Source organism: Aquincola sp. J276 (genome assembly GCF_024700035.1).
Taxonomy (GTDB): Bacteria; Pseudomonadota; Gammaproteobacteria; order Burkholderiales; family Burkholderiaceae_C; genus Aquincola; species Aquincola tertiaricarbonis.
The window spans coordinates 1,568,530-1,623,419 of the sequence record NZ_JAJONC010000002.1 but is presented as its reverse complement, the minus strand read 5'-3'; the positions used below and the strand labels follow the sequence as shown (position 1 = coordinate 1,623,419).

Here is a 54,890-nt window from a genome sequence, read left to right as displayed (position 1 = left end):
GCATCAACGCGATGATCCTCAGCCTGCTGTACAAGGCCGAGGCGCGGGACGTGCGGCTGATCCTGATCGACCCGAAGATGCTCGAGATGAGCGTGTACGAGGGCATTCCGCACCTGCTGTGCCCGGTGGTGACGGACATGAAGCAGGCCAGCAATGCGCTGAACTGGTGCGTGGCCGAGATGGAGCGCCGCTACAAGCTGATGAGCAAGCTGGGCGTGCGCAACCTGGCCGGCTACAACAAGAAGATCGACGAGGCCACCGCCGCCGGCGAAAAGATCGGCAACCCCTTCAGCCTGACACCGGAAGAGCCCGAGCCGCTGGAACGCCTGCCGTTCATCGTGGTGGTGATCGACGAGCTGGCCGACCTGATGATGGTGGTGGGCAAGAAGATCGAGGAGCTGATCGCCCGCCTGGCGCAGAAGGCGCGTGCCGCGGGCGTGCACCTGATCCTGGCCACGCAGCGGCCTTCGGTGGACGTGATCACCGGCCTGATCAAGGCCAACATCCCGACGCGGCTTTCCTTCCAGGTGAGCAGCAAGATCGACAGCCGCACCATCCTCGACCAGATGGGCGCCGAAGCGCTGCTGGGCATGGGCGACATGCTCTACATGCCCAGCGGCACCGGCCTGCCGATCCGCGTGCACGGCGCCTTCGTCAGCGACGACGAGGTGCACCGCGTGGTGGAGTACCTCAAGAGCCAGGGCGAGCCCAACTACATCGAGGGCCTGCTGGAGGGCGGCACGCTGGAAGGTGGCGAGGACGGCGAGCCGCCGGCCCCCGGCGAGGCCAACGGCGAGGCCGATCCGATGTACGACCAGGCCGTGGCCATCGTGCTGCAGCACAAGCGTGCTTCCATCTCGCTGGTGCAGCGGCACCTGCGCATCGGTTACAACCGCGCGGCCCGGCTGCTGGAACAAATGGAGAAGTCGGGCCTCGTATCCAGCATGGCCACCAATGGCAACCGGGACCTGCTGGTTCCGCGCCGCGACGAATGATGCCGATGCACCTGTCTAGACAACTCCTGGCGCCCGTCGCCGCCCTGGTGCTGGCGCTGGCCGCCAGCGCGGCGCGGGCCGATGCGGTGGACACGCTGCGCGAGTTCGTGCGCGACGTGAAGAGCGGCCGCGCCGCCTTCACCCAGACGGTGACCTCGCCCGATGGCGCGAAGAAGAAGACCTCCAGCGGCCGCTTCGAGTTCTCGCGGCCCGACCGCTTCCGCTTCGCCTATGCCAAGCCGTTCGAGCAGCTGATCGTGGGCGACGGCAAGCAGGTGTGGCTGCACGACGTGGACCTGAACCAGGTCAGCGTGCGGCCGATGAGCGCCGCGCTGGGCGCCACGCCAGCCGCGCTGCTGGCCGGCAAGTCGCTGGACACGGACTTCGAGCTGAGCAACCAGCCGAGTGCCAACGGCCTGGATTGGGCGCTGGCCCAGCCCAAGCAGAAGGACGGCGCCTTCCAGTCGCTGCGCGTGGGCTTCCGCGGCAAGACGCTGGCGGCGGTGGAGATCGTCGACGGCTTCGGCCAGCGCTCGGTGCTGCAGTTCGACGGCTTCGAGACCAATGCCGCACTGCCGGAAGACACCTTCCGCTTCGTGGCGCCCAAGGGCGCCGAGGTGCTGCGCCAGCCCTGAAGCGAGCTAGTCGAACAGGCCCATGTCGGGGCTGCTCATCAGCCGCTCGATGTCCATCACGATCAGCATGCGGTCGGTGTCGCCCATGGTGACGCTGCCCAGGCCGTGGATATAGCTGGCGTCGATCATCGAGTTGAAGTCGGGTGCGGGCTGGATGCGCTCGGGCGGCATCTCCAGCACGTCGCTCACCGCGTCCACCACGATGCCGACGGTGCGGCCGGCGATGTTGAGGATGATGACGACGGTGAACTCGTTGATCTCGACGTTGTCCAGGCCGAAGCGTGCGCGCAGGTCGATGATGGGCACGATCACCCCGCGCAGGTTCACCACGCCCTTGAAGAACTGCGGCGCATGCGCAATGCGGGTCGGCGGCTCGTAGCCGCGGATCTCCTGCACCTTCAGGATATCGATGCCATATTCCTCGGCACCCAGCTTGAACGAGAGCACCTCGCGCGGCGCGCCTGCGGTGCTGTCGATGGCGCTCACGGCAATGGCTTCTTCGGCGGTGGTAACGCTCATCTCGAACCTCGTTTCAGGGTGACGCGGCCCAGTGTCGCCCCGCGCGCCCCCGCGCCAACCCACGAATAACGCGGGGAAAGGCCGCCACAATCCGACGCATGACCGAGTCGCTGTTCGACGATCTGCCCCCCGCGCCGCAGCCTGCGGCCGGCGGCGGCAAGCCGCGCAAGGCGGCCGATGCCACCACAGCCGGGCCGGTGCCCCTGGCCGAACGCCTGCGCCCGCGTACGCTGGACGAGGTGATCGGCCAGCGCCACCTGCTGGGCCCGGGCAAGCCGCTGCGCACCGCCTTCGAGACTGGCCGCCTGCATTCGATGATCCTGTGGGGCCCGCCCGGCGTGGGCAAGACCACGCTGGCGCGGCTGATGGCCGGCGCGTTCGATGCGCAGTTCATCGTGCTGTCGGCCGTGCTGGGCGGCGTGAAGGACATCCGTGAGGCGGTGGAGCGCGCCCAGGTGGCGCGTGGGCAGGGCCGCGCCAGCGTGGTCTTCGTCGACGAGGTGCACCGCTTCAACAAGGGCCAGCAGGATGCCTTCCTGCCGCATGTGGAGGCGGGCCTGTTCACCTTCATCGGCGCCACGACCGAGAACCCCAGCTTCGAGGTGAACTCGGCGCTGCTGTCGCGGGCCACGGTGCATGTGCTCAAGGCACTGGACGAAGAGGACATGGCCGCGCTGATCGAACGCGCCCGGGCCGAGCTGCAGGCCCCGCCGCTGAGCGAGGCCGCACGCGACCGCCTGATCGGCTATGCCGACGGCGACGCCCGCCGCCTGCTCAATGCCTACGACAACCTGGTGAGCCTGGCCGGCCCGCTGGCCGAACTGGACGAGGCGGCGCTGGAAAAGTCGCTCGGCGAGCAGCTGCGGCGCTACGACAAGGGCGGCGAACAGTTCTACGACACCATCTCCGCCCTGCACAAGTCGGTGCGCGGCTCCGACCCCGATGCCGCGCTGTACTGGCTGGCCCGCATGCTCGACGGCGGGGTGGACCCGCGCTACGTCATCCGCCGCGTGGTGCGCATGGCCAGCGAGGACATCGGCCTGGCCGACCCGCGCGCGCTGCGCCTGGCGCTGGACGCCGCCGAGACCTACGAGCGGCTGGGGTCGCCGGAAGGGGAGCTGACCATCGCGCAGTGCATCGTCTACCTGGCGATGGCGCCCAAGTCCAATGCCGTCTACGGCGCGTGGAACGCGGCGCGCGCCTTCGTCAAGCGCGACGGCACGCGGCCGGTGCCGCTGCACCTGCGCAATGCGCCCACGCAGCTAATGAAGGAGCTGGACTACGGCCGCGACTACCGCTATGCGCACGACGAGGCCGGCGGCTTCGCGGCCGGCGAAAGCTACCTGCCCGAGGGCATGGCCCCGCCCGGCTTCTACCAGCCGGTGCCGCGCGGGCTGGAGCTGCGCATCGGCGAGCGGCTGGCCGAGCTGCGGCGGCTGAACCTGGAAGCCAGCCGCACGGGTTGACGCGCGGCGCAAGCCCTGTTGCCGCCTCGGCATGGACCCATGCCGTGCACTGCGGGCCCTGACGGGTTAGTACTCGCGGAACTGCGCAAAACCCGCCCCTACAATCCGCGCCGCCAGCGTGACAGACGATTGGTGCAAGGGGTAGTACGGCACACACGGCCGGTTTCTTGCTACCACCTGGACAAGAGCAATGCCTTCCCATGAGGAGGCATGGCGCGGGACCTACCGGAGGCTACTTTCCCAATGGATATCTTCTTTCAACAGATCATCAACGGTCTGGTGCTCGGCAGCATGTATGCGCTGGTGGCACTGGGCTACACGATGGTCTACGGCATCATCAACCTGATCAATTTCGCGCACGGGGAAGTGCTGATGGTGGGTGCGCTCACCAGCTGGACGGTGGTCACCTTCCTCGCCGACAGCGGCCTGCCGGGTTGGGCGCTGCTGCTGATCGCGCTGCCTTGCGCCATCTTCGTGTGCTCGGCACTCAACTTCACCATCGAGAAGCTGGCCTACCGCCCGCTGCGCAATGCGCCGCGCCTGGCTCCGCTGATCACCGCCATGGGCATGAGCCTGCTGCTGCAGACGCTGGCCATGATCCTGTGGAAGCCCAATCCCAAGCCCTTCCCGCTGCTGCTGCCCACCGATCCGATCGACCTCGGCGGCGCGGTCATCAGCGTCACGCAGCTGCTGATCCTGGTCACCACCGGCGTCATCCTGGCCGCGCTGCTGTGGCTGGTGAACAAGACCAAGCTCGGCCGCGCGATGCGCGCCACCGCCGAGAACCCGCGCGTGGCCTCGCTGATGGGAGTGCGGCCCGACATGGTCATCTCGGCCACCTTCATCATCGGCGCGGCGCTGGCCGCCATCGCCGGCATGATGTGGGCGCTCAACTACGGCACGGTGCAGCACTCCATGGGCTTCCTGCCCGGGCTGAAGGCCTTCACCGCCGCGGTGATGGGCGGCATCGGCAACCTCACCGGCGCCATGGTGGGTGGCATCCTGCTGGGCCTGATCGAGGCCATCGGCGCGGGCTACCTCGGCGAGCTGACCGGCGGCGTGCTGGGCAGCCACTACGCGGACATCTTCGCGTTCATCGCACTGATCCTCGTGCTGACCCTGCGCCCCTCGGGCCTGCTGGGCGAGCGCGTGGCCGACCGTGCCTGACGCGGGGGCAGCAACATGAAGAACAAGTTCGTCCTCTTTCTCATCGCGGCCGCGTTCCTGATCGCGCTGCCCATCTTCGCCGGCCAGTTCGGCGCGGGCTGGGTGCGCATCATGTCGTCGGCGCTGCTGTACGTGCTGCTGGCGCTGGGCCTGAACATCGTGGTCGGCTACGCCGGCCTGCTGGACCTGGGCTTCGTCGCGTTCTACGCGGTGGGCGCCTACATGTTCGCGCTGCTGGCCTCGCCGCACCTGTCGGAGACCTTCGAGGGCTTCAAGGCGATGTTCCCGAACGGCCTGCACACGCCCATCTGGCTGGTGGTGCCGCTTGCGGCGTTGCTCGCGGCGATGGCGGGCGTGCTGCTGGGCACGCCGGTGCTCAAGCTGCGCGGCGACTACCTGGCCATCGTCACGCTGGGCTTCGGCGAGATCATCCGCGTGTTCATGAACAACATGGAGCACCCGGTCAACATCACCAACGGCCCGCGGGGCCTCGATCGCATCGACTCGATGCGCATCTTCGGACTGGACTTCGGCAAGTCGCTGCAGATCGGCGACTTCACCATCCCGTCGGTGACGATGTACTACTACCTGTTCCTGCTGCTGGTGGTGGTCAGCGTGGTGATCTGCCACCGGCTCGAGACCTCGCGCATCGGCCGCGCCTGGATGGCCATCCGCGAGGATGAGATCGCCGCCAAGGCCATGGGCATCAACACCCGCAACATGAAGCTGCTGGCCTTCGGCATGGGCGCCAGTTTCGGCGGCGTGTCGGGCTCGATGTTCGCGGCGTTCCAGGGCTTCGTCTCGCCCGAATCGTTCAGCCTGATGGAAAGCGTGATGATCGTGGCCATGATCGTGCTGGGTGGCCTGGGCCACCTGCCGGGCGTGATCCTGGGCGCGGTGATGCTGGCCGCGCTGCCCGAGGTGCTGCGCTACGTGGCCGGCCCGCTGCAGCAGATGACCGGCGGCCGGCTGGACGCCGCCATCCTGCGCCAGCTGCTGATCGCCTCCGCAATGATCATCATCATGCTGGTCCGTCCCCGCGGCCTGTGGCCCTCGCCCGAACACGGCAAGGCAGCCCCGACCCCCGTCAAGGCTTGAGGACCAGGACGACACCAACATGAGCAATCCCGTACTCGAAGTCAGCGGTGTGTCCAAGCGGTTCGGCGGCCTGCAGGCCCTGTCGGACGTGGGCATCACCATCCAGCCCGGCCAGGTCTATGGCCTGATCGGCCCCAACGGCGCCGGCAAGACCACCTTCTTCAACGTGCTCACCGGGCTGTACACGCCCGACTCCGGCACCTTCAAGCTCGGCGGCGCGACCTACCAGCCCACCGCGGTGCATGAGGTGGCCAAGGCCGGCATCGCCCGCACCTTCCAGAACATCCGCCTGTTCGCCGAGATGACGGCGCTGGAGAACGTGATGGTGGGCCGCCATGTGCGCACCAAGTCCGGCCTGGGCGGCGCGGTGTTCCGCACCGGCCGCTTCAAGCAGGAGGAGCGCGAGATCACCGAGCGTGCCCGTGAGCTGCTGGACTATGTCGGCGTGGGCCGCTACGCCGACTACAAGGCGCGCACGCTGAGCTACGGCGACCAGCGCCGGCTGGAGATCGCCCGCGCGCTGGCCACCGACCCCAAGCTCATCGCGCTGGACGAGCCCGCGGCCGGCATGAACGCCACCGAGAAGGTGACGCTGCGCGAGCTGATCAACCGCATCCGCGAGGACGGCCGCACCATCCTGCTGATCGAGCACGACGTGAAGCTGGTGATGGGCCTGTGCGACCGGCTGACCGTGCTGGACTACGGCAAGCAGATCGCCGAAGGCACGCCGGCCGAGGTGCAGAAGAACGAGAAGGTGATCGAGGCCTACCTCGGCGCCGGACACGCCACCCACTGACCGCCGGAGCACACGATGACGAAGAACACGCTGCTCCAGATCACGGGGCTCAAGGTGGCCTATGGCGGCATCCAGGCCGTCAAGGGCATCAATTTCGAGGTGCGCGAAGGCGAACTGGTGAGCCTGATCGGCGCCAACGGCGCCGGCAAGACCACCACGCTGAAGGCCGTCACCGGGATCCAGCCGGTGGGCGCGGGCGACATCCTCTACCTGGGCAAGTCCATCAAGGGCCAGGGCCCTTGGGACCTGGTCAAGCAGGGGCTGGTGATGGTGCCGGAAGGCCGCGGCACCTTCACCCGCATGACCATCACCGAGAACCTGCAGATGGGCGCCTTCATCCGCAACGACCGCGAGATCGAGGCCGACATCGACAAGGTGTTCGGCATCTTTCCGCGGCTGAAGGAGCGCCGCAACCAGCTGGCGGGCACCATGTCCGGCGGCGAGCAGCAGATGCTGGCCATGGGCCGCGCGCTGATGGCCAAGCCCAAGGTGCTGCTGCTGGACGAGCCTTCGATGGGCCTGTCGCCCATCATGGTCGACAAGATCTTCGAGGTGGTGGACACCATCCACAAGCAGGGCGTCACCATCCTGCTGGTGGAGCAGAACGCCAGCCGCGCGCTGTCGCTGGCCAATCGCGGCTACGTGATGGACAGCGGCGAGATCACGATGACCGGCGAGGCGAAGATGCTGCTCAACGATCCGAAGGTGCGGGCGGCCTACCTGGGCGAGTGAACTGGAGCCCCGTAGGCCCGCTGGGCTTGCCGCCGCGGTCAGTCCACCGTGGCGCCTGAAGCCTTCACCACCTTCTCGTACTTGGCCAGCTCGGCCTTCACGAAGGCCGCGAACTGCGGCGGCGTGGTGGGCGAGGCTTCGGCCATCAGCGAGGCGAGCCGGGCCTTGACGTCGGTCTGGCCCATCGCGTCGATGAAGGCGCGGTTCATGCGTTGCACCGTCTCGGCCGGCAGGCCGGCGGGGCCGAACAGGCCGAACCAGGTGTTGATGTCGAAGCTGGCCAGCCCCAGCGCGCGGCCTTCCTCGGCCACCGTGGGCACTTCCGGCATGGCGCTGGCCCGCCTGGCGGTGGTCACTGCCAGGGCCTTGAGCTTGCCGGCCTTGATGTTGGTGGAGGCGGTGGCCAGGTTGTCGAAGTTGAGGTCCACCTCGCCCGACAGCAGCGCCAGCTGCGCTGGGTTGCCGCCCGCGTACGGGATGTGCACCATGAACACGCCAGCCTGCGACTTGAACATCTCGCCGGCCAGGTGCCCCGCGCTGCCGTTGCCGCCCGAGCCGTAGTTGAGCTTGCCCGGGTTGCGCTTGGCATAGCCGATCAGGTCGCGCAGGTTCTCGATCTTCAGCCGCGCGGCCGTCTCGGCATTCATCACCAGCACGTTGGGCACCTGGGCCACCAGTGTGATGGGCGAGAAGTCGCGGATCGGGTCGTAGGGAATGCGGCGGAACAGCCACGGGTTGATGGCATGCGTGGCCACCGCGCCGATGCCGATGGTGCGGCCATCGGGCGCGGCCTTGGCCACCAGGTCGGCGCCGAGGTTGCCGCCGGCGCCGGCGCGGTTCTCGACGATCACCGTGCCCAGCGTGCCCTGCACGGCCTGCGCCAGCGCGCGGGCGATGACGTCCAGCGGACCGCCCGGCGGATAGGGCACCACCAGCCGGATCACGTTGGAGGAGGCGGGCTGTGCGAACACGGCCGCGGGGCCGGCCAGGCCGGCGGTGCCCGTGAGGGCGCTGAGGAGCTTGAGTGAGGTGCGGCGTTTCATGTCGGCCGCGAGCCTAACGCACTCGGCGGCTTGTCAACCCCCTCCTATTCGTGAAAGGCGGCGCGACTTAGTACCGCAATACTCGGGATTGGATTGGTCGGCTGTTACAACGACAATGCCTTTTGAGAGCAGGAGAAACTTGATGAACACATCCATGCAGAAGCGTCCGACCCTGAACCCCTTGCTGCGTACGCTGCTGCTGGCCGGCGGCACCGTGGCCTTGTTGGCGGGTTGCGTGTCCACCCAACCCGAAGTGGGCGGCGGCTCCAAGTCGGCCGTGACCGGCGCCGCGGGCGGCGCCACCACCGAGAACGCCAACAGTGCACTGGAGAAGTGCGACCAGTCGCTGGGCACCCTGGCGGTGGTGGAAGACCAGAACGCCACCTGGTACCAGTACCTGCGCAACTACAAGCTGGGCTCCACCGTGCCGGTGATCCGCATGATGATCCAGCAGAGCAACTGCTTCGTCATCGTGGAACGCGGCGCCGCGATGAACAACATGAACACCGAGCGCGCGCTGCGCGACACCGGCGAGATGCGCGGCAACAGCAACTTCGGCAAGGGCCAGATGGTGGCGGCCGACTACACGATGAGCCCCAGCATCCAGTTCAGCCAGAACACCGGCGGCATGGGTGGTGCGCTGGGCGGCTTCAGTGGTGGCCTGGGCCTGCTGGGCGCGGTGGCCGGCGGCCTGAAGACCAACGAGGCGGCCACCACGCTGATCATGATCGACAACCGCTCCGGCGTGCAGCTGGCGGCGGCCGAAGGCACGGCCAAGAACACCGACTTCAACCTGATGGGCGGCCTGTTCGGTGGCGCATTGGGCGGCGGTGCGGGTGGCTACTCGAACTCGCCCGAGGGCAAGATCATCATCGCGGCCTTCGCCGACTCGTACAACCAGCTGGTCAAGGCGGTGCGCAACTACAAGGCGCAGACCGTCAAGGGCGGCCTGGGCACCGGTGGTGCGCTGGGCGTGCAGGGCGGCAGCACCGCCGCTGCGCAGGAGATGGAACAGCAGCCCGCGAAGCCGGCGCCGGCCAGCACCCGCAAGCCTGCACCGGCGAAGAAGCCGGCCACCGCCACCACGGCGCCGAAGTGATCGGCGCGCAGCGCGGCGGCTTCAGCCGCCGTGCTTGTCGGCCTCGCTGGTGAAGGCGTCGGCGTAGAACTCCTCTTCCGGCAGGCCGCAGCGCGACACCAGGTCGCGCTGCGCCGACTCCACCATCACCGGCGCGCCGCAGGCATACACCTGCCAGCCCGAGAGGTCGGGCAGGTCGGCCATCACCGCGTGATGCACGAAGCCGGTGCGGCCGGACCAGCCGTCCTCGGGCTTGGCGTCGCTCAGCACCGGGATGTATTCCAGCCGGGGCAGCGTCGCGGCGGCCTCCAGCGCCCAGTCATGCAGGTACAGGTCGGCCTTGCTGCGGCAACCCCAGTACAGCTTGACGGTCCGCTCGATGCCCTTGGCGCGCATCAGTTCGATGATGGCCTTGATGGGTGCGAAGCCGGTGCCCGAGGCCAGCAGCACCATCGGCTTGTCGCTGTCCTCGCGCAGGAAGAAGCTGCCGAACGGGCCCTCCACGCGCAGGATCTCGCGTTCCTTCATCGCACCGAACACATGGTCGGTGAACTTGCCGCCGGGCAGGTGACGCAGGTGCAGCTCGATGCTGCCGGCCGGCGGCGGTGCATCGCCGGTGGTGGGTGGCGGCGTCAGCGGCGCATTGGCCATGCTGTAGCTGCGGCGCGAGCCGTCGCGCAGGATGAACTCGACGAACTGGCCCGCGTGGTACTGGAAGGCCACGTTGGCCGGCAGCTGCAGGCGCATCAGCATCACGTCCGGCGCCACCTTCTGCAGGCTGCTGACGCGGGCCGGCATCTTCAGCACCGGGTATTCGCCGGCGCCAGGCACGGTGCGGGCCTCGATCACGCAATCGGTCTGCGGCGTGGCACAGCAGGTGAGGATGAGGCCTTCCTCCTCCTCCGCCGCCGACAAGGCCTTGCTCTGGTGCGCCCCGTGGATCACGCGGCCCTCCACCAGCCGGCTCTTGCAGGAGCCGCAGGCGCCGTCCTTGCAGCCGTAGGGCAGGCCGATGCCGGCGCCGATGGCGGCGGCCAGGATGGTGTCGTCACGCGGCACGTCGAAGGACACGCCGGCCGGCTGCACGGTGATGGAAAAAGTCATGATGGAATGAAGAAGCGGATAAGGCGCTACCCGGGCAGGTGCGCCTCCCGATTGTGCCCCTGCCGTTTTGGGGCGCAGCGCCGCCGCCCTTCTCCGTGCCGCCCTGCCTCCCCGTTGCCGCCATGCCCCGCCACGCCATGCCCTGTGCCCGCCCGGAACTCCTGATCGTCGGTTGCGGCGATGTGGGCCTGCGGGTGCTGCGGCTGCTGGCCGGGCGCTGGGGCGTGGTGGCGCTTACCTCCAGTCCCGAACGGTGCGATGCGTTGAGGGCGGCGGGCGCCGTGCCGGTGGTCGGCAACCTGGACGATGCGGGCAGCCTGCAGCGCATCGCCAGCCTGGCGCCCCGGGTGCTGCACCTGGCGCCGCCGGCCGCGCAGGGCGAGCATGACCTGCGCACTGCCCACCTGCTGCAGGCGCTGGCGCGCGGCGGCGGCACGCGGCGACTGGTCTACATGAGCACCAGCGGCGTGTATGGCGATGCCGGCGGCGCCCGCTTCGACGAGACCCGCGCGCCGCGGCCCGCCACCGCCCGCGGCCGACGGCGGGTGGACGCGGAGCGGCGCGTGCGGGCGTTCGGGCTGATGACCGGCGCGGCGGTCAGCGTGCTGCGGGTGCCGGGCATCTATGCGCTGGACCGCGAGGGCGGCGATCCGCGCGAGCGGGTGCGGCGCGGCACGCCGGTGCTGGCCGAGGCCGACGACGTGTACACCAACCACATCCATGCCGACGACCTGGCCCGGGCCTGCGTGGCCGCGCTGCTGCGCGGCGCGCCGCAGCGCATCTACCACGCCAGCGACGACACCGAGCTGAAGATGGGCGACTACTTCGATGCCGTGGCCGACCTGCATGGCCTGCCGCGGCCGCCGCGCCGCTCACGGGCCGAGGCGATGGCCGAGCTGTCGCCGATGCAGATGAGCTTCCTGTCCGAGTCGCGCCGGCTGGACAACCGGCGCCTCAAGCAGGAGCTGCGCTTGCGACTCCACCATCCGACGGTGCTGGACGGCCTGCGATGAGCCGGCGGGTCAATGCGCGCCCGCCTGCTGGCGCAGGCGCATGACGGCCAGCTGCAGCGTGCGCGCATCGTTGCTGGCGCGGTGCCGCGTGACATGCAGCTCCTCGCTCACCACGCGCAGGGCTTCGTCGAAGGAGGAGGTCTGCTCCTCGTCCAGCAGCATGCGCACATGCTCCAGCTTGAAGGCCGGGCGCAGGCCGGCGGCCTCGAACAGCGTGGCCAGCCAGGCGTAGTCGTGCGCCCAGGCATCGGTGTAGACGGTGCGGCCGGCCAGCTCGCGGTTGAGCAGCTCGGCCACCGCGCGGGCGCTGCGGCCGTGCAGCAGCGCCGTCTCGCGCGAGATGCCGTGCAGGTCCTGGGCACTGTCGTCCCAGTGCGTCCATTCGGGCTGAGGACGGATCAGCGTGCACAGCGCGCGGCCGTCGGGCAGGGCCACGCCCACTTCCACCGGGTAGCTGTTGCGGCCGAAGCCGGAGGCTTCCATGTCCAGCACGCAAGGGGCTTCGGCGGGGGCTTCGGTGGCGCTCATGCCCGAGCATAGGGCGGTGTAACCAGCGCGACAAGGCATCCAGGGAAAGAGCCGATGCCCCGCCCGCGGCACTGCGGTACACCCGTGGGCCCGCCCATCCAAGGAGCCTGCCCGATGACCCAGACCGCCGCCGTCCGACCGCACCACGCCATCTGGCCGCGCCGCCTGCCGCGTGAACTGGCCGTGCCGCGCACGTCGCTGTGGTTCAACGTGGAGGTGGCCGCGCGCCGCTTTCCCGACAAGCCGGCGTACCTGTTCCTTGGCCAGCCGATGAGCTTCGCGCAGCTGCAGCAGCGCGCCGAAGCCCTGGCCGGCTGGCTGCAGAGCCGCGGCGTGGGCAAGGGCGACCGGGTGCTGCTGTACATGCAGAACTGCCCGCAGTTCGTCGTGGCCTTCTATGCCATCGTGCGGGCCAACGCGGTGGTAGTGCCGGTCAACCCGATGAACCGCGCCGACGAGTTCGGCCACTACATCACCGATCCGGATGCGCGCGTGGTGATCACCACCGCCGACCTGGCCGGCATCGTGGCCCAGGCCAACGAGGCCCTGCCGGAGGCGCAGCGCCTGCGCCATGTGCTGGTCACGCGCTTTGCCGAAGCCATGCCGGAAGCCGGCATCCCCGCCGAGGAAGCGCCTTCACCGGCGCTGCAGCAGTGGCTGATGGCCGAGCATGCGCCGCTGCCGGGGCATGAGCGCTGGCCGGATGCGCTGGCCGAAGGCCATGTGCCGGGCCCGCACACCGCCGAGCCCGACGACCTGGTGCTGCTGCCCTACACCTCGGGCACCACCGGCCTGCCCAAGGGCTGCCTGCATACCCACATGACATTGATGCCCAACATCGTGGGCGGCTCGGTGTGGGGCTATGCCAGCCCCGAGACGGTGAGCCTGGGCGTGGTGCCCTTCTTCCACATCACCGGCATGCTGTACGGCGTGCTGAGCCCCATCTACACCGCCAGCACCGTGGTGATCATGCCGCGCTGGGACCGCGAGCTGGCCGGCCGACTCATCTCGCGCCATCGGGTGACGCACTGGACCTGCATCCCCACGATGATCATCGACCTGTTCGGCAGCCCCAACTACCGCAGCTTCGACCTCACCAGCCTGTTCTACCTGTCGGGTGGCGGTGCGGCGATGCCGGCAGCGGTGGCCGAGCGGCTGAAGACCGAGTTCGGCCTCACGTTCGCCGAAGGCTACGGGCTGACGGAGACGGCCGCGCCCACGCATGCCAATCCGCCCGAGCGGGCCAAGCTGCAATGCCTGGGCATCCCGCTGTTCGGCACCGACAGCCGCGTGATCGACCCCGACACGCTGGCCGAAGTGCCGGTGGGCGAAGTGGGCGAGATCGTGACCCACGGCCCGATGGTGTTCAAGGGCTACTGGAAGCATCCCGACGCCACCGCACGCGCCTTCATCGAGATCGACGGCAAGCCCTTCTTCCGCACCGGCGACCTGGGCCGCATGGACGAGGAAGGCTACTTCTTCATCACCGACCGCCTGAAGAGGATGATCAACGCCAGCGGCTTCAAGGTGTGGCCCAGCGAGGTGGAGCTGCTGCTGTTCAAGTGCCCGGCGGTGCAGGAGGCCTGCGTCATCAGCACCAAGGACGCCTACCGCGGCGAAAGCGTCAAGGCCGTGGTGGTGCTCAAGGCCGAGGCCCGCGGCCACACGTCGGAGCAGGACATCATCGACTGGGCCCGTGAGCACATGGCGGCCTACAAGGTGCCGCGCGTGGTGGAGTTCGTCGAGGCGCTGCCCAAGAGCGGCTCGGGCAAGGTGATGTGGCGGCTGCTGCAGGACCAGGAGCCGGCCAAGGCACCGTCGCCCTAGGCCAGCAGGTCCTGGGTCTCCGGGTGGCGGCGCATGTAGGCCGCCATGAAGCTGCAGCTGGGCTGCACCCGCCAGCCGGCCTCGCGTGCATGCTGCAGCGCCACCCGGGCCATGCGGCTGGCGATGCCGCGGCCTTCCAGGGCGCGCGGCACCACGGTGTGGTGCATCACCGCCACGTCGCCCTGCAGCACATAGTCCAGCTCGCAGCGCTGGCCGTCCACCACCGCCTGGAAGCGGCCTGCGGCCGCGTCATGGGTCACCTTCACGTCGTCGTCGCTGCTCATGGTTGCACCTTGGGTAGGGCGGCCTGTGCATCGCCCAGGCGCTGCCAGAGGAACACATAACCCAGGGCCATCATGTCGGCACGCTGGGCGTTGTCGGCGGCGCCGCCGTGGCCGCCTTCGATGTTTTCGTAGTACAGCGGGGAGTAGCCCTGCGCTTCCATCTGCGCCGCCATCTTGCGGGCATGGCCGGGATGCACCCGGTCGTCGCGGGTGGAGGTGGTGAACAGCACCGGCGGCAGGGCGGTGCCCTTGGGCAGGCGCTGCAGCACCTGGTAGGGGCTGTAGCGCGAGATCACGGCCCAGTCGGCCGGGTCGTCGGGGTTGCCGTATTCGCCCATCCAGCTGGCACCGGCCAGCAGCAGGTGGAAGCGCTGCATGTCCAGCAGCGGCACCTGGCAGAGCACCGCATTGAACAGGTCGGGCCGCTGCAGCATCACCGCGCCCACCAGCAGGCCGCCGTTGCTGCCACCCTGGATGCCCAGGCGCCGTGGCCGCGTCACCTTGCGGGCCACCAGGTCCTCGGCCACGGCGATGAAGTCGTCGTAGCTCTTCTGCTTGTCCGCCTTGATGGCGGCCTGGTGCCAGGCCGGCCCAAACTCGCCGCCGCCGCGGATGTTGGCCACCACGAACACGCCGCCATGCGCGCCCCACACATTGCCGCTGGCCGCGGCATACCAGGGCTGCAGCGGCACCTCGAAGCCGCCGTAGCCGTACAGCAGCGTGGGGTTGTCGCCGTCCTCCTTGGCGCCGGGTGGCCACACGATGAAGTAGGGCACGCGCGCGCCGTCCTTCGACGTGGCGAAGCGCTGCTCCACCCGCATGCCGGCGGCGTCGAAGAAGCGCGGCGAGGCCTTGAGCACCTCGCGCTCGTCGGTGCCGGTGCGGCCCAGCGACAAGGTCTCGGGCGAGAGGAAGTCCACCGCCGTCAGCAGGTAGTGCTCGGCCAGCGGGTCGTCCTTGAGCAGCGGGTCGTGCAGCGTGCTCACGCCCAGGGTGCCTGGGAAGGGCGCGTCGATCGGCCGCCGCTGCCAGCTGCCGTCGGCCCCGGGGGTCAGCTCCTCCAGCCGGCTGGCCACGTTGTCGCTGAGGGTCAGCAGCAGGCGCTGCGCGCTCACGGTGTAGCCGGCCAGCGAGCGCGTGGGCGTGGGCAGGAACAGCGGCACGTAGCGGCGTTCGGCCGGTGGGCGCCGCAGCATGTCGTCGGCGGAGGTGGCCAGCAGCGCACCGCGTGGCCAGGTGGTGTCGCCCACCTTCAGGTCGGTGCGCAGCTCCAGCACGGCACGCTCCCGCCAGAAGCCCAGGCTGGCGTCGGTGGGCTTGTCGATGGGCAGCAGCCTGTCGGCGCCGGCTTCACGCACCAGCAGGAATTCCAGCGCGTTGTAGAAGTCGGTGGCGCGGCTGAACACCGTGCGCTCGAAGCCGGGCGTGCGGTCCACCGACACGCCCACCGAGACATCGGCCTTCTCGCCTTCGAACACCGTCACCGCGGCCGCCAGGGGCTGGCCGCGCTGCCAGCGCTTGATCACGCGCGGGTAGCCGGAATCGGTGAGCGAGCCGGGACCGAAGTCGCTGGCCACGTACAGCGTGTTCTCGTCGGCCCACTCCAGGCGGGACTTGGCTTCGGGCAGATGGAAGCCGCCCTCGATGAACTGCTTGGTCACGCTGTCGAACTCGCGCACCACGGTGGCATCGGCGCCGCCGCGCGACAGGCTGAGCAGGCAGCGGCGGTAGTCGGGGCCCAGGCAGGTGGCGCCGGCCCACACCCAGTTCTCCTTCTCGGCCGCGGCCAGTGCGTCCAGGTCGAGCACGGTCTCCCAGGCGGGCTCCGGCTTGCGGTACTCGGCCAGCGTGGTGCGCCGCCACAGGCCGCGCGGGTGCGTCTCGTCGCGCCAGAAGTTGTAGAGCGCATCGCCGCGGCGGGCGATGGCGGGAATGCGCGCCTTGCTGTCGAGGATCTCGCGCAACTTGTCGCGCATCGGCGCGAAGCGCGGGTCGCCGGCCAGCTGTTCCCGGGTGGCGGCGTTGCGGGCGCGCACCCAGTCCAGGGCGGCATCGGACTGCACCTCTTCCAGCCAGCCGAAGGCATCGGCGGCAGGCGCGGGCGGGGCGGCGGGGGCGGGGCTGTGGAGGGTCATGCAGGCGAGCAGGGCGGCAAACCAGCGGCGCATCGTTGGCGGCGGGCCAGCGGCCCTGACAGTGGGTGGGAAAAAACCATCATAGGGGCGCACGGCCAGCGGCGTGCCCGCCCGGTCCAATCGCGTCAATCCGGTCAAAGCCGCATCTTTGACACAAGTTCGCTGCGAGCCTGCCGATATGCGAGCCATGAGTGATCGTGTTGCGTCAGTGGCCCGCCCCCGTTTTGCCGACCGCATCGGTGTACGCCTGGTGTTCGCCTTCGCGGTGCTGCTGATGCTGCTGCTGGGCCTGGCGGGCTTTGCACTCAACCGCATGCAGAACGCCTCCGCCGCGCTGGAGCGCCTGGCGCGCGAGCAGCTGCGCCTGGTGAGCCTGACCGGCGACATCGGCCGCGAGGCCGATGCCTCCACCCGCCAGCTGCTGCACCTGCTGAGCGATGTGCCGCAGAACCCGCATCAGGTGCGCATGGGCATCGCGGCGGCCAATGCCCGGCTGCGCGCGGCGGTGGAAACGCTGGAAGTGCTGCTGCCCGCAGGCCCGCGCCGCGAGTCCTTCGAGGCGGTGCGCGCGCGCATGACCGAATACCTGCGCGCTTCGCGCGACACGCTGGACTTCTACGAGGCCGGGGACCTGGCCAGCGCCCGCACCACCTTGGCGCTGGACACCCAGGACACGCTGGCCCTGCTGGCCGATGCGCGCGACGGCTTCAATCGCGCGGAGCAGCGGGCCGCCGCGGCCGAGGCACGCCAGACCCAGCAGCGGCTGCGCCGGGACCGCATGGTGGTGCTGCTGCTGTGCCTGGCCGCGCTGGCGGCCGGTGCCGCCTTTGCGCTGCGGGTCACCCAGGGCATCGCGCGGCCGCTGCAGCGGGCGGAGGCCGCGGCCGGGCGCATCGCGCGGGGCGACTACCGCGGCCGCGTGGAGGTGAGCACCCAGGACGAGGTGGGCCGGGTGGCCGCCGCCCTCAACACCCTGGCCGAGGCGGTGAGTGAGCGGGAGCTGCGCATCCATCGCCTGGTGAACACCGACGGCCTGACCGGCCTGGCCCAGCGCCCGCGCTTCGTGGCCGAGGGCCAGCGGGTGCTGGCCGCGGCCGACGCCAGCCGTGGCCAGGCCGCGCTGCTGTGCTTCGACATCGACCGGCTGAAGACCATCAACGGCATCCTCGGCTTCGATGCCGGCGATGCCGTGATCCGCGATGCGGCCGAGCGGCTGCGTGCGGTCATCGGCGACGAAGGCCGGCTGGCGCGCGTGGCTGGCGGCACCTTCGCCGCCCTGGTACCCACCGCCGACACCGCCAGTGCGCGCGACATGGCGCTGGCGATGAAGCGCGAGGTGGAGCACCAGGTGCGTTGGGAAGGCGAATCGCTGGACCTCTCCATCACCACCGGCGTGGCCATGTTCCCGGCGCATGGCGTGGCGGTGGAGCAGCTGCTGCGGCATGCGGAGCAGGCGCTGTTCGAGGCCAAGCGGCTGCGGGTGGGCTGCGCGGTGTATGCGCCGTCGCTGGAGGCGTCGCGCCAGTCGCAGCTGAGCCTGCTGTCGGCGCTCACCGAGGCCATCGAGCAGGGCCAGCTGCACCAGTACCTGCAGCCCAAGCTGTCGCCGGCCGGCGTGCTCAGCGGCGCGGAGGCGCTGGTGCGCTGGCGCCATCCCGAGCGCGGCTGGGTGCCGCCCGGGGAGTTCGTGCCCTTCGCCGAACGCACCGGCCGCATCGGCCAGGTGACCGACTGGATGATGCGCGAGGCGGTGCGCACCCTGGCGCGCTGGCAGCAGGACCAGCAGGCGCTGACCATCGCCGTCAACATCTCCACGCATGACCTGCAGGACCTGTCGCTGCCGCAGCGGGTGTCGCGCCTGCTGGCCGAGCATGGCGTGCAGCCCTGGCGGCTGCAGCTGGAGCTGACCGAGACCGGCCTGATGGACAGCGGGCAGGACCCCATCACCGTGCTGCATGCGCTGGCCGACACCGGCGTGGGCCTGGCCATCGACGACTTCGGCACCGGCCATTCGTCGCTGGCCTACCTGCAGCGGCTGCCGATGCACGAGCTGAAGATCGACCGCAGCTTCGTCACCGAGGTGCATGCCGACGCCCGCCGCTGCGAGCTGCTGCATTCCATCGTGCAGCTGGGCCATGGCCTGGGCCTGAAGGTGACCGGCGAGGGCGTGGAGACCGCGGCCGAGCTGCAGGTGCTGCGCCAGGCCGGCTGCGACCTGGTGCAGGGCTATCACACCGGCCGGCCGATGGACCTGGCCGCCTTCGAGGCGTGGCGCCTGCAGCGCCTGCAGCCGCTGCCGGGGCTTTGCGAAGCGGGTTAACGTCGTGCTTCCGTTCCACAGGAAGCATTGCATGACCGCCCCCCAACCGCTGTTCCACCTCGCGTTCCCGGTGCGTGACCTGGCCGAGGCCCGCGCCTTCTATGGCGGGCTGCTCGGCTGCCCCGAAGGCCGCAGCTCCGACGCCTGGGTGGACTTCGACTTCCACGGCCACCAGATCGTGGCCCACCTGGCGCCCGAGGAATGCGGCCACCGCGAGCACAGCCCGGTGGACGGGCACGACGTGCCGGTGCGGCACTTCGGCGCCATCCTCACGCTGCCCGAATGGCATGCGCTGGCCGACCGGCTGAAGGCCGCGGGCACCCGCTTCGTGATCGAGCCCTACGTGCGCTTCAAGGGCGAGCCCGGTGAGCAGGCCACGATGTTCTTCCTCGACCCTTCGGGCAACGCGCTGGAGTTCAAGGCCTTCGCCGACCGCAGCCAGGTCTTCGCCAAGTAGGCGGTTCAGGCGGTCGCGGCCTTCAGCACCTGCGGCTCCACCTCGATGGACTGCTGGCCGTCGCTCACCCACACGGTGCCGTCCTGCACCGTGACCTGCAGCTGCATCGTGCGCTGCGCCAGCGTGGCCAGGGCCTGGCTCTGCTCGGCCGGCACCTGCCACACCGCCAGCCGCGCCGCGCGGGCCACCTTGTTCTGCAGGCCGGCCCACCAGATCGGCGTGCTGGCCGCATAGGCCATCACCGTCACCCGCTGCGCGCGGCCGGCGGCCTTGATCATGCGGCGGTCGTCGGGCTGGCCCACCTCCACCCAGTGCAGCAGCTGGCCGCTCAGGTCGTGCTGCCAAAGGTCGGGCTCGTCGGTGTCGGAGATGCCCTTGGCCAGCTCCAGCCGGCCCTGGTCGTCGTTGGCGGGCACGTTGAGGGCGAAGGCCAGCACGCGCATCAGCATGCGCTCGTCGGTCTCCGAAGGGTGGCGCGCGATGGTCAGCGCATGGTCGGCATAGACGCCGCGGTCCATGTCGGCGATCTGCAGCTGCGCCTTGAAGATGGTGGACTTGATGGCCATGAGGGGCGCCACTGTGCCACAGCGCCGGCACCTGTCGGTGGTGCCTGCGGTGTGCGCTGATCGCACGCGGCCCGGGTAATCCCGTTCCGGGGCGGGCGGGGTGGTGTCGGACACTGCGCCGTTTTCTTCTCCACCCGCCACTGCAAGGAGTACACCGATGAGCCTCTTCAAGCAACGCCTGGCCCTGGCCGCATGTGCCGTGCTGGCTGCCATCGGCGGCGCGCAGGCCCAGGAGGTCACGCTCAAGGTGCACCACTTCTGGCCGCCGGCCGCCATGCCGCCGACGAAGATCCTGCAGCCCTTCTGCGACCAGATCGCCGCCGACTCCAACAACCGCCTGAAGTGCCAGGTGTTCCCGGCGATGCAGCTCGGCGGCACGCCGGCGCAGCTGATCGACCAGGTGCGCGACGGCGTGGTGGACATCGCCTTCACGCTGCCCGGCTACACCGCCGGCCGCTTCCCGATCATGGAGGTGTTCGAGCTGCCCTTCATGAACAACTCGGCCTCGGCCGGCGCCAGGGCGTCCTGGGACTTCTACCAGAAGTACGCCACCAAGGAGTTCCCGGGCGTCAAGCCGCTGATGTTCAGCGTGCACGACGAAGGCTACCTGCACACCCGCGACAAGCAGATCAAGAGCCTGGCCGACCTGAAGGGCCTGAAGCTGCGCGCGCCCACCCGCCAGACCAACAAGCTGCTGGCCTCGCTCGGCGCCACGCCGGTGGGCATGCCGCTGCCCGCGGTGGCCGATGCGGTGAGCAAGGGCACCATCGACGGCTTCGCGCTGCCCTGGGAGGTGATCCCGTCGGTCAAGCTGCACGAGATGGTGAAGTACCACACCGAGACCGATCCGTCGCGCCCGGCGCTGTACTCGGCCGGCTTCATCCTGGCGATGAACCAGGCGAAGTACGACGGCCTGCCCGCCGACCTGAAGGCCATCATCGACAAGCGCAGCGGCGCCGCGCTGTCGGCCTTCGCCGGCAAGGTGTGGGACGAAAGCCAGGCCGTGGGCCGCAAGCCCGCGGTGGACCGCGGCAACACCTTCTACACGCTGCCGCCGGCCGAGGTGGACCAGTGGATCAAGGCCAGCGCGCCGCTGTATGAGGAGTGGGTGGCCGACATGAACAAGCGCGGCCTGCCGGGCGCGCAGATGCTGCAGGACGCCCGCGACCTGCTGGTCAAGTACAAGAACTGAGCCGTGCCGTGATGCAGAGCGTGTTGCGCCGCCTGGCGGCGCTGTTCGCGTGCGCCGGCGGCCTGGTGGCCTGCGGCGTGGCGCTGATGGTGGTGGGCAGCATCAGCGGCCGTGCCGCCTTGTCCAGCCCGGTGCCGGGCGACGTGGAGCTGACCCAGCTCGGCATCGGCCTGGCCATCGCGCTGTGCCTGCCGTGGGCGCAGCTGCGCGGGGCCAACATCATCGTGGACTTCTTCACCCAGCGCGCCTCGACCCGCACGCTGCGGCGGCTGGACGGCCTCGGCAGCCTGCTGCTGGCCGTGATGGCCGGGCTGCTGGCCTGGCGCAGCGCGGTGGGCGCGGTGTCGGTGGCGCAGGCGCAGGAGCAGACCATGATCCTGGGCCTGCCGATGTGGTGGAGCTACGCCATCCTCGCGCCGGGCCTGGCGCTCACCGGCGTGATCGCGCTGTGGCAGGCCGCCCGCCACTGGCGCGGCCAGCCGGCCTTCGTGGGCGCCGCCGAATGAGCGCTGCGACCGTGGGTTTGACGATGTTCGGCGCCATGCTGGTGCTGATGGCCATCCGCACGCCGATCGCGGTGGCGATGTTCGTGCCCGGGGCCATCGGCTACTGGGCCATGACCAACGAGCTGGCGCTGCTGAACATGCTCAAGGGCAGCGCGGTGGCGCGGCTGACGGTGTACGACCTGAGCGTGATCCCGCTGTTCCTGCTGATGGGGCAGTTCGCCACCCAGGGCGGCCTGAGCCGCGACCTGTTCAAGGCGGCGGCGGCCTTTGTCGGCCACATCCGCGGCGGGCTGGCGATGGCGGCCATCCTCAGCGCCGCGGCCTTTGGCGCGGTGTGCGGCTCGTCGGTGGCCACCTCGGCCACCATCACGCAGGTGGCCTACCCGCAGATGCGCAGGCACGGCTATGCGGGCCGGCTGTCCACCGCTTCGCTGGCCGTGGGCGGCACGCTGGGCATCCTGATTCCGCCTTCGGTGCCGCTGGTGGTGTATGCCATCCTCACCGAGCAGAACATCGCCAAGCTGTTCGCCGCGGCCATGGTGCCGGGGTTGATCGCCACGCTGGGCTACATCGTGGTGATCGGCGTGTATTGCCGGCTGCGGCCCGCGCTGGCCACGCCCAGCGAGCCCACCACCTGGCCCGCGCGATGGCAGGCGCTGCTGGGCATCTGGCCCATCGTGGCCATCTTCCTGGTGGTGTTCGGCGGCATCTATGGCGGGCTGTTCTCGCCCACCGAAGGTGCGGCCGTGGGCGCGCTGGGCACCTTCGTGGTGGGCGCGCTGCGCGGCGAACTGGGCTGGGGCGCGCTCAAGCGCAGCTTCCTGGGCACGGCCGAGACCTCGGCCATGGTGTTCATGATCTTCCTGGGCGCCGACATGATGAATGCCGCGCTGGCGCTGACGCAGATGCCCGCGCAGCTGGCCGACTGGGTGGGCCACCTGCAGGTGCCGCCGCTGGCCATCGTGGGCGCCATCCTGTTCAGCTACGTGCTGCTGGGCTGCGTGATGGACGAGCTGTCGATGCTGCTGCTGACCATCCCGGTGATTTTTCCCACCGTGATGGCGCTGGACCTGTGGGGCCTGGCGCCCGAGGCCAAGGCCATCTGGTTCGGCATCCTGGTGCTGATGACGGTGGGCATCGGCCTGGTGGCGCCGCCGGTGGGGCTGAACGTGTACGTGGTCAACAGCATCGCCAAGGACGTGCCGATGAGCGAGACCTACAAGGGCGTGCTGCCCTTTCTGGCCAGCGACGTGCTGCGGGTGCTGGCGCTGCTGATGTTCCCGGTGCTGAGCCTGGGATTGGTGCAGGCGTTCTTCTAGGCGGCGGCCTGCCCCCACAGCTGCACCATCACCTCCTCGAAGCGCTGCGCCACCGCTTCGGCCTGCGCATGCCGGCCGGCCTGCAGCACCCAGCGGCCGGCCACCATCACGTCGCGCCAGGCGGTGGTGGGGCTGGAGAACACCAGGGCGTCCAGCAGGTGCGTGGGCGGTAGGCCGCGCAGTGCGTCGTCGGCCTCGTCGATGACCAGCAGGTCGGCGCGGGCGCCGGGCTGCAGGCCCCAGTGGCTGAAGCCGGCGGCCGCGCCGCTGCCGGCCTGCATGCGCTGCCACAGCCGCTCGGCGGTGGCGGGCTGGCCTTGCGTGGGTGCGGCGCTCACGTTGCGCTGGCGGCGTGCCAAACGCTGGCCGTATTCCAGCAGCCGCAGCTCCTCGCGCCAGTCGCGGGTGACATGGCTGTCGGAGCCCAGCGTGAGCTTCACGCCGGCGGCCAGCCAGCCGGGCAGGTCGGCCAGGCCGTCGCCCAGGTTGGCCTCCGTGCTGGGGCAGATGACCGCGCCCGCGCCGCTGCGTGCCACCGCGTCGATCTCCGCCGGCACCGTGTGGGTGGCATGCACCAACTGCCAGCGCCCGTCCAGCAGGTCTTGCGCGGCCAGCCATTCGATGGGGCGTTGGCCGGTGGCGGCCAGGCAGTCGTCCACCTCCGCCGTCTGCTCCGCCACATGGATGTGCAGCGGGCCGCTGAAGTCGGCCGCCAGCGCACGCAGGCGGTGGATGGACTCGGGCGCGGCCGCCCGCAGCGAATGCAGCGCCAGGCCCGCGTTGACCAGCGGCCGGCCGGCGGCGGCGATGCGCTGGCAGGCCTGCCACACGCTGTCGGCCGTGGTGGCGAAGCGGCGCTGGTCCGGCCGCAGCGCCGGCTGGGCGAAGCCGGCCCGCTCGTACATCACCGGCAGCACCGTCAGGCCGATGCCCGCGCTGCCGGCCGCCTCCGCCAGCGCCCAGCTCATGGCCAGCGGGTCGTCGGCATAGGGCCGGCCCTGCTCGTCGTGCTGCAGGTAGTGGAAGTCGCACACCTGCGTGTAGCCGCCGCGCAGCAGCTCGATGTAGAGCTGCGCAGCGATGGCCTGCAACTGCGCCGGCGTGATGCGCAGCGCCACCTGGTACATGCGGTCGCGCCAGCCCCAGAAGTCGTCGGCCTGCTGTTCGCGCCGCTCGGCCAGGCCGGCGAAGGCGCGCTGGAAGGCATGGCTGTGCGCATCCACCAGGCCGGGCAGCACCGAGCCGGCCAGGCGCTGCGCCCCGGGCGGCGGCGTGGCCACGCCGGGCGTGATGGTCGACCAATGGCCGCTGGAATCGGCCTGCAGCAGCACGCGGTCAGCCCAGCCGCCGGGCAGCCAGGCGCGTGGCGCCCACCAGGTCGGGCCGGTCGCGTTCAAGCCGGCTTCCAGTCGAGCATGGTGTCCACCAGCTTGCGCAGCAGCGGCGTGATCTCGCCCGCGCGCAGCGCATGCCATTCGGCCGGCGTGCTTTCCTCGATGTAGCAGCGCCAGCACATCTCCAGCTGCACCGCATGCACGCCCTGCGCCGGCTGGCCGTAGCGGCGGGTGATGTGGCCGCCCTTGAAGCGGCCGTCGGTCACATGGCTGTGCACCTGCTGCGAGGCCATCACCGCGGTGAGGGCGTCCCGCAGCGAAGGCGCGCAGGCGGTGCCGTCGGCGGTGCCCAGGTTGAGCGCGGGTAGGGTGCCTTCGAACAGCCAGGGCAGCTCGCTCTTGATGCTGTGGGCATCGAACAGCACCACGTGCCCATGCTCGGTGCGCAGCCGCTGCAGCTCGCCGGCCAGCGCATCGTGGTACGGCCGCCAGTAGCGGCCCACGCGCAGCTGCACTTCCTCGGGCGTCGGCGCCTGGCCTTCGCGGTACAGCGGCTCGCCGGTGAAGAAGCGGGTGGGGCACAGCTCGGTGTTGTTCACGCCCGGGTACATCGGCGTGTTGTCGGGCGGCCGGTTGAGGTCGACCACGTAGCGGCTGTAGCGCGGCACCAGCAGGCTGGCGCCCAGCTCGCGCACGAAGTCGTACAGGCGGTCCAGGTGCCAGTCGGTGTCCTCCACATGGAGGGCGCGCGGCACGTAGCGGTCGGCCAGCGTGGGCGGAATCTCGCGGCCGGCATGCGGCACGCTGACCAGCAGCGGCCGGCTGCCGCAGTGCAGGGTGAAGGAGGTGTCGTCGGTCATGGCAGGTTGTGTGATGCGGCGGCTGTCAGCGGGCGGCATGCCCGATCCACCAGCCGCAGGGCAGGCCGGGACCGGGGGCGGCCACGGGCTCGAAGCGGCAGGGCATGGCGGCGTCCGACCACAGCAGGGTGAAGGGTGCCACCACCACCGCATCGCCCTGCCGCGGGTGCCACAGGCCGCCGCTGACCGTGAAGAGCCCGCGGGCATCGAAGGGTTCCGCCCATTCCACGCCGGGCTGCACCGTGCACAGCGTGCCGCGGCCGCGCTGCACCATCAGGTTCAGGTCGCGCGTGGGGCCGTCGATGAGCCGGCAACCGGGTGCGGCCGCGCCATCGAAGGCCAGCGGCGGGCTACCGGTGCGCAGCGTGTGCTCGGCCCCGGGCAACTGCAGCACCACGCCCGCGCCCTCCAGCACCACGAACCAGCGCTGCACGCCGGGAAAGGCGGAGAAGTCGCCGTCGCGGTCGATGTCGGCCACGCTGATGCGCAGCGCCCAGTCGGTGCCCGCGGCCGGTCGGCGCAGCAGCTCGCGGGTGCGGCCGCCGCCATTGCGCCAGGGCTCGGGCGCCTGGCGGAAGAGGTCGATCAGCTGGACGGACATGGCGGGTGGGGCGGGCAGGCGTTCAGGGCTTGAAATGGCCTTCGATCAGGTAGCGGCTGCCCGGATGCACCAGCCGCGCCAGCGTGATGCCCACGCCGCGGCTCTCGGTGCGGCGCACGATCACCAGGCAGCTCTCGTCGCGGCGGATGCCCAGCAGCCGGGCTTCCTCGGCGGTGGGGGCGCTGGCCTCGATGGCGTAGTGCGCCTCCCAGGTGGGGGCCACGTCCAGCAGGTAGTGCGTGGGCGTGATCTGGCTGAAGTCGGCGTCCAGGTAGCCGGGCGCGCAGGCGGGGTTGACGTAGCGGTCCTCGCACTGCAGCGGCACGCCGTTGTCGTGGTGCACGATGAGGGTGTGGAACACCGGCGAGCCTGCCGGAATGCCCAGCTGCTGCGCCAGCGCGGGGGTGGCGGTTTCCTCGCGCTTGAGGTGCACCTCGGCCCGGTGCTCGTGGCCGCGCGCCTGGATATCCTCCTGCAGGTCGCGTATCGTCAGGGTGGACGACACCCGGTGCAGCTGCGCCGCATAGGTGCCCGAGCCCTGCACGCGGTTCACCAGCCCCTCGGCCTGCAGCTCGCGCAGCGCGCGGTTGACGGTCATGCGGCTGACGCTGAAGCGCTGCACCAGCTCCGCCTCCGAGGGCATCAGCGTGCCCGGCGTCCAGCGGCCCTTGGCCAGCTCGCGCTTGAGGTAGTGCTTGACCCGTGCATAGGGCGCGGGCGCGGTGGAGGGGGTGGTCTTGGTCGCCATGCGCAGATCCTACTTGCCGGAAGTTGTATAGACAAGTAGAGTCTGCAGGATGACTGCGATCGAACTCGACCCTGGGCGCCTCACGCTCGAAATCCTGCAGGCAGTACACGCAGGTCATGTCAGCCTCGCCGTGGCGCCGCATGCGGCGGCCGCGGTGCAGGCCAGCGCCGCGGTGGTGCAGGCTGCCGCTGCCGGCAGCGCGCCGGTGTATGGCGTGAACACCGGCTTCGGCAAGCTGGCCAACCAGCGCATCAGCGAAGCCGACCTCGACACGCTGCAGCTCAACCTCATCCGCTCGCACAGCGTGGGCGTGGGCGCGCCGCTGCAGCCGCCGGTGGTGCGGCTGATGCTGGCCACCAAGGCCGCCAGCCTGGCGCGCGGGCATTCCGGCGTGCGGCCGGTGGTCATCGACACGCTGCTGGCCGTGCTCAATGCCGGCCTGGTGCCCTATGTGCCCAGCCAGGGTTCGGTGGGTGCCTCGGGCGACCTGGCGCCGCTGGCCCACATGACGCTGGCCTTGATGGGTGAGGGCGAGATGCTGGTCGATGGCCAGCGCCGCCCCGCGCTGCCGGTGCTGCAGGAAGCGGGCATCGCGCCGCTGAAGCTGGCCGCCAAAGAAGGGCTGGCGCTCATCAACGGCACGCAGACCTCCACCGCGCTGGCGCTGCATGCGCTGCTGGCCTTCGAGCCGGTGCTGGAGTCGGCGCTGGTGGTGGGCGCGCTCACCATCGACGCTGCCCGCGGCAGCGACGGCCCGTTCGATCCGCGCATCCATGCGCTGCGCGGCCAGCCGGGCCAGATCGACGTCGCCCAGTACTACCGCGCGCTGCTGCAGGGCAGTGCCATCCGCGCGTCGCATGCCGAGGGCGACGACCGGGTGCAGGATCCCTATTGCCTGCGCTGCCAGCCGCAGGTGGTGGGCGCTTGTCTGGACCAGTTGCGCCATGCGGCGCTGGTGCTGGTGCGGGAAGCCAATGCGGTGACGGACAACCCGCTAGTGTTCGCGGAAGACGGGGCCATGATTTCGGGTGGCAACTTCCATGCGGAGCCGGTGGCGCTGGCGGCCGACGGCATGGCCCTGGCCATCGCCGAAGTCGGCGCCATCGCCGAGCGCCGCATCGCGATGCTGATCGACAGCGGTGTGTCGCGGCTGCCGCCCTTCCTCACCGCCAATGCGGGCCTGAACAGCGGCTTCATGATCGCCCACGTGACGGCGGCTTCGCTGGCCAGCGAGAACAAGTCGCTGGCCCATCCCGCCAGCGTGGACAGCCTGCCCACCTCGGCCAACCAGGAAGACCATGTGTCGATGGCCACCTTCGCGGCGCGGCGGCTGCAGGCCATGATCAGCAACACCGCGCACATCCTGGGCATCGAGCTGCTGGCCGCCGCGCAGGGCATCGACTTCCTGCGGCCGCTGCAAAGCTCCGCCGCGCTGGAGGAAGTGCATGCGCTGCTGCGCAGCCAGTGCCCCAGCGTGGCGGTGGACCGCTACCTGGCGCCGGACATCGAACGCGCCACCGCACTGGTGACCAGCGGCGCACTGGCGCGCATCTTGCGAACGCTGCCGGCGCTGCCGGCCCTGTGGATCCCGGCCTGAACCCTCATCCTTCAAGAGCACCCATGATGTCCAAAGCCTCCGCCTTCCGTACCGTCGCCCTCCTGGCCTGCGCGGCCGCCGCCAGCCTGGCCCAGGCGCAGGAAACCAAGGTGGCCATCGGCATCTCCGGCTGGACGGGCTTCGCCCCGCTCACGCTGGCCAAGGAGGCGGGCCTGTTCAAGAAGCACGGGCTGGACGTCACCATCAAGAAGATCCCGCAGAAGGACCGCCACCTGGCCCTGGCCTCGGGCGACATCCAGTGCGCCGCCACCACGGTGGAGACCTGGATCGTCTGGAACGCCAACGGCGTGCCGGGCACGCAGATCTTCCAGATGGACAAGAGCTACGGCGCCGACGGCATGGTGGTCAAGCCCGGCATCGAGAAGATCAGCGACCTGAAGGGCAAGACGCTGGCGGCCAGCGCGCCGGGCACCGCGCCGTACTTCGGTGCGGCCTGGATGCTGAAGAAGAACGGCATGTCCATCAAGGACGTGAAGGTGCTCACGCTGGAGCCGCAGCCGGTGGCCAATGCCTTCCTGGCCGGCACCGGCGGCATCGACGCCGGCATGACCTACGAGCCCTACCTGAGCAGCGTTCGCGCCAAGCCCGAGGCCGGCAAGATCATCGCCACCACGCTGGACTACCCGATGGTGATGGACACCTTCGGCTGCACGCCCAAGTTCCTGGCCGACAACGCCAAGGCCGCGCAGGGCTTCGCCAATGCCTACTTCGATGCGCTGGACATGATCAAGGCCGACCCGAAGAAGGCCTTCGAGATCATGGGCGCCGACGTCAAGCAGACGGCCGAGGCCTTCGAGAACTCGCAGAAGTTCCTGCGCTGGCAGGACCGCGCGGCCAACCAGAAGTTCTTCGCCGGCGAGCACCAGCAGTTCAGCAAGGAAGCGGCCGACCTGCTGCTGGAGGTGGGCATCATCAAGCAGATCCCCGACCTGGCGAAGCTGGCCGACACCCAGTTCATCAAGTAATCCGTGAGGCCGCTGCAACCCGTCGGCCCCGGCGCGCGCATCGCGCTGGGCGCCAGCTTCTTCGTGCTGTTCTTCGCCGCCTGGGCCTTCGCCACCTTCGGCGGCCACGTCAGCAAGACCTTCCTGGCCGACCCGGTGACCATGCTGCGCAGCGGCTGGACGCTGCTCACCGAGATGGGCTTCGCGCTCGACATCGGCATGACCGTGTGGCGGGTGCTGGGCGGCTTCCTCATCGCGGCCGTGCTGGCGCTGCCGCTGGGCGTGCTGATGGGCGCCTACAAGCCCATCGAGGCCTTCTTCGAGCCCTTCATCAGCTTCGCCCGCTACCTGCCGGCCAGCGCCTTCATCCCGCTGCTGATCCTGTGGGCCGGGCTGGGCGAGGCGCAGAAGCTCTCGGTCATCTTCATCGGCAGCTTCTTCAACCTGGTGCTGATGATCGCGGTGGCCGTGGGCAACACCCGGCGCGACCTGGTGGAGGCCGCCTACACCCTGGGCTGCGGCGACCGCGGCGTGGTGCGCCGGGTGCTGATTCCCGGCGCGGCGCCGGAGATCGCGGAGATCCTGCGCATGGTGCTGGGCTGGGCCTGGACCTACGTGATCGTGGCCGAGCTGATCGGCGCGTCCAGCGGCATCGGCCACATGATCACCGACAGCCAGGCGCTGCTGGCCACCGACCAGATCATCTTCGGCATCATCGTCATCGGCCTCATCGGGCTGCTGAGCGACCTGCTCTTCAAGTTTGCCAACCGGCGGTTGTTCCGCTGGGCGGCCCTCGGACGCTGAACCCGACGCTGACCATGGCCGACATCCTCACCGTGCGTGGCGTCGAGCGCCGCTTCCAGTCCAGCCACGGCAGCACGCTGGCCCTGTCGGCCACCGACCTGCAGGTGGCCGAGAACGACTTCATCACCATCCTGGGCCCGTCGGGCTGCGGCAAGAGCACGCTGCTGCGCATCGTGGCCGGGCTCGACCAGCCCACCGCCGGCGAGGTGCTGCTGGACGGCCGCCGCATCACCGGCCCGGGGGCCGACCGCGGCATGGTGTTCCAGAGCTACACGCTGTTCCCATGGCTCACGGTGCGCGACAACGTGTGCTTCGGCCTGCGCGAGCGCGGCCTGCCGCGGGCGCAGCAGATCGAGGTCGCGCAGGCCTTCATCCAGAAGGTGGGGCTGGGCGGTTTCGAGCACCACTACCCCAAGCAGCTGTCCGGCGGCATGCAGCAGCGCACCGCGCTGGCCCGTGCGCTGGCCAACGGCCCGCGCATGCTGCTGATGGACGAACCCTTTGGCGCCCTCGACCACCAGACCCGCGAGCTGATGCAGGAGCTGCTGCTGGGCATCTGGGAGGCGGAGCGCACCACGGTGCTGTTCGTCACCCACGACATCGACGAGGCGGTGTTCATGGGCAGCCGCGTGATGGTGATGAGCGCGCGGCCCGGCCGCATCAAGCTCGACCGGCCGGTGCCGCTGCCGCATCCGCGGCACTACGCGGTCAAGACCACGCCGGCGTTCTCCGCGCTGAAGGCCGAGCTGACGGAGCAGGTGCGCACCGAGGTGCTGGCCGCGCAGGCCGCCGCGGCCTGAGTCGGTTCTGAGCGAGGCTCGCAGATAATGCGCGCCAAAGCAGGACCCTGGCCGATGTACAAGAAGAATGCGCGCCAACCAGACACCCTCGACCACCATGCGCACGCGCCCACCACGCGCGAGGCCTTCGGTCATTGGCGCCAGGCGAATGACATCCTGAAGCGCACCCGCCTGGGCGGCAGCTTCTACCTGCTGGCCTGGGGCCTGTGCTGGTTCTTCAGCAACCGGCCCGGCGCGCAGGGCCTGGCCGGCGTGGGCGTCACGCTGCTGTTCGCGGGCCTGCTGGCGGCGCGGCTGCTGCACCGGCTGCCTTCCCAGGCCAGCACCACCCGGCTGCGTCGCTGGCTGTTCGTGCACTGGAACATCGTGCTGGCCACCGCGGGCAGCTGGGGCGCGGTGAGCAGCTGGGTGCTGTGGTCGCCCGACTTCGCCTCGTCGCGGCTGATCGCCATCGTCTCCACCATCGCCTTCGGCACCGCCATGGCCTTCACCTTCGCGATGAACCCACGCAAGGCGCTGGCGGGGGTGGGCCTGCTGTGCCTGCCGGCCATCGCCACACTGGCGCTGCAGGGGCGCGAGCAGCTGCCGGTGGTGCTCACGCTGGGCGTGTACCTGCTGTTCCTGCTGCTGGCGCTGCAGCGCGGCCATGCGGAGTACCACGCGCACACCGAGATGGCCTTCGAGCTGCTGGACCAGCGCGAGCGCTTCCGCGTGCTCAGCCGCACCGATGGCCTGACGCAGCTGGGCAACCGCTTCCACTTCAATTCCGTGCTGCCGGTGCTGGCGGCCACGGCGCGGCGCAACCGCACGCAGCTGTCGCTGGCGATGTTCGACATCGACTGGTTCAAGCGCATCAACGACACCCACGGCCATGCCGCCGGCGACGCCTGCCTGGCTGCCTTCGCCGACTGGATGCGCCACACCTTCCGCCGCGACGGCGACGTGATCGTGCGGCTGGGCGGCGAGGAGTTCGGCGTGCTGATGCCCGACACGCCGGCCGCGCAGGGCTGGCACCGTGCCGAGGCCTTCCGCCGCCAGGTGGCGCAGACGCCGGTGGCCTGGCGCGACCAGCAGATCGCCCTCAGCACCAGCGGCGGCGTGGGCGTGTACAGCCCGGCGCTGGACCCCACGCACGAGCACCTGGTGCAGCGCGTGGACCGGGCGCTCTATGCCGCCAAGGCCCGCGGCCGCAACCAGGTGACGGTGGCCGAAAGCACTGTGCTGGCGCCGATGGTCGAGCCGCTGCGCTACCCGGCCGGTCAGGGCTGAAGCGGCGCGGCCGGCAGGGCGTCGGCCAGCGCTGCGGCGGGCTGCAGGCGGCCCACCTCGGTGCCGTTCCAGTTGCGCAGCCGCGGCGTGCACAGGCTGTCGACCAGGGCGGCCTGCGGGCCCTGCAGCGGCAGCAGCGCGCGGATCACCGCGGCCATCACCACCTCGGCCGCGCGGGCGTTGTTGCCGTCGTCCATCTTCAGTGCCACGCCCAGGCCCAGCTCGGGCAGGGCTGCGCCATAGACGCCCTCGGCGCCCACCTTGCAGAACAGGCGCTCACCCAGGCTTTCCATCACCCGGGTATCGAAGCGGCCGCTGCCGGCCACCATGAACGGCGCGGCCGCCACCGCGCGCCGCAGCCGGGCCGCGGCCGCCGCATGCGCGGGCGACAGGCCCACGCCGGTGCCGATGCGCGCGAAGCCCAGCGCCATGGCCTGCAGCGGCAACCCGAAGGTGGGAATGGCGCAGCCGTCGGTGCCCATCGGCGCCCGCGCCAGGTCGCAGCCGGTGGCCGCCTGCAGCGCGGCGGTCACCTCGCGCATCAGCGGATGGTCGGGCTGCACATAGCCCTGCAGGAAGGCGCGGGGGTCCTGCCCGCGGTCGGCGGCCATCAGGCAGCCCACGCAGACGAAGCCGGCATGCTTGCCGGAACAGTTGTTGTGCAGCGCACTGGGCTGGGCGCCGGCGGCGGCCAGCGCGCGGCCGGCCACGTCCAGCATCGGCCAGTGCGCGCCGCAGCCCAGCACGCTGTCGTCCAGGCCGGCCTTGGCCAGCACGGCGGCGGCGGTGGCCGCATGTGCCGCCTCGCCGTTGTGGGAGGCGCAGGCCAGCGCCAGCTCCGCATCCACCAGGCCGAAGCGGTCGGCCGCGCCGCTGGCCACCAGGGGCAGCGCCTGCATCACCTTCACTGCGGAGCGGGGAACACCGGGCGCGCCATGTCGCCCAGCAGGGTGTGCGGCGTGCCTTCGGCATCCACGATGGCCAGCGCGCCGCGGTGGAAGGATTCGATGCTGCTGCCGCGCAGCACCTCGACGAGAACCGGATGGGAAGTCATGGGCGGGCACTGTATCGCCCGCGGACGCCGCGCCCGGCCGGCTCAAGTTGCAACCGATTGCACCGAAAAGCCAGCGGCCCCTTCGTTGAGCAGTACGGGGCACCCATTCCCGAACTGTTCAAGCAAGGAGCACTGCATGAAGCGTCGCGACTTCGCGAAGGCGCTGGTATTTCCGCTGGCCGCCATCGCGCTCACCGCCCCCTGGACCCGCGTCAAGGCCGAGCGCCTGCGCCCCGCGCCGGCCTGCGCCGCAGGAACAAAGGCGGCCCGATGACGCGCAAGTGATCCTGGCAGTGCCTGCGGATCCGCACCCGGCTGATCGGCAACAGCAACACGCATGTGGAGCATGGCATCGCGCTGGTGAAGGGGGCGGTGGCCTCGCTGGACCAGGAGACCCAGCAGAACGCGGCGCTGGTGGAGCGGAGCGCGGCCGCCGCGCAGAGCATGGCCGCGCAGGCGAGCCGGCTTGCCGAGGCCGTGGCCGCCTTCCGGCGGGCCGCCGATCCCGCCTGACCCTGCGCCGGCGGCGGCATGCGGCCGCCGCGACAATGCCGGCGATGGACATCTACGGCATCGACTTCAGCAGCGCACCCACGGCGCGCAAGCCCGTGGTGGTGGCGCATGGCCGGCTGGAAGGCGCCCGCGCCACGCTGCTGCGCATCGACAGCCTGCCCACCCTGGACGCCTTCGGCCAATGGCTGCACACGCCGGGGCCATGGGTCGGCGGCTTCGACCTGCCCTTCGGCCTGCCGCGCGAGCTGGTGGAGGCGCTGGACTGGCCGCGCGAATGGGCGCCGCTGATGCAGCACTACGCCACCCTGAGTCGCGCGCAGATCCGCGAGACCTTCGCCGCCTTCTGCAATGCCCGCCCGGTGGGCGGCAAGTTCGCGCACCGCGCGGTGGACCGCCCGGCCGGCTCGTCGCCCAGCATGAAGTGGGTGAACCCGCCGGTGGCCTACATGCTGCATGCCGGCGTGCCGCTGCTGGTGCAGGCCGGCGTGCACCTGCCAGGCCACCAGGTGGCGGCCGCCGATGCGCAGGCCGCCCCGCGCGTGGCACTGGAGGCCTATCCCGGCCTGCTGGCACGTGAGCTGATCGGCAGCCGCTCCTACAAGAGCGACGAGCGCGCCAAGCACACGCCCGAGCGCCTGATCGCGCGCAAGGACATCGTGGAAGCGCTGGAGCAGGGTCGCAGCCGCCTCGGGCTGCGGCTGAAGCTCAGCCATGCGCAGCGCGATGCGCTGGCCGCCGACGGCAGCGGCGACCGGCTGGATGCGGTGCTGTGCATGCTGCAGGCCGCCTGGGCCAGCCGCCAGCCGGACTGGGGCCTGCCGGCCGACTTCGATCCGGTGGAAGGCTGGATCGTCTCGGTGTCGCCGGCGCCGTCGCAGGCCGTGGCGGCGCCGGCGCCCAGTCCGCGGTGCACCCGGGCCGCGCTGGCCAAGGCCTGAGCGCCGGGATGGCAGGCCCGCGCGGCGGCTTCAAGCCCGGCGACTGGTTCCAGCAGCATGGCTGGAAGCCCTTTCCCTTCCAGCGCGATGTGTGGTCCGCGATGGTGGCGGGCCGCAGCGGCCTGCTTCATGCCACCACCGGCGCAGGCAAGACCTATGCGGTGTGGTTCGGCGCGCTGGCCCGCGCGGCCGCGCTGGGCGTGCCGCTGCCTGGCCGCAGCGCGCCACCGCTGGGTGTGTTGTGGCTCACGCCCATGCGCGCGCTGGCCGCCGACACCACCCGCGCGCTGCAACTGCCGCTGCCCGAGGTGGCCCCGGCCTGGAGCATCGGCCAGCGCACCGGCGACACCGCCTCGGCCGAGCGGGCCCGCCAGGACCGCAAGCTGCCCACCGCGCTGGTCACCACGCCCGAGTCGCTGACCCTGATGCTCACCCGCGCCAGTGCGCGCGAGGACCTGGCGGGCGTGCACACCGTCATCGTCGACGAGTGGCACGAGCTGGTGGGCAACAAGCGCGGCGTGCAGGTGCAGCTGGCCATCGCACGGCTGCGGCAATGGAACCCGCGGCTGGTGGTGTGGGGCCTGTCGGCCACGCTGGGCAATTCGGCCGAGGCCATGGCCACGCTGGTGGGCCACGAGGCGGGCGAGCTGGTGCTGGGCCGGGTGCCCAAGGACCTGGCCATCGATACGCTGCTGCCGGCCGACGTTGGCCACTTCTCGTGGGGCGGGCACCTGGGCGCGCAGATGCAGATGCCGGTGGTGGAGGAGATCGAGCGCTCCGGCACCACGCTGGTCTTCACCAACGTGCGCTCGCAGGCCGAGGCCTGGTACCAGCTGCTGCTGGCCGCGCGGCCCGACTGGGCGGGCGTGGTGGCGCTGCACCACGGATCGCTGGACAAGAGCGTGCGCGAATGGGTGGAGCTGGGCCTGAAGGAAGGCCGGCTGCGCGCGGTGGTGGCCACCTCCAGCCTGGACCTGGGCGTGGACTTCCTGCCGGTGGAGCGGGTGCTGCAGATTGGCAGCGCCAAGGGCGTGGCACGGCTGCTGCAGCGTGCCGGCCGCAGCGGCCACGCACCCGGCCGGCCCAGCCGGGTGACGCTGGTGCCCACGCAGGCGCTGGAGCTGGTGGAAGGCGCCGCCGCCCGCCGCGCCGCGCAGGCCGGCCAGGTGGAAGGCCGCCGCACGCCGGCCAAGCCGCTGGACGTGCTGGTGCAGCACCTGGTGACCGTGGCGCTGGGCGGCGGCTTCACCGCCGATGCGTTGTATGAGGAAGTGCGCGGCGCACCTGCCTATACAAGTTTGACGCGCGAGGAGTTCGACTGGGCGCTGTCCTTCGTGGAGCGCGGCGGCAGCAGTCTGGGCGCGTATCCCGAGTACCACCGCGTGGTGCCCGACGAGCACGGCGTGTACGGCGTGCCCGACGCGGCCATCGCGCGCCGCCACCGCATGGGCGTGGGCACCATCGTCAGCGACTCCACCATGCCCATCCAGTGGGTGGGTGGCGGCGTGCTGGGGCACATGGAGGAGAGCTTCATCGCGCGGCTGAACCCCGGCGACTGCTTCGTCTTCGGCGGCCGCGCGCTGGAATACGTGCGCACCCGCGACATGACGGCCTATGTCAAGAAGGCCAGCGGCCGCAGCGGCAAGCTCGCCTCGTGGAACGGCGCCAAGATGCCGCTGTCCAGCGAGCTGGCCGATGCGTTGCAGGCCCTGCTGCACCAGGCCGCGCAGGAGGTGGCCGACACCTTCCCCGCCGGTCCGCCGGCGGCCGATGCACCGCCGCCGCCGGGGCGCAAGGGCGCCGCCTTCGGCGAGCCGGAGCTGCGGGCCGCCTGGCCGATGCTGCAGGTGCAGGTGCGGTTGTCGCACCTGCCGCAAGCCGGCCGGCTGCTGGTGGAGCAGTACCGCTCGCGCGAAGGTCATCACCTCTTCGTCTATGCCTTCGGCGGCCGCAACGTGCACCTGGGCATTGCGCAGCTGCTGGCCTGGCGCTTCGCGCGCACGCAACCCAACACCTTCTCCATCTCGATCAACGACTACGGCTTCGAGCTGCTGAGCATCAATCCGGTGGACGTGGCGCCGCTGCTGGACGGCAGCGTGCTGGCCGAGCAGGACCTGCTGCACGACATGCTGGCCAGCCTCAACAGCAGCGCCCTGGCGCGCAAGCGCTTCCGCGAGATCGCGCGGGTGGCCGGCCTGATCTTCAGCGGCTTTCCCGGCGCGCCCAAGAGCACGCGGCAGCTGCAGGCGTCGTCCAGCCTGTTCTACGAGGTGTTCCGCAAGTACGACGCGGGCAACCGCCTGCTCAGCCAGGCCGAGCACGAGGTGCTGGCCCAGGAACTGGAGCTGGGCCGGCTGGGCAGCGTGCTGGCGCGCATGCGCTCGCTGCACATCGACCTGGTGTCGCTGCAGGTGCCCACGCCCTTCAGCCTGCCGCTGATGGTGGAGCGCTTCCGCGAGCAGCTCAGCACCGAGAAGCTGGCCGACCGGCTGGCCCGCATCGTGGCCGATGCGGAGAGGGTGCTGGCCCATCCACCGCTGCCTGGCAGGCCCCGCCTGCCCAAGGCCCGGGTGGTGCGCCGCAGGGCCTGAGCCGGGGCCACGCGCCTTCATCCGGCGAGCCTGGCGCGCTGCACCGCGGCAGGGCAAACAGCGGGCCTCCCTGCAGCTTTCTTCGTGCGGGTTTACACGTTCTTTGCATTGAGTTGGTGCGCCGTTAGAGTGAATTTGCACCACATCGAGTGCATACAACCACGTCAGGAGACAGTCTCATGGTCCCTTGTCTGAGGGCCGGCCGCATTGGGCTGGCGGGCGTCGCTCCCTTGTTGCTGGTGGCGTGTGCCATGCCCCCCATGGCGGGCAAGCAGGTGGTGTCCAGTCCCGATGCGCCCGCGGCCATCGGGCCTTATTCGCAAGCCATCAAGCATGGCAACACCTTGTACCTGGCGGGTCAGATTCCCATCGACCCCAAGACCAACCAGCTCAACACCGGCTCGATCGAGGAGCAGACCCGCCTGGTGCTGGACAACCTCAAGGCCGTGCTTGCCGCCAATGGCATGACGCTGGACGACGTGGTGCTGACCCACGTGTTCATGAAGGACCTGAACGACTTCGCGAAGATGAATGCCGTCTACGCGACCTACTTCAAGGACAAGCCGCCTGCCCGTGCCACGGTGCAGGTCGCACGGCTGCCACGCGACGTGGCGGTCGAGATCTCGGCGGTCGCGGCCCGCTAGCACGCGCCGGGCCAGGCGGCCCGGCCTTTTCCGCCCTTCGGCCTTCATCCACCGAGCGTACAAGACGCGCCGGGTGCCGCATTGCGCCCATCCACTTCACTGCAGTACGGAAGGAAGTTCCATGTCCGAGCATCAACATCCGGTGTCCTCGCAGCCTGAGGCCCAGCCCCAGCGCCGCAACTTCTTCAAGCTGATGGGCGCCGGTGCCGGCGCACTGGCCGCGGGCACGCTGCCGCTGGTGAGCAAGGAGGCCTTCGCGGCCACCAACCACGTGATGGGCGAGCCGCATCCGGCCTTCGTGCTGGACCCGTCCATCCTCTACATGAACATCGGCACCACCGGCAGCACGCCGGCGCACCTGCTGCGCGCCTTCGACGACTACAACCGCGAGGTGGCGCGCAACCCGCGCGAGACCCTGGGAGGCACCACGCCGATGCGCGCGGCCATTGCCCCCGGCTTTGGTTGCGAGACCGAAGAGATCGTGATGACCTACAACACCACCGACGGGATGAACAAGATCCTGGCCGGGGTGGAGCTGAATGCCGGCGACGAGATCATCACCACCAACCATGAGCACCCGGGCGGCAATGGCCCGATGAACCTGCTGGCCTGGCGCAAGGGCGTGGTCATCAAGCGGGTGGAACTGCCGGTGGGCAACAACCAGACCGCGCAGGACTACGTGAACCTGTTTGCCGCGGCCATCACCGCCAAGACCAAGGCCTTCGTGTTCTCGGCGCCCACGTACCTGACGGGCACCATGCTGCCGTACAAGCGCCTGGCGCAGCTGGCGCAGCAGAACAACATCATGACCATCGTGGACGGCGCGCATGCCACCGGCATGTTCAACCTCAAGTTCCACGAGACCGGCATCGACTTCTGGGGCTGCTCCGGCCACAAGTGGCAATGCGGCCCCGGCGGCACCGGCATCCTGTACATCCGCAACCGGGTGAGCCAGTACAACCCGCGGCCGCTGTTCAACTTCTGGCCGACCAACACCAACAACACCGCGCTCACCGGACCGCGCACCAACGACAACGCGGCCAGCTACCAGATCGGCACGCGGGTGCAGAGCATCGGCAACCCGAACTATCCGATGCTCAAGGTGTTCAGCGAATGCTGCACCTACTGGGACGAGATCGGCCGCGCCGCCATCGAGGCGCACGACCTGGCGCTGTCGGCCTACCTCAAGCAGAAGATCGCGCAGGCCTGGGGCACCTCGCGGCTGTATTCGCCGATGGGCGACCCGGAGCTGGTGTCGGCGCTGACCTCGTTCAACCCGTTCCACGGGCCGTCGCTCTCGCTGGCCGCCGGCAGCACCGCGGCCGCGGCCGAGACGGCGCAGTCCGGCACGTTCGTCGAGCGCATGCGCACCGAGTACGGCATCGTCATCCGCAACACCGCCGTGCCGGTGCCGGGCTCCACCGCATCGCACCATCCGCTGCGCATCTCCACCCACCTGTTCCATTCGGCACAGGACGTGGACCGGCTGGTGGCCTCCATGCGGGAGCTGACCAAGCGCATGCTGGCCGGCCGTTGATGCCGCCGCCCGTCCACTTGACTAGACAAGCCAGGAGTACCTCCATGATCCGCAAGCACACCCCGCTGGCGCTGGCCGCCGCACTGCTCTTCATCGCCCAGGGCGCTTCGGCCGCCACTTTCGAGTTCACCGGCACCACCGTCGGCGGCGCCACCTTCCAGCGGCCGCTGGAGACGCTGGACCTCGATCCCAAGATCCCGCCGGTCGCCTACAGCGCCTTCGAGTTCACCGTGAGCAGCAGCGGCTTCTACAACTTCCTCAGCACCGCTTCCGGCGGGTGGGACAACTTCACGCTGCTGTACGGGCCGACCTTCAATGCGGCCTCCCCGCTGACCAATGCGCTCGTGGCCAACGACGACCTCAACGACATGATGGGCCCGCTGTCGGGCTTCTCCGCATCGTTGACGGCCGGCGCGCGCTACACCTTCGTCACCACCGGCGTCTTCGAGGAGGGTGCCTTCACCAACAGCATCGAAGGCCTGGGCACCGTCACCGCGGTGCCCGAGCCTTCCACCTACCTGATGCTGGCTCTGGGCCTGGCGGCCCTGGGCTGCAAGCGGCTCTCAGCCCGCCGGGCCGCCCCAAGGGGCTGACGCCCCCTCGGGGGGCCGCGAGCGCAGCGAGCTTGGGGGCTGGCCTCAGTTTTCGGCGTCGAGGATGAAGCGGGCGTTGTCGATCAGCACCTCCAGCCGCACCCGGGCGCGGCTGCCCAGCCGGCCTTCGGTGCCGGCGGCCTCGAAGCATTCGATCTCGAGGTCGCCGGTGCCGTAGCGCTGCGTCAGGCAGTAGTACGGCCGGCCGCGGTTCATCTCCACCGACCAGCGCATCTCCGACGTGCCCGCCACTCTGGTGCCGCTGCAGTCGGCATATTCGGTGGAGCGCAGGAAGGGGCCGCTGTCGCCCACGCGCGCCGCGGTGGGCAGGTTGCCGGTCAGCATGGACAGGCTGCACTCGGTGCCGTCGTAGCGGGTGCCGGCCACGGCGCCGGTGGCCGCGTTGTGGAAGATCTCCTGCGAGACGGTGTCGGTGCTGGCATTGCCCTGGGACAGCGTGGCCGACTGCGTGGCCCGGTCGTACACCTGGTTGTCCAGCGGAAAGATGCCCGGCACGCCGGGCGCATAGCTCAGCCGAAGCTGGTAGTCCAGGTTGTCGTTGCCGCGGCCGGCCACCGTCCAGCTGCCACCCACCGTGAGCAGCTGGTACATGCCGGCACGCACGTTGAAAGTGGTGTTGGACGGCAGGCCGTCGTCATCGTCGCTGCCGCCGCCGCAGGCGGCCAGCAGGGTGGTGGCGGCCGCCAGGGCCAGCACCAGGGCGCCCGACAGCGGGCGCGAATACTTCGCGGGCGTGAACATCATTGCCTCGTTGATTGCCGTGCGTGTCACTTTAACTGCGGCCGGCGGATGCCGCCGAAGGCCACGGGCGGCAGAATGCGCCGCGCACCCCCGCCCGCTCCGCGGCCCCTGGCGGCCGCCCTGATCGCCCGATGTCGTCCACCCCTCGCGCCGCCGCCGCGCCCACCGCGGCATGACCCGCCTGTCGATCCCCCCGCCGCTGGACCTGGCATGTGCCGGCCCATGGCATCAACGGCATCAGCGTGGCGCTGGGCGTGCTGCTGGTGCAGCTGGTGGGCGGCCTGCTGGGCGGCCATGCGGCGGCGCTGGTGGCCTCGGGCGGCGCCATCTTCGCCAGCCTGGCCGACACCCCGAACCCGCCGCGCCGCACGCTGCGCCGGGTGGCCACCGCGGCCATCGTGGGCTTCGTGGCCACGGTGCTGGTCACGGCGCTGCGCTCGCATGAGCTGGCGCTGGGCGGGCTCATCACGCTGATCGCCTTCGTGTCCAGCCTGATGCTGGCCTGGGGCGTGCGGGCCGGGCCCATCTCCTTCGTGCCCATCCTGGCAATCGTGTTCACCATGGCCGCGCCGCCGCTGCAGGGCTGGCAGTCGCAGGCCGCGCATGCGGGCTGGACGGCGCTGGGCGGCTGCCTGTACCTGGTGTGGTCGGTGCTGTCGTCGCGGCTGCTGCAGCCGCGCTACCGCGCGCTGGCGCTGGCGGCCGCGCTGGAGGCCACGGCCGCGCTGCTGCGCTCGCGCGCGGCGCTGCTGCTGCAGGACCGCATGCGGCCCGAAGGTGCGCCGCCGCTGCAGGATTGGATGGACCGCCAGGTGAGCCTGGACGAGCGGCTGCAGGCCGCACGCGACCTGCTGTTCGAAGCCGCCCACCGCACCGGCGCCAAGGCGGCCGACGTGCCGCGTGGCATCGCGGTGCTGCTGCTGGCCATCGACCTGCGCGACACGTTGCTGGGCAGCGAGCTGGACCTGGACCTGCTGGGCCACGACGCGCCGGCCGAGCGCCTGCGCGGCCAGCTCGCCGCCACCATCGACACCACCGCCGCCGCGCTGGACCGCATGGCGCTGGCGCTGCAGCTGGGCCTGCCGGGCGATGCGCCCAGCTCGCGCCACCAGCCGGCGCTGGCCGATGCGGTGGAGGCCTTCGGCGCCAATCCTTCGCGCAGTGCGCTGGCCACCGCGCTGCTGGACCGCTCGCGCCACATCGCCGACGACCTGGCCCGCATGCAGGCGGCGCTGGCGGGCATCGAGCTGCCGCGGCCACTGGGCGCGGACGAGCTGCGGTTCTTCGTCTCGCCCGAAGGCTGGCCGCTGGCGGCGCTGCGGCCGCACCTGCGCCTGGGCTCGCCGATCTTCCGCCATGCGCTGCGCAGCGCGGTGGCGCTGGGCACGGCCTACTTCCTGGCGCTGGCGCTGCCCTGGGCCTCGCATCCGCACTGGCTGGTGCTGAGCGTGGGCGTGGTGCTGCGCGGCAACCTGGACCAGACGCTGTCGCGACGCGATGCACGGGTGGCCGGCACGGTGCTGGGCTGCCTGCTGGTGCTGGTGTTCGCGCAGGTGCATTCGCCGCTGCTGTCCAGCCTGGTGTTCCTGGTGGCGGCTGGTACCTCGCATGCATTCGTCAACGTGCGCTACCTGGTCACCGCCACCGCGGCCACGGTGATGGCGCTGGTGCAGGCCCACCTGGCCGATCCGGCCGGCGGCTTCGGCGTGGGCGAGCGGCTGGCCGACACAGTGCTGGGCGCGTTGCTGGCCTGGGGCTTCAGCTACGTGCTGCCGGCCTGGGAGCGGCGCGGCGTGGGCCGCCTGGTGGAGCGGGTGCAGCGCAGCCTGCGCACCCTGGTGCAGGAAGCGCTGCGGTGGCCCGAGCCGGGCGCCCGCGACGTGGCGCTGCGCTTGGCGCGGCGCGAGGTGTACGAGGCCATCGGCGGCATCGCCGCGAGCGCGCAGCGCACGCGTGCGGAGCCCCAGCGGGTGCAGGTGCCGCTGTACGCCATGGCCACGCTGCTCACGCAGTGCCATGTGCTGCTGGCCCAGCTGGCGGCGGTGCGCACCATGCTCACCCGCCGGGCCGACCGGCTGGACCGTGAAGCCTCCGAGCACGCGCTGCGCGAGGCGGCGGCGGAAATCGATGCGGTGCTGGCGGCCATCGGCGATGCGCAGCGGCCGCCAGAGGCCGGGCCGCCGCGCCTGCCGCCGCAAAGCACCGGCGACCTGCGGCTGCCGCCGCTGGGCCACAACGAGCCGCTGCTGCCCTGGCTGCAGCGCCGGCTGGGGCTGGCGGTGCTGGGCGCGCGGCGGGTGGCCGCGGCCGCGGCGGCGGTGGCGCAGGCACGCCGGCAGGGCTGAGGCTGCCGCGGCGCGGACGGTGCGCTACCAGCGGTCGGGCAGCTGCAGCGCCAGCACCAGCAGGCCGCCTTCCTTGACCAGGTAGCCGCCGCGCTCCAGGTCCTTCATCAGCCGGCTGATCATCTCGCGCGAGCAGCCCACCCGGTGCGCCAGCGCCTGGTGCGTCAGCCGCTCGGAGATGACGCGGCGCCCGGTGGCATCGGGCTGCGCCAGCGCATTCAGCAGGTGGGCCAGGCGGCCGTAGACGTCGTTCAGCGCGATCTGCCGCGCCGACAGCGTGGCCGCCCGGGCGCGCCGGATCAGCCGCGACAGCAGCACGAAGGCGAATTCCGGATGCTCGGCCAAATAGGCGGTGAGGGCCTGCTTGCCCACCATCGCGCATTCGGTGGGCTCCAGCGTCACCACGCTGGCGGAACGGCGCTCGCCGTCCAGGCTCATCTCGCCCACGTAGTCGCCGGGTCCGTAGAGGCCATAGGTCACCTCGCGGCCGTTGCGGTCGGCCGAGAACACCCGCACCCGGCCCGACAGGATGATGAAGATCGCGTCGCCGGCATCGCCTTCCTCGATCAGCAGGGCGCCGCGGGGGCAGCGCATGCGGCTGCCGCGGGCGGCCAGCTCGGCCAGGTGCGCGGGCAGCGGCGGGGGCGGTTCGGGCGGCGAAGGCGGCGGCGGGGCCAGGGGCATCGCCCGATGCTATCGGGCGGCGGCCGTGCCGCGCATCCCGACGATCACCGGCGCGGCGTGCCCGCTACATCGGCATCGTGCCGCCGGCCGACCACAGGCTGCGGCGCAGCGAGCCCATCAGCGGCGGCAGCACTGCCACCGTGCGCACCAGCTCGTCCAGGTTGCGCGCGCCCAGCTTGGTGCGGATGCTGCTGATGTGGGTGCGCGTGGTGGACACCTTGACGCCATTGCGCCGTGCGGCCTCGGCCGGCGAATCGCCGTTGCACAGGCACAGCAGCACGCGGGTCTCGGCGGCGGTCAGGCCATGGGTCTTGCCGAAGGAGACGGCGGTGAGCTCCTCGCACACCCGGCGCTTGCCCAGCACCACCAGCACGCTGCCGGACGCGGTGTCGGCGGTGGCGGCCAGCGGGATCACCGCCACCGTGCTGCGCTGGCCCTGCGGGCCCGCCAGCGCCACCATCGTGCGCAGTCCGCGGTGGCGGGCCGCTTCCAGCGCGGCCTGCAGCGCACCGGCCTCGCGCGGGCGCACGGCGCGCAGCCGGCGGCCGGCCTGCAGCTGCAGCGGATGCCATTCATCCAGCTGCGACAGCGCCGCATGGTTGGCATGCACCAGCTGGTCGTGCGCGTCCAGCACGAGCAGCCCGTAGTCGATCTCCTCCAGCACCTGTGCCAGCGCCAGCGCCTGCGGCACGCCGCCGGGCGGTGGCGCGGGGCGCGACGGCTCGGGCATGCGGCCCTCGCTGCGCAGGCCCATGGCGGACATCGCCGCCTGGGAAGAGGACATGGCTTCCATCATCTGCATCGACATCTTCGGCTCCTGGCACAACAGTCATCGCTGCTGCTTGAAAGCGAGACTAGAGGTAACAAAGCTGCGCAGGGTGCAACTCTGACCGGGGCCTTTGTGCGGTTTTCACCTTCCGTGCACGGTCCTCCTCCAGCGGTAGGAGGCGGTGGCGCCGCCTCCGCCGTCCGGTGGAGGGCCCGCGGCGCCGCGGCGCCTACCTTGGAGCCATGCCGGCACACCTCGGGTGCTCGATGGCCGGCACATCGCGGCGAGCGCCCATCGAGGTCCCTATGAAGCAAGTCCTGCGTTCCATCGTCCCGTCCGTGCTGGCCGGCCTGCTGTGCACCGCGTCCGCCCTGGCCCAGCAGGCGGCCGCCGATGCCGGCCCCACCCGTGCCCAGGTGCAGGCCGAGATGCGCGCGGCCGAGGCCAGCGGCGAGACCCGTGCCCTCACCGGCGAGGACAGCGGCTCCGCCTGGCTGCAGGCGCGCCCGGCGCCGGCGGCACTCAGCCGCGCCGAGGTGCGCCGCCAGGTGCTGGAAGCCCGGCGCAGCGGCGAACTGGGTGCGCTGAGCACCGAGGACAGCGGCTCCTTCTACCTCGCCCGCCAGGGCGGTGCCATGCCGCGCCCGGCCACCGGCCTGGCCGCCGCGCCACGTTGAGCGCCACGGCGCAGGGGCAGTACGCGATGAACCACGACTTCCACTTCCTGAGCCCGCTGGAGCGCCGCTGCCTGCTGGTGGCCGGCATGGCGGCCGGCACGGCGGCGCTGGCCGCGGCGCTGATGCTGTTCGACGACGACGGCCGCACGCCCTGGTTCGCCCCGGGCAGCCCGATGGCCAGCGCCGCCGAGCACTGCGAGCGGCCTTCAGCCCCCGAGGCCCGGCATGCCTGCCTGCGGCGCATCGCCGCGGCGAGTGCCGCCGATGCGGTGGCGCTGGCCGGGCGATGAGACCGCAGTCCAGGCTGCGGCGCTTCGAGCGGGTGCCGAGGATTGCCCGGGGCTGCGCGAGGTCGACCTGGCAGGCGACTGCAGACGCCTAGAACGCGACGGCCTGGCCGTCCTTGCGCGGGTCGGAGCCGGCCACGTAGACGTCGCCCTGCTTCAGCACCAGTTGCGCGCCGCCGAAGGCGAACACGCCGCTGCCGGTCTCGATCGTCACCTCGTGGCCGCGGCGCTGCAACTCGGCCACCACCTCGGGACCGAAGCCGGGCTCCAGCGCCACGCCACGGCCGCCGGTGACGCGCCAGCGCGGCGCGTCGGCGGCGGCCTGCGGGTTCTGGCCGTAGTGCAGCACCCGCAGCGCCATCTGCACGTGGCCCTGGCTCTGCATCGGGCCGCCCATCACGCCGAAGCTCATCTGCGGGCTGCCGTCGGCATGCATCGCGAACGCCGGCACGATGGTGTGCGAAGGCCGCTTGCGCGGGCCCACCTGGTTGGCATGCCCGGCTTCGAGCACGAATCCGTGGCCGCGGTTCTGCAGGCTGATGCCGGTGCCCGGCACCACCACGCCCGAGCCGAAGCCCATGTAGTTGCTCTGGATGAACGAGACCATCATGCCGCTGGCGTCGGCGCAGCTCAGGTACACCGTGCCGCCCTTCTTCGGCGTGCCGTGGCCGGGGTCGGCGGCGCGCTGGCGGTCCACCAGCTTGGCGCGCTCGGCCAGGTAGGCCGGGTCGAGCAGCGACTGCGGCGTGACCTGCATGTGGTCGATGTCGGCGTTGTGGCGGTGCAGGTCGGCCAGGGCCAGCTTCATCGCCTCGATCTGCAGGTGCACCGTGTCCACATGGTCCAGCGGCGCAGCGCCCACGCCCAGCGCCTGCAGCATGCCCAGCGCCATCAGCGCCGCGATGCCCTGGCCGTTGGGCGGGATCTCGTGCACCACCGAATCGCCGAAGGGCTGCGACAGCGTGCCGCACCAGTCGGCCCGGTGTTCAGCCAGGTCGGCCTCGGTCATCACGCCGCCGTGGGCCTTGGCGAAGGCGGCGATCCTGGCGGCCAGCGGGCCGCGGTAGAAGGCCTCGCCCTGCGTGTCGGCGATGGCTTCCAGCGTGCTGGCGTGGCCTTCGCTGCGGAAGATCTCGCCGGCCACCGGCGCGCGGCCGCCAGGCAGGAAGCACTCTGCAAAGCCGGGCTGGCGGCCCAGCCGCTGGCCACCCATGGCCCACAGCCTGGCGATGATGGGCGAGACGGGAAAGCCCTCGCGCGCATAGCCGATGGCCGGTGCGGCCACCTGCGCCAGCGGCAGCTTGCCGAAGCGCCGCGACAGCTCCACCCAGGCCGAGACGGCACCGGGCACCGTCACCGCGTCCCAGCCGGCATCGGGCATGGTGGCGTGGGCGGCATAGCGGTCGGCCGTCCAGGCGGCGGGCGAGCGGCCGGAGGCATTCAGGCCGTGCAGCTCGCGCCCGTCCCAGAGGATGGCGAAGGCATCGCTGCCGATGCCGCAGCCGGTGGGCTCCACCACCGTCAGCGTCATCGCCGCCGCCACCGCCGCATCCACCGCATTGCCGCCGGCCAGCAGCATGCGCAGGCCGGCCTGTGCCGCCAGCGGATGCGAGGTGCTGACCACGTTGCGCCCCAGCACCGCGGAGCGGGCGGAGGCATAGGGCTGCGCCCAGTCGAGCGACTTGTCTAGATGAGTGGTGTTCATGGCCTAATCGATCGTTATTTTCCGGTCGCGGATGAGCTGACCCCAGCGCTGGCTGTCCTTGGCCACCATGGCGGCGAAGGCGTCGGGCGAGCCGGCAGCGGCGGGCTCGGCGCCCAGCTGGGCCAGCTTGGCGCCCACCTCGGGCGCGCGCATGGCCTTGTTGAAGGCGGCGTTGATCTGCCGCACCAGCTCCGGCGACAGCTTGGCCGGGCCATACAGCCCGAACCAGGTGACCGACGAGAAGCCGGGCAGGCCGGCTTCGGCCACGGTGGGCAGCTCGGGCATCAGCGGCGAGCGCTTCTCGCCGGTGACGGCCAGCGCCTTCAGCCGGCCGCTGCGCACATGCGGCAGGCCGGTGGGGATGGAGTCGAACAGCACCTGCACATTGCCCGCGGCCAGGTCGGTCAGCGCCGGGCCGGTGCCCTTGTACGGCACATGCTGCATCTGCAGCCCGGCCTGCGAGCGGAAGGCCTCGGTCGTCAGGTGCACGATGGTGCCGTTGCCGCTGCTGGCGTAGTTCAGCTCGCCGGGATGGGCCTTGGCATGGGCGATGAGCTCGGCCACCGTCTTCACCGGCAGCGTGGGCGGCACCAGCAGCACGCTGGCGGCGTCGGCCACATGGGCGATGGGGGTGAAGTCCTTCACCGGGTCGTACGGCGGCCTGGCCATCAGGTGCGGCGAGATGGCGTGGGTGCTGCTGGTGGTGAACACCAGCGTGTAGCCATCGGGTGCGGCGCGCATGCCTTCCGAAGCGCCCAGCGTGCCGCCGGCACCGGCCTTGTTCTCGACGATGAACTGCTGGCCCAGCTCGGACGAGACCTGCTGTGCCACCACGCGGGCCACGGTGTCGGTGGCGCCGCCCGCCGGGAAGGGCACCACCAGCCGCACCGGCTTGGCCGGCCAGGCCTGGGCATGTGCCGGCAGCTGGGCGGCCAGGGCGCAGGCGGCCAGGCAGGCAGCGGCCAGGCTGCGCAAGAGGGCGGGGCGGGCAAGTGGCATGGTGGTGAGCTGGGGCAATCGAGGTGCCTCGATGCTAGGAAGCGTTGCCGAGCCGATCAAACATGGAATGGGCAATGCAGGCTTGCCGCCAGCGCAAAGCGGGGCGGCGATGCGTCTTCAGCCGCCTTCGGGCAGGTGCTGCTTCAGCAGGTCCAGGAAGGCCTGCACCGCCCGCGGCAGCGTGCGGCCGGCCAGGGTCTGCACCTCGATGGTCCGCAGGTCCAGGCCGGCATCGGTCACCGGCACGGCAGCGATGCGGCCTTCGGCGCGCAGCTGCCGCACCGCCACGCTGCCGGAGACGGACAGGCCGCCGCCCGCCATCGCGAACGCATGCAGCGTGCTCATGTTGTTGCTCACCAGCGCGGGCTGCAGCCGCATCTGCTGGCGGCTGCAGGCGGCGTCGATCATCTGCCGCAGCGTGGTCTGCGGGCCGGGCAGGGCCAGCGGATGCTCGCCCATCTGGCGCAGTCCCAGGCCGCTGGCACGGGCCAGTGCATGGCCGGGATGCATCAATGCCAGCACCGGCGCGGGCTGGCTGAACTGCACCTCGATGTCGGGCTCGGGCGCCTGGCTGAAGCGCAGGCCGATGTCGGCATCGCCGGCGCGCACCAGCGCGCTCACCACCGCCGGCGGCTGCGCATCCAGCTCGAACACGATGCCCGGATGCGACTGCCGGAAGCGCACGATCAGCTGCGGCAGGAAGACATTGGCGAAGGCCTCGGAGGCCACCACCCGCACCAGCCCCATGCGCATGCCCTGCAGCGCCTGGATCTCCTCCAGCGCGCGGTCCTCCTCCAGGCTGGCGCGGCGGGCGTAGGCGGCCAGGATCTCGCCGGCCTGCGTGGGCACCATGCCGCGCGGATGGCGCTCGAACAGCGTGGTGTCCAGCGTGCGCTCCAGCGCCGCGATCTGGCGGCTGACGGCGGAGGCCGCCACATGCAGCCGTTCCGAGGCCACCGTGGCCGAACCGCTGCGCACCACTTCCAGGAAGTAGCGCAGCGCGGTGTCCTGCAGCAGCGGCCTGCGCATCGTCCCGGTACGGCGGCGTGCGGCTTCAGCGCCGCATCAGCGTGCTCTTGCCGAACAGGCTCTCGATCATGTCCACCGCGATCAGCGCGGTGCGGTTGCGCACGTCCAGCGCGGGGTTGATCTCCATCACGTCCAGCGAGCCCAGCCGGCCGGTGTCGGCGATCATCTCCATGCACAGCTGCGCCTCGCGGTAGGTGGGGCCGCCGGGCACGGTGGTGCCCACGCCGGGCGCGATGTCGGCATCGAGGAAGTCGACGTCGAAGCTCACGTGCAGGTGGGTGTTGTCGTCCAGCGTGGCCAGCGCCAGCTCCATCGTGTGGCGCATGCCCATCTCGTCGATGTAGCGCATGTCGAACACTTCCAGGCCCACCTGGTGCACGAAGCGCTTCTCGCCCGCGTCCACGCTGCGGATGCCGATCTGCCGGATCCACTTGGGGTTGACCGCCGGCACGTGGCCGCCGATCTCGATCAGTTCCTTCGGGCCATAGCCGCACAGGCAGGCCACCGGCATGCCGTGGATGTTGCCGCTGGGCGTGAGCTCGTTGGTGTTGAAGTCGGCATGTGCGTCCAGCCACAGCACCCGCAGCTTCTTGCCCGCCTCGCGGCAATGCCGGGCCACGGCGCTGATGGAGCCCAGGCCCAGGCAATGGTCGCCGCCCATCAGGATGGGCATGCGGCCGATGCGCAGCTCGGCCAGCACCGCGTCGTGCACCAGCTGGTTCCAGGCGGCCACTTCGTGCAGGTGTCGGTAGCCTTCGTCGGGCGGCAGCCAGGGGTTGGATGGGCCGATCAGGTTGCCGCGGTCCTCCACCTGCAGGCCATGGCTTTCCAGCGCAGCGGCAAAGTCGGCCACGCGCAGGGCTTCGGGGCCCATGCGTGCGCCCTTGGCGCCGGCGCCGATGTCGGTGGGTGCGCCGATGAGGCTGACGAGGTGGGTCATGTGCGCGGGCTCCAGCGGTAGTGGCGGGGCAGGTGGTTCAGAAGTCCTGGACGTGCGGGCCCTTGCCGCTGCCGTCGTCCTCGGCGTCCAGGCCGTATTCGGCGGCCAGGATGTCGTAGGCCTCCTCGGCCGATTCGACGAAGCGGAACAGCTCCACGTCCTCGGGCGAGATCATGCCGGTCTCGATCAGCAGCTCGAAGTTGATCAGGCGTGTCCAGAAGTCGCGGCCGAACAGCAGCACCGGGCGGCGGCGGCTCTTCTTGGTCTGGATGAGGGTGAGCGCCTCGAACATCTCGTCCAGCGTGCCGAAGCCCCCGGGGAAGGCCACGATGGCCACGCTGCGCATCAGGAAGTGCATCTTGCGCAGGCCGAAGTAGTGGAACTGGAAGCACAGCTCCGGCGTGATGTAGGGGTTGGGCGCCTGCTCGTGCGGCAGCACGATGTTCAGCCCCAGGCTGCGGCCGCCCACCTCGAAGGCGCCGCGGTTGCCGGCTTCCATGATGCCGGGGCCGCCGCCGGTGGACACATAGATCGGCGTGTGCATGCGGCGCGCCCGCTGGGTGATGATTTCCGCGAAGCGACGGGCCTCGTCGTAGTAGCGGCTCATCGTCACGGCCATCTCGGCGCGCTTGAGCGTGGGCGCGTCGGCATCCGGCGACGCACGCACCGCCTCCAGCCGGCGCTGCGCTTCATCCGAAGGCAGGATGCGGGCGCTGCCGAAGATGACGATGGTCGATTCGATGCCCTGTTCCTGCTGGATCAGCTCGGGCTTGAGCAGCTCCAGCTGCATGCGCACCGGGCGCAGTTCCTCGCGCAGCAGGAAGTCGGTGTCGGTGAAGGCCAGGCGGTAGGCGCTTTCGGGGCCGGTGTATCGGTGCGGTGGTTCGGCGATCTGCGCGTCTTCTTCGGCGCTGGGAAAGTTGCGGGCCGTCAGGTCCTGGCGCTTGGTATCCATGCGTGGCGTCTTCAAAGTCGATGCGGGAGCTTAACGCCCGCGGCAAGGCGCGCTCCCGGCTTATGCTGCGCGCCTTGTTCCAGGCAGTACAGGACGCGGTTCGATGGCAAGGATGACGATGGCGCAGGCGGTGAAGCTGGGCGCCGATGCATTGCAGCGGGCCGGTGCCAGCCCGGCGATGGCCGAGGCCACCGCGCAGGCGCTGGTGCTGGCCGATGCGCAGGGGCTGGCTTCGCACGGGCTGTCGCGCGTGCCGCAGTACGCCGGCCACCTGCGCACCGGCCGGGTGGAAGGCGGCGCCCGCCCCACGGTGCACAGCGTGCGGCCCGCCGCGGTGGTGGTGGATGCGCACGACGGCCTGGCCTTCGAGGCCTGCACGCTGGCCGTGCAGCAGGCCGTGGAGCGTGCCGCAGCGCATGGCGTGGCCTGCGCCGGCGTCATCAACAGCCACCATGGCGGCGTGATGGTGGACCACCTGCGCGCAGTGGCCGCCGCCGGCATGGTGGGCCTGGCCTTCGCCAATGCACCCGCGGCCATGCCGGCGGCGGGCGGGCGTCATCCGGTGTTCGGCACCAACCCGATCGCGGCCATCTTCCCGCGCCGCCCGGGCGCGGGCGATGCGCTGATGATCGACCTGAGCCTCAGCGAGGTGGCCCGCGGCAAGCTGATGATGGCGGCCAAGGAAGGCCGCAGCATCCCGCTGGGCTGGGCGCTGGACGTGGACGGCCAACCCACCACCGACCCGGCGCGCGGCATGGAAGGCTCCATGCTGCCGCTGGGCGCGGCCAGCAGCCCCAAGGGCGCGATGCTGGCGTTGATGATCGAACTGCTGAGCAGCGCGGTGATCGGCGCGCACTTCAGCTTCGAGGCCGACACCTTCTTCGTCGACGAAGGCAACAAGCCGCGCATCGGCCAGGCCTTCATCGTGATCGACCCCGGCGCGCTGGCCGGCAGCGGCAGCTACCTGGAGCGGGTGGAAGTGCTGGTGGCCGAGATGCTGCGCGACGAGGGCGTGCGCCTGCCCGGTGGCCGGCGCGAGGACCTGCGGCGCGCTGCCGAGCAGGGCGGCATCGAGGTGCCGGATGCGCTGCTGGCCGCGCTGCAGGCCATCCGCTGACCTGACTAGACAAGTGGCCGGCTGCCGCACACCGGGCAGCCGGGTGTGCGGCCGATGCGGATCTCGCTCCATTCCATGCGCCGCGCATCCAGCATCTGCAGCCGGCCGGCCAGGCTGCTGCCCACGCCTGCCAGCAGCTTCAGCGCCTCGGCCGCCTGCATGCTGCCGATGATGCCCACCAGCGGCGCGAACACGCCCATGGTGGCGCAGCGCACTTCTTCCGGCGGGGCATCGGCCGGGAACACGCAGGCATAACAGGGCGCCTCGGGCCGCCGCGGATCGACCACCGTCAGCTGGCCGTCGAAGCCGATGGCCGCGCCGGCCACCAGCGGCTTGCCGGCCCGCACGCAGGCCGCATTCACCGCCTGGCGGGTGGCGAAGTTGTCGCTGCAGTCCAGCACCACGTCGGCCGCCGCCACCAGCTCGGCCAGCTGACGGGCATCGGCGCGCTGCACCAGCGGCTGCATGCGCACCTCGGGGTTGATGCGGCCCACCGCCGTGGCGGCGGACTCGGCTTTCGGCCGGCCCACGCGCGACAGGTCGTGCACGATCTGCCGCTGCAGGTTGGTGAGGTCCACGGTGTCGTCGTCCATCACCGTGATGCGGCCTACGCCCGCGGTGGCCAGGTACAGCAGCACCGGCGAGCCCAGCCCGCCGGCACCGATCACCAGCGCATGCGCATCCAGCAGCCGCTGCTGTCCTTCGATGCCGATGTCGTCTAGCAGGATGTGCCGCGAGTACCGCAGCAGCTGGTCGTCGTTCATGCGGGCAGCATAGCGGCGGGGCGTCAGGGTAAGTGCGGAGCGCCCGGTTACCGGTAACTGGTACGCTGGCTGAACCAGTCGGGCAGTGCCTTCCGCAAAGACTCCGCACCATGGATCTCATCGCACGCATTCCCGGCGACAACGGCCCAGTCGCCAGGCGCAGCATCAAGGACCAGCTCAGCGACAAGCTGGCCTACATGATTCATTCGGGCCTGCTGCGCAGCGGCGACGAGTTGCCGTCGGAGCGGCAGCTGGCCGCCACGCTGGGCGTGGCACGCGAGACGGTGCGTGCCGCGGTGGCCGTGCTGCAGGCACAACAGATGGTGGAGGTGTGCCAGGGCGCCCGCACCCGTGTGGTGGGCCCGGGCCTGCTGCCGCTGCACGAATCGCTGAGCACGCTGCACAACCTGGGCGAGCGCAGCTTCGACGAAGTGGCTGAGGCGCGTGCCGCGGTGGAGGTGCAGGTGGTCTGGTTGGCCGCCCAGCGCATCGGCCTGGACGACATGGGCCGGCTGGCCGCGCTGGTGACCGAGCAGGAAGCCATGCTGGACGACCCGGTGCGCTTCCAGATCTCCGACCGCGAATTCCACTTCACGCTCTACCGCGCCTGCGGCAACGGGCTGCTGGTGGACGTGGTGTCCGACTTCTACGACTACGCGCTGGAAGTGCGCCGCCGGGTGCTGTGCCAGCCCGGCGCCATCGCGCAGAGCGTGGCCGACCACCGCGGCCTGGTGCGGGCGCTGCACAGCCGGCGGCCGGCCTCCGCGGTAGCGGCGATGCAGGTGCATCTGGAGCAGATCCGCCGCAGCACTTTCGAGGAGATGACGCGATGACGCAGGCCCTGCAGGTGCTGGACACACGCGCGGCCGGCCTGGCCCGCGAGGGCGAGGCGCTGCAGCGCCTGGCCACCGGCGCCACCTGGAGCGAAGGCCCGGTGTGGATGCACGAGGACGGCAGCGTGCTGTGGAGCGACATTCCGGCCGACCGCATGCTGCGCTGGCACCCGGCCGAAGGCCTGTCGGTGTGGCGGCGGGGCGTGGAGTTCACCAACGGCCACGCCCGCGAGGCCGATGGCGCACTGCTGCACTGCTCGCACGGCCGGCGGGCGCTTCTGCGCACGCGCTTCCAGCCCGGCACGGTCACGCCGCTGGGCGAAGACGAACTGCTGGTCGGCCACTACCAGGGCCGCCGGCTCAATTCGCCGAACGACGTGGTGGTGAAGTCCGACGGCAGCATCTGGTTCACCGATCCGCCCTACGGCATCGTGTCCGACCATGAAGGCCACCGCGCCGAATCGGAGCTGGGCCGCTGCAACGTGTTCCGCTTCTGCCCGGCCACCGGCGCGCTGGACATCGCCACCGACTGGCTGCAGGAGCCCAACGGCCTGGCCTTCTCGCCCGACGAGCAGGTGCTGTACGTTTCCGACACCTCGGCCGCCTTGCGCGGCGACGGCGGCGGGCACCACCACATCGTGGCCTTCGACGTGATCGAGGGCCGCACGCTGGCGCGCCCGCGGGTGCTGGCCGTCATCGAGCCAGGCCTGGCCGATGGCTTCCGCGTGGACAGCCGCGGATGGATCTTCACCAGCAGCGCCAGCGGCGTGCAGGTGATCCATCCCGACGGCTCGCTGCTGGCGCACATCCCGGTGCCGGAGAAGGTGGGCAACCTCACTTTCGGCGGACCGGCGCGCGACGAGTTGTTCATCTGCGCCAGCACCTCGCTGTATCGCATCCGGCTGAATGCCCGCGGCATCCAGCGGCCCTGAGCTCTCCCACCCGACCCGCCGCCCATGACACGCGAAACCCTGCTCCTGGTAGAGAAGTGCGCCCACAGCTTCAGCTGGTATGACCTGGCCAGCGGCGAGCGCCTGCGCACCCTGAAGCTGCCTGACTTTCCGCACGAGGTCGTGGTCGATGCGCAGCAGCGCTTCGCCTATGTGGGCCAGTACGGCGTGGAAACCTCCGGCCACACCGGCGCGGGCGGTCACACGCTGCTGCAGATCGACATCCGCTCGGCCGAACTCGTGCGGTCGATCGACCTGTATCCCTTCAACCGCATCCATGGCCTGCAGTTGGATGCGCAGGGGCGGCTGTTCGCGCTCAGCGAGGAAAAGGCGGTGCTGCTGGTGCTGGACGACCCGGCGCAGGCCACCGCGCCTTCACGTGCGGTGCCGGTGGGCGGGCTCAAGAGCCATCTGTTCACCTTGAGCGCCGGTGGTCACACCGCCTG

General features: G+C 70.7%; 54 protein-coding genes and 1 pseudogene (2 of these 55 only partly in view). 34 read left to right on the top strand and 21 right to left on the bottom strand.

What is annotated here, in order from left to right:
- Positions 1-995, top strand: the 3' portion of a protein-coding gene (locus LRS14_RS25315; protein WP_404977614.1) for a DNA translocase FtsK. 1,375 nt of this gene lie to the left of the window's left edge; the window shows 995 of its 2,370 coding nt (coding positions 1,376-2,370); the start codon falls outside the window, past its left edge; the stop codon is at positions 993-995.
- Entirely contained in the window at positions 992-1,630 is a 639-nt protein-coding gene (gene lolA / locus LRS14_RS25310; RefSeq protein ID WP_257801575.1) for an outer membrane lipoprotein chaperone LolA, read from the top strand. The genes LRS14_RS25315 and lolA overlap by 4 nt, the downstream gene beginning before the upstream one ends.
- A 6-nt stretch (positions 1,631-1,636) precedes the next feature.
- On the opposite strand, the gene LRS14_RS25305 is transcribed toward lolA, so the two are convergent.
- Positions 1,637-2,149: a chemotaxis protein CheW gene (locus LRS14_RS25305; RefSeq protein ID WP_046113743.1), complete on the bottom strand. Its 513-nt coding sequence runs from the start codon at positions 2,147-2,149 to the stop codon at positions 1,637-1,639.
- A gap of 98 nt (positions 2,150-2,247) precedes the next feature.
- Between LRS14_RS25305 and LRS14_RS25300 the strand changes: the two genes are divergently transcribed.
- The 5 genes from LRS14_RS25300 to LRS14_RS25280 all read left to right on the top strand — a co-directional run bounded on the left by LRS14_RS25300 (position 2,248) and on the right by LRS14_RS25280 (position 7,408).
- On the top strand, positions 2,248-3,615 hold the full coding sequence (locus LRS14_RS25300; RefSeq protein WP_257801574.1) for a replication-associated recombination protein A: 1,368 nt from the start codon (positions 2,248-2,250) through the stop codon (positions 3,613-3,615).
- Between the two features lie 243 nt (positions 3,616-3,858).
- Positions 3,859-4,782 carry a branched-chain amino acid ABC transporter permease gene (locus LRS14_RS25295; protein ID WP_046113744.1) on the top strand — a complete coding sequence of 308 codons (924 nt, stop codon included), beginning with the start codon at positions 3,859-3,861 and terminating at the stop codon, positions 4,780-4,782.
- Positions 4,783-4,797: 15 nt separating this feature from the next.
- Complete coding sequence (locus LRS14_RS25290; protein ID WP_046113745.1) at positions 4,798-5,880, top strand: ABC transporter permease subunit; 1,083 nt, start codon at positions 4,798-4,800, stop codon at positions 5,878-5,880.
- A 19-nt stretch (positions 5,881-5,899) separates the two neighbouring features.
- Positions 5,900-6,676 carry an ABC transporter ATP-binding protein gene (locus LRS14_RS25285; protein ID WP_046113746.1) on the top strand — a complete coding sequence of 259 codons (777 nt, stop codon included), beginning with the start codon at positions 5,900-5,902 and terminating at the stop codon, positions 6,674-6,676.
- 15 nt (positions 6,677-6,691) lie between these two features.
- Positions 6,692-7,408, top strand: coding sequence for an ABC transporter ATP-binding protein (locus LRS14_RS25280; protein WP_046113747.1), 717 nt, complete (start codon positions 6,692-6,694; stop codon positions 7,406-7,408).
- A 38-nt stretch (positions 7,409-7,446) separates the two neighbouring features.
- On the opposite strand, the gene LRS14_RS25275 is transcribed toward LRS14_RS25280, so the two are convergent.
- Complete coding sequence (locus LRS14_RS25275; RefSeq protein ID WP_257801573.1) at positions 7,447-8,451, bottom strand: tripartite tricarboxylate transporter substrate binding protein; 1,005 nt, start codon at positions 8,449-8,451, stop codon at positions 7,447-7,449.
- 142 nt (positions 8,452-8,593) lie between these two features.
- On the opposite strand from LRS14_RS25275, the gene LRS14_RS25270 reads away from it, so the two are divergent.
- Positions 8,594-9,550: a CsgG/HfaB family protein gene (locus tag LRS14_RS25270; RefSeq protein WP_232315376.1), complete on the top strand. Its 957-nt coding sequence runs from the start codon at positions 8,594-8,596 to the stop codon at positions 9,548-9,550.
- A 21-nt stretch (positions 9,551-9,571) separates the two neighbouring features.
- On the opposite strand, the gene LRS14_RS25265 is transcribed toward LRS14_RS25270, so the two are convergent.
- On the bottom strand, positions 9,572-10,633 hold the full coding sequence (locus tag LRS14_RS25265) for a CDP-6-deoxy-delta-3,4-glucoseen reductase (RefSeq protein ID WP_257801572.1): 1,062 nt from the start codon (positions 10,631-10,633) through the stop codon (positions 9,572-9,574).
- Between the two features lie 122 nt (positions 10,634-10,755).
- Between LRS14_RS25265 and LRS14_RS25260 the strand changes: the two genes are divergently transcribed.
- A complete protein-coding gene (locus LRS14_RS25260; protein WP_257801571.1) occupies positions 10,756-11,646 on the top strand; it encodes an SDR family oxidoreductase in 891 nt (296 codons plus the stop codon).
- Between the two features lie 9 nt (positions 11,647-11,655).
- On the opposite strand, the gene LRS14_RS25255 is transcribed toward LRS14_RS25260, so the two are convergent.
- Positions 11,656-12,174, bottom strand: a complete 519-nt coding sequence (locus LRS14_RS25255) for a hypothetical protein (RefSeq protein ID WP_257801570.1) — start codon at positions 12,172-12,174, stop codon at positions 11,656-11,658.
- A 114-nt stretch (positions 12,175-12,288) separates the two neighbouring features.
- Between LRS14_RS25255 and LRS14_RS25250 the strand changes: the two genes are divergently transcribed.
- Positions 12,289-14,001, top strand: a complete 1,713-nt coding sequence (locus LRS14_RS25250) for a long-chain fatty acid--CoA ligase (RefSeq protein WP_046113752.1) — start codon at positions 12,289-12,291, stop codon at positions 13,999-14,001.
- On the opposite strand, the gene LRS14_RS25245 is transcribed toward LRS14_RS25250, so the two are convergent.
- Positions 13,998-14,285, bottom strand: a complete 288-nt coding sequence (locus LRS14_RS25245) for a GNAT family N-acetyltransferase (protein WP_046113753.1) — start codon at positions 14,283-14,285, stop codon at positions 13,998-14,000. The genes LRS14_RS25250 and LRS14_RS25245 overlap by 4 nt on opposite strands.
- On the bottom strand, positions 14,282-16,420 hold the full coding sequence (locus LRS14_RS25240) for a prolyl oligopeptidase family protein (RefSeq protein ID WP_257801569.1): 2,139 nt from the start codon (positions 16,418-16,420) through the stop codon (positions 14,282-14,284). Before LRS14_RS25240 ends, LRS14_RS25245 begins: the two co-directional genes overlap by 4 nt.
- A gap of 187 nt (positions 16,421-16,607) precedes the next feature.
- On the opposite strand from LRS14_RS25240, the gene LRS14_RS25235 reads away from it, so the two are divergent.
- On the top strand, positions 16,608-18,740 hold the full coding sequence (locus tag LRS14_RS25235) for a bifunctional diguanylate cyclase/phosphodiesterase (protein ID WP_257801568.1): 2,133 nt from the start codon (positions 16,608-16,610) through the stop codon (positions 18,738-18,740).
- A 31-nt stretch (positions 18,741-18,771) separates the two neighbouring features.
- Complete coding sequence (locus tag LRS14_RS25230; RefSeq protein WP_046113754.1) at positions 18,772-19,197, top strand: VOC family protein; 426 nt, start codon at positions 18,772-18,774, stop codon at positions 19,195-19,197.
- Positions 19,198-19,202: 5 nt separating this feature from the next.
- Here the strand turns inward: LRS14_RS25230 and LRS14_RS25225 are convergent, their stop codons facing one another.
- A complete protein-coding gene (locus tag LRS14_RS25225; RefSeq protein WP_046113755.1) occupies positions 19,203-19,763 on the bottom strand; it encodes a YaeQ family protein in 561 nt (186 codons plus the stop codon).
- A gap of 157 nt (positions 19,764-19,920) precedes the next feature.
- Between LRS14_RS25225 and LRS14_RS25220 the strand changes: the two genes are divergently transcribed.
- From LRS14_RS25220 to LRS14_RS25210, 3 genes are read left to right on the top strand one after another with little or no spacing between them, the layout of a single operon-like run.
- Entirely contained in the window at positions 19,921-20,955 is a 1,035-nt protein-coding gene (locus LRS14_RS25220) for a TRAP transporter substrate-binding protein (protein ID WP_257801567.1), read from the top strand.
- Positions 20,956-20,966: 11 nt separating this feature from the next.
- Positions 20,967-21,461 (top strand): TRAP transporter small permease, encoded by a 495-nt coding sequence (locus LRS14_RS25215; RefSeq protein ID WP_257801566.1) that lies wholly within the window; start codon positions 20,967-20,969, stop codon positions 21,459-21,461.
- On the top strand, positions 21,458-22,780 hold the full coding sequence (locus tag LRS14_RS25210) for a TRAP transporter large permease (protein ID WP_046113757.1): 1,323 nt from the start codon (positions 21,458-21,460) through the stop codon (positions 22,778-22,780). Before LRS14_RS25215 ends, LRS14_RS25210 begins: the two co-directional genes overlap by 4 nt.
- Here LRS14_RS25210 and LRS14_RS25205 read toward each other — a convergent pair.
- The 4 genes from LRS14_RS25205 to hutC are packed head-to-tail and all read right to left on the bottom strand — an operon-like array spanning position 22,777 to position 26,323.
- Positions 22,777-24,177, bottom strand: a complete 1,401-nt coding sequence (locus tag LRS14_RS25205) for a formimidoylglutamate deiminase (RefSeq protein WP_257801565.1) — start codon at positions 24,175-24,177, stop codon at positions 22,777-22,779. The genes LRS14_RS25210 and LRS14_RS25205 overlap by 4 nt on opposite strands.
- A complete protein-coding gene (gene hutG / locus LRS14_RS25200; RefSeq protein ID WP_257801564.1) occupies positions 24,174-24,974 on the bottom strand; it encodes an N-formylglutamate deformylase in 801 nt (266 codons plus the stop codon). Before hutG ends, LRS14_RS25205 begins: the two co-directional genes overlap by 4 nt.
- A gap of 25 nt (positions 24,975-24,999) precedes the next feature.
- Positions 25,000-25,575: a HutD family protein gene (locus tag LRS14_RS25195; RefSeq protein WP_052736361.1), complete on the bottom strand. Its 576-nt coding sequence runs from the start codon at positions 25,573-25,575 to the stop codon at positions 25,000-25,002.
- A 22-nt stretch (positions 25,576-25,597) separates the two neighbouring features.
- A complete protein-coding gene (gene hutC, locus LRS14_RS25190; RefSeq protein WP_257801563.1) occupies positions 25,598-26,323 on the bottom strand; it encodes a histidine utilization repressor in 726 nt (241 codons plus the stop codon).
- 49 nt (positions 26,324-26,372) lie between these two features.
- Here hutC and hutH point away from each other — a divergent pair, with 49 nt between their 5' ends.
- Genes hutH through LRS14_RS25165 form a run of 5 tightly spaced genes read left to right on the top strand, consistent with a single transcriptional unit; the run spans position 26,373 to position 31,758 of the window.
- On the top strand, positions 26,373-27,920 hold the full coding sequence (hutH, locus tag LRS14_RS25185) for a histidine ammonia-lyase (protein WP_257801562.1): 1,548 nt from the start codon (positions 26,373-26,375) through the stop codon (positions 27,918-27,920).
- 23 nt (positions 27,921-27,943) lie between these two features.
- Positions 27,944-28,906 carry an ABC transporter substrate-binding protein gene (locus LRS14_RS25180; protein WP_257801561.1) on the top strand — a complete coding sequence of 321 codons (963 nt, stop codon included), beginning with the start codon at positions 27,944-27,946 and terminating at the stop codon, positions 28,904-28,906.
- Positions 28,907-28,909: 3 nt separating this feature from the next.
- Entirely contained in the window at positions 28,910-29,689 is a 780-nt protein-coding gene (locus LRS14_RS25175; RefSeq protein WP_046113761.1) for an ABC transporter permease, read from the top strand.
- Between the two features lie 14 nt (positions 29,690-29,703).
- Positions 29,704-30,489: an ABC transporter ATP-binding protein gene (locus LRS14_RS25170; protein ID WP_046113762.1), complete on the top strand. Its 786-nt coding sequence runs from the start codon at positions 29,704-29,706 to the stop codon at positions 30,487-30,489.
- Positions 30,490-30,543: 54 nt separating this feature from the next.
- Positions 30,544-31,758, top strand: a complete 1,215-nt coding sequence (locus tag LRS14_RS25165) for a GGDEF domain-containing protein (protein ID WP_257801560.1) — start codon at positions 30,544-30,546, stop codon at positions 31,756-31,758.
- Here the strand turns inward: LRS14_RS25165 and LRS14_RS25160 are convergent.
- Positions 31,749-32,812 (bottom strand): annotated as a pseudogene (locus LRS14_RS25160) (asparaginase). The gene LRS14_RS25165 and the pseudogene LRS14_RS25160 overlap by 10 nt on opposite strands.
- Before the next feature lie 136 nt (positions 32,813-32,948).
- Between LRS14_RS25160 and LRS14_RS25155 the strand changes: the two are divergent.
- The 7 genes from LRS14_RS25155 to LRS14_RS25125 all read left to right on the top strand — a co-directional run bounded on the left by LRS14_RS25155 (position 32,949) and on the right by LRS14_RS25125 (position 39,628).
- Positions 32,949-33,086, top strand: a complete 138-nt coding sequence (locus LRS14_RS25155) for a hypothetical protein (protein ID WP_257801559.1) — start codon at positions 32,949-32,951, stop codon at positions 33,084-33,086.
- A 65-nt stretch (positions 33,087-33,151) separates the two neighbouring features.
- Positions 33,152-33,325 carry a hypothetical protein gene (locus LRS14_RS25150; protein ID WP_257802253.1) on the top strand — a complete coding sequence of 58 codons (174 nt, stop codon included), beginning with the start codon at positions 33,152-33,154 and terminating at the stop codon, positions 33,323-33,325.
- Between the two features lie 35 nt (positions 33,326-33,360).
- Positions 33,361-34,263, top strand: a complete 903-nt coding sequence (locus LRS14_RS25145) for a DUF429 domain-containing protein (protein ID WP_404977613.1) — start codon at positions 33,361-33,363, stop codon at positions 34,261-34,263.
- Positions 34,264-34,271: 8 nt separating this feature from the next.
- Entirely contained in the window at positions 34,272-36,854 is a 2,583-nt protein-coding gene (locus tag LRS14_RS25140) for a ligase-associated DNA damage response DEXH box helicase (protein ID WP_257801557.1), read from the top strand.
- 251 nt (positions 36,855-37,105) lie between these two features.
- Positions 37,106-37,498, top strand: a complete 393-nt coding sequence (locus LRS14_RS25135) for a RidA family protein (protein WP_232315378.1) — start codon at positions 37,106-37,108, stop codon at positions 37,496-37,498.
- 121 nt (positions 37,499-37,619) lie between these two features.
- Entirely contained in the window at positions 37,620-39,035 is a 1,416-nt protein-coding gene (locus LRS14_RS25130) for an aminotransferase class V-fold PLP-dependent enzyme (RefSeq protein ID WP_046113767.1), read from the top strand.
- A 44-nt stretch (positions 39,036-39,079) separates the two neighbouring features.
- On the top strand, positions 39,080-39,628 hold the full coding sequence (locus LRS14_RS25125; protein WP_257801556.1) for a PEP-CTERM sorting domain-containing protein: 549 nt from the start codon (positions 39,080-39,082) through the stop codon (positions 39,626-39,628).
- 45 nt (positions 39,629-39,673) lie between these two features.
- Here LRS14_RS25125 and LRS14_RS25120 read toward each other — a convergent pair whose 3' ends face one another.
- The gene (locus LRS14_RS25120; RefSeq protein ID WP_257801555.1) at positions 39,674-40,390 is read right to left on the bottom strand and encodes a hypothetical protein; all 717 of its coding nucleotides are present in this window, start codon (positions 40,388-40,390) and stop codon (positions 39,674-39,676) included.
- 212 nt (positions 40,391-40,602) lie between these two features.
- Here LRS14_RS25120 and LRS14_RS25115 point away from each other — a divergent pair, with 212 nt between their 5' ends.
- Complete coding sequence (locus tag LRS14_RS25115; RefSeq protein WP_257801554.1) at positions 40,603-42,735, top strand: FUSC family membrane protein; 2,133 nt, start codon at positions 40,603-40,605, stop codon at positions 42,733-42,735.
- Between the two features lie 24 nt (positions 42,736-42,759).
- On the opposite strand, the gene LRS14_RS25110 is transcribed toward LRS14_RS25115, so the two are convergent.
- Together LRS14_RS25110 and LRS14_RS25105 are read right to left on the bottom strand one after the other, a co-directional pair.
- Positions 42,760-43,419 carry a Crp/Fnr family transcriptional regulator gene (locus LRS14_RS25110; RefSeq protein WP_257801553.1) on the bottom strand — a complete coding sequence of 220 codons (660 nt, stop codon included), beginning with the start codon at positions 43,417-43,419 and terminating at the stop codon, positions 42,760-42,762.
- 64 nt (positions 43,420-43,483) lie between these two features.
- Positions 43,484-44,227: a helix-turn-helix transcriptional regulator gene (locus LRS14_RS25105; protein ID WP_257801552.1), complete on the bottom strand. Its 744-nt coding sequence runs from the start codon at positions 44,225-44,227 to the stop codon at positions 43,484-43,486.
- Between the two features lie 266 nt (positions 44,228-44,493).
- Between LRS14_RS25105 and LRS14_RS25100 the strand changes: the two genes are divergently transcribed.
- Both LRS14_RS25100 and LRS14_RS25095 read left to right on the top strand, forming a co-directional pair.
- The gene (locus tag LRS14_RS25100) at positions 44,494-44,865 is read left to right on the top strand and encodes a DUF4148 domain-containing protein (RefSeq protein ID WP_257801551.1); all 372 of its coding nucleotides are present in this window, start codon (positions 44,494-44,496) and stop codon (positions 44,863-44,865) included.
- Positions 44,862-45,155 (top strand): hypothetical protein, encoded by a 294-nt coding sequence (locus tag LRS14_RS25095; protein WP_198156958.1) that lies wholly within the window; start codon positions 44,862-44,864, stop codon positions 45,153-45,155. Before LRS14_RS25100 ends, LRS14_RS25095 begins: the two co-directional genes overlap by 4 nt.
- Before the next feature lie 88 nt (positions 45,156-45,243).
- Here LRS14_RS25095 and LRS14_RS25090 read toward each other — a convergent pair whose 3' ends face one another.
- The 5 genes from LRS14_RS25090 to LRS14_RS25070 form a co-directional block, all read right to left on the bottom strand.
- Complete coding sequence (locus tag LRS14_RS25090) at positions 45,244-46,857, bottom strand: gamma-glutamyltransferase family protein (protein ID WP_257801550.1); 1,614 nt, start codon at positions 46,855-46,857, stop codon at positions 45,244-45,246.
- Between the two features lie 3 nt (positions 46,858-46,860).
- Positions 46,861-47,856, bottom strand: coding sequence for a tripartite tricarboxylate transporter substrate binding protein (locus LRS14_RS25085; RefSeq protein ID WP_257801549.1), 996 nt, complete (start codon positions 47,854-47,856; stop codon positions 46,861-46,863).
- Between the two features lie 117 nt (positions 47,857-47,973).
- A complete protein-coding gene (locus LRS14_RS25080; RefSeq protein WP_257801548.1) occupies positions 47,974-48,885 on the bottom strand; it encodes a LysR family transcriptional regulator in 912 nt (303 codons plus the stop codon).
- Between the two features lie 25 nt (positions 48,886-48,910).
- Positions 48,911-49,825, bottom strand: a complete 915-nt coding sequence (rocF, locus tag LRS14_RS25075; protein ID WP_257801547.1) for an arginase — start codon at positions 49,823-49,825, stop codon at positions 48,911-48,913.
- Between the two features lie 37 nt (positions 49,826-49,862).
- The gene (locus LRS14_RS25070; RefSeq protein ID WP_046113775.1) at positions 49,863-50,780 is read right to left on the bottom strand and encodes an LOG family protein; all 918 of its coding nucleotides are present in this window, start codon (positions 50,778-50,780) and stop codon (positions 49,863-49,865) included.
- 103 nt (positions 50,781-50,883) lie between these two features.
- Here LRS14_RS25070 and LRS14_RS25065 point away from each other — a divergent pair, with 103 nt between their 5' ends.
- The gene (locus LRS14_RS25065; RefSeq protein ID WP_257801546.1) at positions 50,884-51,897 is read left to right on the top strand and encodes an Ldh family oxidoreductase; all 1,014 of its coding nucleotides are present in this window, start codon (positions 50,884-50,886) and stop codon (positions 51,895-51,897) included.
- Positions 51,898-51,902: 5 nt separating this feature from the next.
- Here LRS14_RS25065 and LRS14_RS25060 read toward each other — a convergent pair whose 3' ends face one another.
- Positions 51,903-52,661, bottom strand: a complete 759-nt coding sequence (locus LRS14_RS25060; protein WP_257801545.1) for a HesA/MoeB/ThiF family protein — start codon at positions 52,659-52,661, stop codon at positions 51,903-51,905.
- 110 nt (positions 52,662-52,771) lie between these two features.
- Here LRS14_RS25060 and LRS14_RS25055 point away from each other — a divergent pair, with 110 nt between their 5' ends.
- The 3 genes in view from LRS14_RS25055 to LRS14_RS25045 are tightly spaced (at most 24 nt apart) and all read left to right on the top strand, a layout consistent with a single transcriptional unit that may run on beyond the window.
- Complete coding sequence (locus LRS14_RS25055; protein WP_257801544.1) at positions 52,772-53,494, top strand: FadR/GntR family transcriptional regulator; 723 nt, start codon at positions 52,772-52,774, stop codon at positions 53,492-53,494.
- The gene (locus tag LRS14_RS25050) at positions 53,491-54,426 is read left to right on the top strand and encodes an SMP-30/gluconolactonase/LRE family protein (RefSeq protein WP_257801543.1); all 936 of its coding nucleotides are present in this window, start codon (positions 53,491-53,493) and stop codon (positions 54,424-54,426) included. Before LRS14_RS25055 ends, LRS14_RS25050 begins: the two co-directional genes overlap by 4 nt.
- Before the next feature lie 24 nt (positions 54,427-54,450).
- A protein-coding gene (locus LRS14_RS25045) for a YncE family protein (protein ID WP_257801542.1) crosses the window boundary here: on the top strand, positions 54,451-54,890 show its beginning. It continues 490 nt past the right edge of the window; 440 of the gene's 930 nt are visible here — the first part of the coding sequence; its start codon is at positions 54,451-54,453; the stop codon falls past the right edge of the window.

Bases quoted from the DNA above. Each gene is read 5' to 3' on its own strand.
- lolA (WP_257801575.1), top strand. From the start codon at position 992: ATGATGCCGATGCACCTGTCTAGACAACTCCTGGCGCCCGTCGCCGCC.
- LRS14_RS25305 (WP_046113743.1), bottom strand. From the start codon at position 2,149: ATGAGCGTTACCACCGCCGAAGAAGCCATTGCCGTGAGCGCCATCGAC.
- LRS14_RS25300 (WP_257801574.1), top strand. From the start codon at position 2,248: ATGACCGAGTCGCTGTTCGACGATCTGCCCCCCGCGCCGCAGCCTGCG.
- LRS14_RS25295 (WP_046113744.1), top strand. From the start codon at position 3,859: ATGGATATCTTCTTTCAACAGATCATCAACGGTCTGGTGCTCGGCAGC.
- LRS14_RS25290 (WP_046113745.1), top strand. From the start codon at position 4,798: ATGAAGAACAAGTTCGTCCTCTTTCTCATCGCGGCCGCGTTCCTGATC.
- LRS14_RS25285 (WP_046113746.1), top strand. From the start codon at position 5,900: ATGAGCAATCCCGTACTCGAAGTCAGCGGTGTGTCCAAGCGGTTCGGC.
- LRS14_RS25280 (WP_046113747.1), top strand. From the start codon at position 6,692: ATGACGAAGAACACGCTGCTCCAGATCACGGGGCTCAAGGTGGCCTAT.
- LRS14_RS25275 (WP_257801573.1), bottom strand. From the start codon at position 8,451: ATGAAACGCCGCACCTCACTCAAGCTCCTCAGCGCCCTCACGGGCACC.
- LRS14_RS25270 (WP_232315376.1), top strand. From the start codon at position 8,594: ATGAACACATCCATGCAGAAGCGTCCGACCCTGAACCCCTTGCTGCGT.
- LRS14_RS25265 (WP_257801572.1), bottom strand. From the start codon at position 10,633: ATGACTTTTTCCATCACCGTGCAGCCGGCCGGCGTGTCCTTCGACGTG.
- LRS14_RS25260 (WP_257801571.1), top strand. From the start codon at position 10,756: ATGCCCCGCCACGCCATGCCCTGTGCCCGCCCGGAACTCCTGATCGTC.
- LRS14_RS25255 (WP_257801570.1), bottom strand. From the start codon at position 12,174: ATGAGCGCCACCGAAGCCCCCGCCGAAGCCCCTTGCGTGCTGGACATG.
- LRS14_RS25250 (WP_046113752.1), top strand. From the start codon at position 12,289: ATGACCCAGACCGCCGCCGTCCGACCGCACCACGCCATCTGGCCGCGC.
- LRS14_RS25245 (WP_046113753.1), bottom strand. From the start codon at position 14,285: ATGAGCAGCGACGACGACGTGAAGGTGACCCATGACGCGGCCGCAGGC.
- LRS14_RS25240 (WP_257801569.1), bottom strand. From the start codon at position 16,420: ATGACCCTCCACAGCCCCGCCCCCGCCGCCCCGCCCGCGCCTGCCGCC.
- LRS14_RS25235 (WP_257801568.1), top strand. From the start codon at position 16,608: ATGAGTGATCGTGTTGCGTCAGTGGCCCGCCCCCGTTTTGCCGACCGC.
- LRS14_RS25230 (WP_046113754.1), top strand. From the start codon at position 18,772: ATGACCGCCCCCCAACCGCTGTTCCACCTCGCGTTCCCGGTGCGTGAC.
- LRS14_RS25225 (WP_046113755.1), bottom strand. From the start codon at position 19,763: ATGGCCATCAAGTCCACCATCTTCAAGGCGCAGCTGCAGATCGCCGAC.
- LRS14_RS25220 (WP_257801567.1), top strand. From the start codon at position 19,921: ATGAGCCTCTTCAAGCAACGCCTGGCCCTGGCCGCATGTGCCGTGCTG.
- LRS14_RS25215 (WP_257801566.1), top strand. From the start codon at position 20,967: ATGCAGAGCGTGTTGCGCCGCCTGGCGGCGCTGTTCGCGTGCGCCGGC.
- LRS14_RS25210 (WP_046113757.1), top strand. From the start codon at position 21,458: ATGAGCGCTGCGACCGTGGGTTTGACGATGTTCGGCGCCATGCTGGTG.
- hutG (WP_257801564.1), bottom strand. From the start codon at position 24,974: ATGACCGACGACACCTCCTTCACCCTGCACTGCGGCAGCCGGCCGCTG.
- LRS14_RS25195 (WP_052736361.1), bottom strand. From the start codon at position 25,575: ATGTCCGTCCAGCTGATCGACCTCTTCCGCCAGGCGCCCGAGCCCTGG.
- hutC (WP_257801563.1), bottom strand. From the start codon at position 26,323: ATGGCGACCAAGACCACCCCCTCCACCGCGCCCGCGCCCTATGCACGG.
- hutH (WP_257801562.1), top strand. From the start codon at position 26,373: ATGACTGCGATCGAACTCGACCCTGGGCGCCTCACGCTCGAAATCCTG.
- LRS14_RS25180 (WP_257801561.1), top strand. From the start codon at position 27,944: ATGATGTCCAAAGCCTCCGCCTTCCGTACCGTCGCCCTCCTGGCCTGC.
- LRS14_RS25170 (WP_046113762.1), top strand. From the start codon at position 29,704: ATGGCCGACATCCTCACCGTGCGTGGCGTCGAGCGCCGCTTCCAGTCC.
- LRS14_RS25165 (WP_257801560.1), top strand. From the start codon at position 30,544: ATGTACAAGAAGAATGCGCGCCAACCAGACACCCTCGACCACCATGCG.
- LRS14_RS25155 (WP_257801559.1), top strand. From the start codon at position 32,949: ATGAAGCGTCGCGACTTCGCGAAGGCGCTGGTATTTCCGCTGGCCGCC.
- LRS14_RS25145 (WP_404977613.1), top strand. From the start codon at position 33,361: ATGCCGGCGATGGACATCTACGGCATCGACTTCAGCAGCGCACCCACG.
- LRS14_RS25140 (WP_257801557.1), top strand. From the start codon at position 34,272: ATGGCAGGCCCGCGCGGCGGCTTCAAGCCCGGCGACTGGTTCCAGCAG.
- LRS14_RS25135 (WP_232315378.1), top strand. From the start codon at position 37,106: ATGCCCCCCATGGCGGGCAAGCAGGTGGTGTCCAGTCCCGATGCGCCC.
- LRS14_RS25130 (WP_046113767.1), top strand. From the start codon at position 37,620: ATGTCCGAGCATCAACATCCGGTGTCCTCGCAGCCTGAGGCCCAGCCC.
- LRS14_RS25125 (WP_257801556.1), top strand. From the start codon at position 39,080: ATGATCCGCAAGCACACCCCGCTGGCGCTGGCCGCCGCACTGCTCTTC.
- LRS14_RS25120 (WP_257801555.1), bottom strand. From the start codon at position 40,390: ATGTTCACGCCCGCGAAGTATTCGCGCCCGCTGTCGGGCGCCCTGGTG.
- LRS14_RS25110 (WP_257801553.1), bottom strand. From the start codon at position 43,419: ATGCCCCTGGCCCCGCCGCCGCCTTCGCCGCCCGAACCGCCCCCGCCG.
- LRS14_RS25105 (WP_257801552.1), bottom strand. From the start codon at position 44,227: ATGTCGATGCAGATGATGGAAGCCATGTCCTCTTCCCAGGCGGCGATG.
- LRS14_RS25100 (WP_257801551.1), top strand. From the start codon at position 44,494: ATGAAGCAAGTCCTGCGTTCCATCGTCCCGTCCGTGCTGGCCGGCCTG.
- LRS14_RS25090 (WP_257801550.1), bottom strand. From the start codon at position 46,857: ATGAACACCACTCATCTAGACAAGTCGCTCGACTGGGCGCAGCCCTAT.
- LRS14_RS25085 (WP_257801549.1), bottom strand. From the start codon at position 47,856: ATGCCACTTGCCCGCCCCGCCCTCTTGCGCAGCCTGGCCGCTGCCTGC.
- LRS14_RS25080 (WP_257801548.1), bottom strand. From the start codon at position 48,885: ATGCGCAGGCCGCTGCTGCAGGACACCGCGCTGCGCTACTTCCTGGAA.
- rocF (WP_257801547.1), bottom strand. From the start codon at position 49,825: ATGACCCACCTCGTCAGCCTCATCGGCGCACCCACCGACATCGGCGCC.
- LRS14_RS25070 (WP_046113775.1), bottom strand. From the start codon at position 50,780: ATGGATACCAAGCGCCAGGACCTGACGGCCCGCAACTTTCCCAGCGCC.
- LRS14_RS25065 (WP_257801546.1), top strand. From the start codon at position 50,884: ATGGCAAGGATGACGATGGCGCAGGCGGTGAAGCTGGGCGCCGATGCA.
- LRS14_RS25060 (WP_257801545.1), bottom strand. From the start codon at position 52,661: ATGAACGACGACCAGCTGCTGCGGTACTCGCGGCACATCCTGCTAGAC.
- LRS14_RS25055 (WP_257801544.1), top strand. From the start codon at position 52,772: ATGGATCTCATCGCACGCATTCCCGGCGACAACGGCCCAGTCGCCAGG.
- LRS14_RS25050 (WP_257801543.1), top strand. From the start codon at position 53,491: ATGACGCAGGCCCTGCAGGTGCTGGACACACGCGCGGCCGGCCTGGCC.